The 57,671-nt window shown below is 41.5% G+C and carries 53 protein-coding genes, 2 tRNA genes and 1 pseudogene; 21 read left to right on the top strand and 35 right to left on the bottom strand.

The window, feature by feature from the left end; translation table 11 throughout:
• The first annotated feature begins 1,088 nt into the window (after positions 1-1,088).
• Complete coding sequence (locus FTT74_RS00340) at positions 1,089-2,237, top strand: site-specific integrase (protein ID WP_019838445.1); 1,149 nt, start codon at positions 1,089-1,091, stop codon at positions 2,235-2,237.
• A gap of 70 nt (positions 2,238-2,307) precedes the next feature.
• Here FTT74_RS00340 and FTT74_RS00345 read toward each other — a convergent pair.
• The 4 genes from FTT74_RS00345 to FTT74_RS00360 form a co-directional block, all read right to left on the bottom strand.
• Positions 2,308-2,381, bottom strand: a tRNA-Trp gene (locus FTT74_RS00345).
• A gap of 33 nt (positions 2,382-2,414) precedes the next feature.
• Positions 2,415-2,499 (bottom strand) — tRNA-Leu (locus tag FTT74_RS00350).
• Between the two features lie 117 nt (positions 2,500-2,616).
• Positions 2,617-3,468, bottom strand: a complete 852-nt coding sequence (locus FTT74_RS00355) for a protein kinase (protein ID WP_179988430.1) — start codon at positions 3,466-3,468, stop codon at positions 2,617-2,619.
• A complete protein-coding gene (locus tag FTT74_RS00360) occupies positions 3,458-4,987 on the bottom strand; it encodes a DUF3336 domain-containing protein (RefSeq protein ID WP_096902519.1) in 1,530 nt (509 codons plus the stop codon). Before FTT74_RS00360 ends, FTT74_RS00355 begins: the two co-directional genes overlap by 11 nt.
• 185 nt (positions 4,988-5,172) lie before the next feature.
• Between FTT74_RS00360 and FTT74_RS00365 the strand changes: the two genes are divergently transcribed.
• The gene (locus FTT74_RS00365) at positions 5,173-6,045 is read left to right on the top strand and encodes an ATP-binding protein (protein WP_179988429.1); all 873 of its coding nucleotides are present in this window, start codon (positions 5,173-5,175) and stop codon (positions 6,043-6,045) included.
• A gap of 76 nt (positions 6,046-6,121) precedes the next feature.
• Here the strand turns inward: FTT74_RS00365 and FTT74_RS00370 are convergent, their stop codons facing one another.
• Positions 6,122-6,433, bottom strand: coding sequence for a hypothetical protein (locus tag FTT74_RS00370; protein ID WP_179988428.1), 312 nt, complete (start codon positions 6,431-6,433; stop codon positions 6,122-6,124).
• 358 nt (positions 6,434-6,791) lie between these two features.
• Between FTT74_RS00370 and FTT74_RS00375 the strand changes: the two genes are divergently transcribed.
• Entirely contained in the window at positions 6,792-7,049 is a 258-nt protein-coding gene (locus FTT74_RS00375) for an EexN family lipoprotein (protein ID WP_004971457.1), read from the top strand.
• Between the two features lie 95 nt (positions 7,050-7,144).
• Here the strand turns inward: FTT74_RS00375 and tsaD are convergent, their stop codons facing one another.
• On the bottom strand, positions 7,145-8,161 hold the full coding sequence (gene tsaD / locus FTT74_RS00380) for a tRNA (adenosine(37)-N6)-threonylcarbamoyltransferase complex transferase subunit TsaD (protein WP_004971458.1): 1,017 nt from the start codon (positions 8,159-8,161) through the stop codon (positions 7,145-7,147).
• 146 nt (positions 8,162-8,307) lie between these two features.
• Here tsaD and rpsU point away from each other — a divergent pair, with 146 nt between their 5' ends.
• Together rpsU and FTT74_RS00390 are read left to right on the top strand one after the other, a co-directional pair.
• A complete protein-coding gene (gene rpsU, locus FTT74_RS00385) occupies positions 8,308-8,523 on the top strand; it encodes a 30S ribosomal protein S21 (RefSeq protein WP_001136722.1) in 216 nt (71 codons plus the stop codon).
• A gap of 31 nt (positions 8,524-8,554) precedes the next feature.
• Positions 8,555-9,001, top strand: a complete 447-nt coding sequence (locus FTT74_RS00390) for a GatB/YqeY domain-containing protein (RefSeq protein WP_096902523.1) — start codon at positions 8,555-8,557, stop codon at positions 8,999-9,001.
• Between the two features lie 153 nt (positions 9,002-9,154).
• Here the strand turns inward: FTT74_RS00390 and FTT74_RS00395 are convergent, their stop codons facing one another.
• The 14 genes from FTT74_RS00395 to FTT74_RS00460 all read right to left on the bottom strand — a co-directional run bounded on the left by FTT74_RS00395 (position 9,155) and on the right by FTT74_RS00460 (position 22,602).
• Positions 9,155-9,517, bottom strand: a complete 363-nt coding sequence (locus FTT74_RS00395; RefSeq protein ID WP_004971462.1) for a hypothetical protein — start codon at positions 9,515-9,517, stop codon at positions 9,155-9,157.
• Positions 9,518-9,577: 60 nt separating this feature from the next.
• Positions 9,578-9,952, bottom strand: coding sequence for a GFA family protein (locus FTT74_RS00400; RefSeq protein WP_096902524.1), 375 nt, complete (start codon positions 9,950-9,952; stop codon positions 9,578-9,580).
• Between the two features lie 48 nt (positions 9,953-10,000).
• Positions 10,001-11,437 (bottom strand): M48 family metalloprotease, encoded by a 1,437-nt coding sequence (locus FTT74_RS00405; protein ID WP_171324990.1) that lies wholly within the window; start codon positions 11,435-11,437, stop codon positions 10,001-10,003.
• A 105-nt stretch (positions 11,438-11,542) separates the two neighbouring features.
• A complete protein-coding gene (locus FTT74_RS00410; protein ID WP_179988427.1) occupies positions 11,543-12,517 on the bottom strand; it encodes a D-glycerate dehydrogenase in 975 nt (324 codons plus the stop codon).
• A gap of 63 nt (positions 12,518-12,580) precedes the next feature.
• Positions 12,581-13,231, bottom strand: coding sequence for a hypothetical protein (locus FTT74_RS00415; RefSeq protein ID WP_179988426.1), 651 nt, complete (start codon positions 13,229-13,231; stop codon positions 12,581-12,583).
• A 170-nt stretch (positions 13,232-13,401) separates the two neighbouring features.
• Positions 13,402-15,291 carry a M48 family metalloprotease gene (locus FTT74_RS00420; protein WP_004971472.1) on the bottom strand — a complete coding sequence of 630 codons (1,890 nt, stop codon included), beginning with the start codon at positions 15,289-15,291 and terminating at the stop codon, positions 13,402-13,404.
• 96 nt (positions 15,292-15,387) lie between these two features.
• Positions 15,388-16,926, bottom strand: coding sequence for an amidophosphoribosyltransferase (gene purF / locus FTT74_RS00425; RefSeq protein ID WP_179988425.1), 1,539 nt, complete (start codon positions 16,924-16,926; stop codon positions 15,388-15,390).
• A gap of 25 nt (positions 16,927-16,951) precedes the next feature.
• The gene (locus FTT74_RS00430; protein WP_004971476.1) at positions 16,952-17,533 is read right to left on the bottom strand and encodes a CvpA family protein; all 582 of its coding nucleotides are present in this window, start codon (positions 17,531-17,533) and stop codon (positions 16,952-16,954) included.
• A 3-nt stretch (positions 17,534-17,536) separates the two neighbouring features.
• A complete protein-coding gene (locus FTT74_RS00435; protein ID WP_004971477.1) occupies positions 17,537-18,538 on the bottom strand; it encodes a quinone-dependent dihydroorotate dehydrogenase in 1,002 nt (333 codons plus the stop codon).
• 111 nt (positions 18,539-18,649) lie between these two features.
• Positions 18,650-19,129, bottom strand: a complete 480-nt coding sequence (gspM, locus tag FTT74_RS00440; protein ID WP_179988424.1) for a type II secretion system protein GspM — start codon at positions 19,127-19,129, stop codon at positions 18,650-18,652.
• The gene (gene gspL, locus FTT74_RS00445; RefSeq protein ID WP_179988423.1) at positions 19,129-20,268 is read right to left on the bottom strand and encodes a type II secretion system protein GspL; all 1,140 of its coding nucleotides are present in this window, start codon (positions 20,266-20,268) and stop codon (positions 19,129-19,131) included. The genes gspM and gspL overlap by 1 nt, the downstream gene beginning before the upstream one ends.
• Before the next feature lie 46 nt (positions 20,269-20,314).
• Positions 20,315-20,770 (bottom strand): histidine phosphatase family protein, encoded by a 456-nt coding sequence (locus tag FTT74_RS00450; RefSeq protein WP_004971483.1) that lies wholly within the window; start codon positions 20,768-20,770, stop codon positions 20,315-20,317.
• Positions 20,771-20,925: 155 nt separating this feature from the next.
• A complete protein-coding gene (locus tag FTT74_RS00455) occupies positions 20,926-21,999 on the bottom strand; it encodes an NAD(P)H-dependent glycerol-3-phosphate dehydrogenase (protein ID WP_178318507.1) in 1,074 nt (357 codons plus the stop codon).
• 27 nt (positions 22,000-22,026) lie between these two features.
• Entirely contained in the window at positions 22,027-22,602 is a 576-nt protein-coding gene (locus FTT74_RS00460) for a nitroreductase (protein ID WP_104851808.1), read from the bottom strand.
• 380 nt (positions 22,603-22,982) lie between these two features.
• Here FTT74_RS00460 and FTT74_RS00465 point away from each other — a divergent pair, with 380 nt between their 5' ends.
• Positions 22,983-23,360, top strand: coding sequence for a hypothetical protein (locus FTT74_RS00465; RefSeq protein WP_004971490.1), 378 nt, complete (start codon positions 22,983-22,985; stop codon positions 23,358-23,360).
• 109 nt (positions 23,361-23,469) lie between these two features.
• Here the strand turns inward: FTT74_RS00465 and rhlB are convergent, their stop codons facing one another.
• Together rhlB and FTT74_RS00475 are read right to left on the bottom strand one after the other, a co-directional pair.
• Positions 23,470-24,621, bottom strand: a complete 1,152-nt coding sequence (gene rhlB, locus FTT74_RS00470; RefSeq protein ID WP_004971493.1) for an ATP-dependent RNA helicase RhlB — start codon at positions 24,619-24,621, stop codon at positions 23,470-23,472.
• Between the two features lie 110 nt (positions 24,622-24,731).
• Positions 24,732-24,944: a cold-shock protein gene (locus tag FTT74_RS00475; protein ID WP_004648643.1), complete on the bottom strand. Its 213-nt coding sequence runs from the start codon at positions 24,942-24,944 to the stop codon at positions 24,732-24,734.
• Between the two features lie 477 nt (positions 24,945-25,421).
• Between FTT74_RS00475 and FTT74_RS00480 the strand changes: the two genes are divergently transcribed.
• The 5 genes from FTT74_RS00480 to FTT74_RS00500 all read left to right on the top strand — a co-directional run bounded on the left by FTT74_RS00480 (position 25,422) and on the right by FTT74_RS00500 (position 28,284).
• On the top strand, positions 25,422-25,679 hold the full coding sequence (locus tag FTT74_RS00480) for a sulfurtransferase TusA family protein (RefSeq protein ID WP_004971495.1): 258 nt from the start codon (positions 25,422-25,424) through the stop codon (positions 25,677-25,679).
• Between the two features lie 162 nt (positions 25,680-25,841).
• The gene (gene rpoH, locus FTT74_RS00485; RefSeq protein ID WP_004971496.1) at positions 25,842-26,711 is read left to right on the top strand and encodes an RNA polymerase sigma factor RpoH; all 870 of its coding nucleotides are present in this window, start codon (positions 25,842-25,844) and stop codon (positions 26,709-26,711) included.
• Between the two features lie 171 nt (positions 26,712-26,882).
• Positions 26,883-27,248 (top strand): DUF423 domain-containing protein, encoded by a 366-nt coding sequence (locus tag FTT74_RS00490; protein ID WP_179988422.1) that lies wholly within the window; start codon positions 26,883-26,885, stop codon positions 27,246-27,248.
• A gap of 42 nt (positions 27,249-27,290) precedes the next feature.
• Positions 27,291-27,488, top strand: a complete 198-nt coding sequence (gene thiS / locus FTT74_RS00495; RefSeq protein ID WP_104851805.1) for a sulfur carrier protein ThiS — start codon at positions 27,291-27,293, stop codon at positions 27,486-27,488.
• A 13-nt stretch (positions 27,489-27,501) separates the two neighbouring features.
• Entirely contained in the window at positions 27,502-28,284 is a 783-nt protein-coding gene (locus tag FTT74_RS00500) for a thiazole synthase (RefSeq protein ID WP_004971502.1), read from the top strand.
• Positions 28,285-28,384: 100 nt separating this feature from the next.
• Here FTT74_RS00500 and FTT74_RS00505 read toward each other — a convergent pair whose 3' ends face one another.
• Complete coding sequence (locus tag FTT74_RS00505; RefSeq protein ID WP_179988421.1) at positions 28,385-28,996, bottom strand: glutathione binding-like protein; 612 nt, start codon at positions 28,994-28,996, stop codon at positions 28,385-28,387.
• Positions 28,997-29,214: 218 nt separating this feature from the next.
• On the opposite strand from FTT74_RS00505, the gene FTT74_RS00510 reads away from it, so the two are divergent.
• Together FTT74_RS00510 and trmB are read left to right on the top strand one after the other, a co-directional pair.
• Positions 29,215-30,666 carry a SulP family inorganic anion transporter gene (locus tag FTT74_RS00510; RefSeq protein ID WP_096902541.1) on the top strand — a complete coding sequence of 484 codons (1,452 nt, stop codon included), beginning with the start codon at positions 29,215-29,217 and terminating at the stop codon, positions 30,664-30,666.
• Positions 30,667-30,851: 185 nt separating this feature from the next.
• Entirely contained in the window at positions 30,852-31,568 is a 717-nt protein-coding gene (gene trmB, locus FTT74_RS00515) for a tRNA (guanosine(46)-N7)-methyltransferase TrmB (RefSeq protein ID WP_167845932.1), read from the top strand.
• Between the two features lie 70 nt (positions 31,569-31,638).
• Here trmB and FTT74_RS00520 read toward each other — a convergent pair whose 3' ends face one another.
• The 6 genes and pseudogenes from FTT74_RS00520 to FTT74_RS00545 form a co-directional block, all read right to left on the bottom strand.
• Complete coding sequence (locus FTT74_RS00520; RefSeq protein ID WP_179988420.1) at positions 31,639-32,415, bottom strand: Rossmann-like and DUF2520 domain-containing protein; 777 nt, start codon at positions 32,413-32,415, stop codon at positions 31,639-31,641.
• A 104-nt stretch (positions 32,416-32,519) separates the two neighbouring features.
• The gene (locus FTT74_RS00525) at positions 32,520-33,317 is read right to left on the bottom strand and encodes a thioesterase family protein (protein ID WP_104851802.1); all 798 of its coding nucleotides are present in this window, start codon (positions 33,315-33,317) and stop codon (positions 32,520-32,522) included.
• A gap of 82 nt (positions 33,318-33,399) precedes the next feature.
• Complete coding sequence (locus FTT74_RS00530; protein WP_179988419.1) at positions 33,400-34,086, bottom strand: class I SAM-dependent methyltransferase; 687 nt, start codon at positions 34,084-34,086, stop codon at positions 33,400-33,402.
• 60 nt (positions 34,087-34,146) lie between these two features.
• A pseudogene (gene bioB / locus FTT74_RS00535) lies at positions 34,147-35,138 on the bottom strand (biotin synthase BioB).
• A 191-nt stretch (positions 35,139-35,329) separates the two neighbouring features.
• Positions 35,330-37,018 (bottom strand): AMP-binding protein, encoded by a 1,689-nt coding sequence (locus tag FTT74_RS00540; RefSeq protein ID WP_179988418.1) that lies wholly within the window; start codon positions 37,016-37,018, stop codon positions 35,330-35,332.
• 83 nt (positions 37,019-37,101) lie between these two features.
• On the bottom strand, positions 37,102-37,728 hold the full coding sequence (locus FTT74_RS00545) for a TetR/AcrR family transcriptional regulator (protein WP_004971526.1): 627 nt from the start codon (positions 37,726-37,728) through the stop codon (positions 37,102-37,104).
• Between the two features lie 148 nt (positions 37,729-37,876).
• On the opposite strand from FTT74_RS00545, the gene FTT74_RS00550 reads away from it, so the two are divergent.
• The 7 genes from FTT74_RS00550 to FTT74_RS00580 all read left to right on the top strand — a co-directional run bounded on the left by FTT74_RS00550 (position 37,877) and on the right by FTT74_RS00580 (position 45,848).
• The gene (locus tag FTT74_RS00550) at positions 37,877-39,049 is read left to right on the top strand and encodes an isovaleryl-CoA dehydrogenase (protein ID WP_004971528.1); all 1,173 of its coding nucleotides are present in this window, start codon (positions 37,877-37,879) and stop codon (positions 39,047-39,049) included.
• Positions 39,050-39,082: 33 nt separating this feature from the next.
• A complete protein-coding gene (locus FTT74_RS00555) occupies positions 39,083-40,684 on the top strand; it encodes a carboxyl transferase domain-containing protein (protein ID WP_131261348.1) in 1,602 nt (533 codons plus the stop codon).
• An 11-nt stretch (positions 40,685-40,695) separates the two neighbouring features.
• Entirely contained in the window at positions 40,696-41,493 is a 798-nt protein-coding gene (locus tag FTT74_RS00560; protein WP_179988417.1) for an enoyl-CoA hydratase/isomerase family protein, read from the top strand.
• 15 nt (positions 41,494-41,508) lie between these two features.
• Positions 41,509-43,503 carry an acetyl/propionyl/methylcrotonyl-CoA carboxylase subunit alpha gene (locus FTT74_RS00565; protein ID WP_179988416.1) on the top strand — a complete coding sequence of 665 codons (1,995 nt, stop codon included), beginning with the start codon at positions 41,509-41,511 and terminating at the stop codon, positions 43,501-43,503.
• Positions 43,500-44,402: a hydroxymethylglutaryl-CoA lyase gene (locus FTT74_RS00570; protein ID WP_096901054.1), complete on the top strand. Its 903-nt coding sequence runs from the start codon at positions 43,500-43,502 to the stop codon at positions 44,400-44,402. The genes FTT74_RS00565 and FTT74_RS00570 overlap by 4 nt, the downstream gene beginning before the upstream one ends.
• A gap of 99 nt (positions 44,403-44,501) precedes the next feature.
• Positions 44,502-45,206: a CoA transferase subunit A gene (locus tag FTT74_RS00575; protein ID WP_004971542.1), complete on the top strand. Its 705-nt coding sequence runs from the start codon at positions 44,502-44,504 to the stop codon at positions 45,204-45,206.
• Positions 45,207-45,209: 3 nt separating this feature from the next.
• Positions 45,210-45,848: a CoA transferase subunit B gene (locus FTT74_RS00580; RefSeq protein ID WP_004971544.1), complete on the top strand. Its 639-nt coding sequence runs from the start codon at positions 45,210-45,212 to the stop codon at positions 45,846-45,848.
• 294 nt (positions 45,849-46,142) lie between these two features.
• Here the strand turns inward: FTT74_RS00580 and FTT74_RS00585 are convergent, their stop codons facing one another.
• The 4 genes from FTT74_RS00585 to FTT74_RS00600 form a co-directional block, all read right to left on the bottom strand.
• The gene (locus FTT74_RS00585; protein ID WP_179988415.1) at positions 46,143-47,627 is read right to left on the bottom strand and encodes an OmpA family protein; all 1,485 of its coding nucleotides are present in this window, start codon (positions 47,625-47,627) and stop codon (positions 46,143-46,145) included.
• A gap of 231 nt (positions 47,628-47,858) precedes the next feature.
• Positions 47,859-49,094, bottom strand: coding sequence for a dihydroorotase (locus tag FTT74_RS00590; RefSeq protein ID WP_004971548.1), 1,236 nt, complete (start codon positions 49,092-49,094; stop codon positions 47,859-47,861).
• A 10-nt stretch (positions 49,095-49,104) separates the two neighbouring features.
• Positions 49,105-50,121, bottom strand: coding sequence for an aspartate carbamoyltransferase catalytic subunit (locus tag FTT74_RS00595; protein WP_179988414.1), 1,017 nt, complete (start codon positions 50,119-50,121; stop codon positions 49,105-49,107).
• Positions 50,122-50,426: 305 nt separating this feature from the next.
• A complete protein-coding gene (locus FTT74_RS00600) occupies positions 50,427-50,816 on the bottom strand; it encodes a hypothetical protein (protein WP_104851793.1) in 390 nt (129 codons plus the stop codon).
• 326 nt (positions 50,817-51,142) lie between these two features.
• Here FTT74_RS00600 and rlmKL point away from each other — a divergent pair, with 326 nt between their 5' ends.
• Entirely contained in the window at positions 51,143-53,347 is a 2,205-nt protein-coding gene (gene rlmKL / locus FTT74_RS00605) for a bifunctional 23S rRNA (guanine(2069)-N(7))-methyltransferase RlmK/23S rRNA (guanine(2445)-N(2))-methyltransferase RlmL (protein WP_004971555.1), read from the top strand.
• 73 nt (positions 53,348-53,420) lie between these two features.
• Here rlmKL and FTT74_RS00610 read toward each other — a convergent pair whose 3' ends face one another.
• Positions 53,421-54,704: a DUF945 family protein gene (locus FTT74_RS00610; protein WP_179988413.1), complete on the bottom strand. Its 1,284-nt coding sequence runs from the start codon at positions 54,702-54,704 to the stop codon at positions 53,421-53,423.
• A gap of 228 nt (positions 54,705-54,932) precedes the next feature.
• On the bottom strand, positions 54,933-57,512 hold the full coding sequence (gene clpB, locus FTT74_RS00615; protein ID WP_004971561.1) for an ATP-dependent chaperone ClpB: 2,580 nt from the start codon (positions 57,510-57,512) through the stop codon (positions 54,933-54,935).
• Between the last annotated feature and the right edge of the window lie 159 nt (positions 57,513-57,671).

A 57,671-nucleotide genomic window follows, 5' to 3' on the forward strand; every position in this document is an offset into this window, starting at 1 on the left:
TACATTTAAGGACATTAAGGACATTAAGGACATTAAGGACATTAAGGACATTAAGGACATTAAGGACATTAAGGACATTAAGGACATTAAGGACATTAAGGACATTAAGGACATTAAGGACATTAAGGACATTAAGGACATTTTAAAACTATTAGAGTTCTTATATCTATAACCAAAAGTTCTACGGCATTAAAGAATCCATACACAGTAAGAAAGTATTCAAAACAACATCATCTAAAAATATATTGATCTCAAAAGACCTCCTTGCACTCTTCACTTCTAAGAATATTAATTTTTTTCCTTTGCTTTCGTTATTTTTAATTTTTTATAATGAATTTAAGTTTTTATTTCTCAATCAGTATGCCATGCCTCATTTTCAAAATAACAAGTAATATAAAGCATGCTATGCCCACACTCCCACAAAATCATATTAAAAATCAATATACTAAAATTACTTTGTTTCATCCATGATTTTATATTATAAAAATTTTGACTCTTTTTAGCTTCTATTGCTTACACACAAAAAATTTAACTTATTTAAAAAATTTAGGTCTACAAATTTTTTTATCTCATTTCTTATAAAAACATCACTTTTGAAAAAAATTATTTTTTATTCTGATAAATTTCAAAAAATCTGCTATCAAATTTATTTTTATAGCAATTGGTGCTGTATTATTAACCGTATACAGATATTTAAAATCAATACATAGGACAAAGTGCTTATGAGAAAAAAATTTTTTGTTATTGAGTCAGAAGTTTCTTACTCAACAACAATTATTAAAGAAGCCTCTAGAATATCAATGCACGTTTCAATTTATTTGAGAAGTAGTCTAAAGCGATTAATAAAAGTGTTCCCAAAAAATGTAGAATTATTCATGGAGGCGATGAAAAATAATGCCAAATGAGATAGTAGAAGCTTTACTTGAAGTCGGCTTAACACCTTTGGACTGGGTTGATGCTAGCGTTTTCTCAAAACTCACGGGCATTAAAGCCACAAAGCTAACAAACCGACGCAGAAATTGGCCCGAAAATCTAGTTTGGACCAAGCAAGATGGAAATATTTATTACTCAATTCGGGGGTATAACGAATGGTTGACAAGACAAACTCAAAAGCGTTACCAACAGGCTTGCGGATTAGAGATGGCTCAATCGAGATCAACTTTACCCACAACAAACAACGCCACTACCTCACGCTCCCGCACCCCCCGACTACGGAAGGTATTAGCACAGCCTCTAAAATTAGAGCTGAGTTAAAAAACAAAGCAAAATGGGGCATCTTAACCGATGCCGACATTGCTTCAGCGAAAGGTATTGATGTTGCAGACAACAGCATTATTGTTGGCGAAGGTGTGCTTTTTCAGGAAGTTGCGCAGACCTATCTGCGCAGATGGAAAGGCGACAAAAATACCAAAGGTAATTATGTGAATATCCTCAATTTCCACTGGATGCCAAATCTAGCATTAATGCCAATCCATACAATTACACACGATGACATACAGGACTTAATCTTGGCCAGAGAGTTTACAACTGCTAAAACGCTTAACAACTGCTTAATCCCATTACGCGGTGTTTTCGACACCGCTTTAAAAAGCAAATTAATTTCAGAAAATCCTATGGTAGGAATTGAGAATGAGAAAGTACAAGTCGGATCTCCCGACCCATTTAGTCGCGCAGAAATGACTGCTCTACTAAACTGGCTTGATGATAACTTAGAAGGCAAAGACCATTTTTATTATTGGTATTTCGAACTAGCGTTTTGGTGCGGATGTCGACCATCCGAAATGTTAGCACTGCGCTGGTCAGACATCGATTGGTTTAATAATACTATGCGGATTAGCAAAAGCCGTGTACGCGGTATTGAAAAAAATGTGACAAAAACTCATGTTGAGCGGGAAGTTTATCTTAACGATCGTTCTACTCGTGCTTTGCAAGAAATCCAAAAATTAGGGATGAGCAAAGATTATGTGATGATTTGCCCAGAAACAAACGAGCCATTTTACGGTGAAGAAACTGCAAGAAACAGACTCGTAGATGCAATGCAGGCCTGTGGCATTCGCCATCGTCCCGCGTACAATGCAAGACACACGTACGCAACAATGTTGCTCATGGATGGTTTGAACCCTGTCTTTGTTGCAGACCAAATGGGTCACAGTTTGCAAATGCTGATGAAACGCTATGCCAAGTGGATGCATGGCGATAAGAACAAAATTGAAATGGCGAAATTAAAGACAGAATAAATAAAATGTGGCAAAAGTGTGACAACAAAAAAGGCGCTTTGTATAAGCGCCTAATTTCTATCTAAATATTTGGCAGAGGATCAAGGATTCGAACCTTGACGAACGGTTTTGGAGACCGTCATGCTACCATTACACCAATCCTCTGTAACTTAAAATCAAACTGACTTGATATTTAAGTGGTGGGGACGGAGAGACTCGAACTCTCACACCTCGCGGCGCTGGAACCTAAATCCAGTGCGTCTACCAATTTCGCCACGTCCCCGATGGCTGTGTATATTATAGAGATCACTTCCTGATGACAAGCCTTTTTTATAAAAAAGCGCAATGACTGTTTAAATAAAAAACAAAAAACTATTTTTTGATTTTTTCTTAAGCATATTCAGCTACTAAGCCATAATTTTAACTCAGCAATACTCACTGCACGCTGCGAATAGGACTTTGCCAGCATGTGATTCAGCAGAGGTAAAAATGCTTGTAGATGTATGGGAAGTTGAATATGCAATCTTTGACAGTGCAAATATGCCCAATCGTGGTAACTCTTTGCCTGTAAGCGTTGTTGCGTTAACCACTCATAAAAAATAATGCCTAACGCATAAATATCACTTTGTGCAGTTTTAGGCTGTCCGTGAAATAATTCTGGCGCCATATAACGTGGTGTGGCGGTCATCCCCTGACATTGAATATCTGCAACTTGCTGTGCTTGCTCAAAATCTAACAGTTTGATTTGCCCATCTAACTGCACAATATGTTCAGCTTTTAAGTCGGCATGAATCCAACCCAATTGATGCAATGCATCCACTGCTTCAAAGACACGCAAAAATATGTGTTTAATCGCTTCTGTATATTCAGGTAGATTACCCATCGCAAAAACAGCTTGCGCCTCAGACAGAATTAAAGCACGTGAATAGACCTGTGAATAATGCGATGAAATGTCGTGTGAATTACCCTGCGGCTGAATATGAATGGGTGCAGCATCCATCAATTCACATGGCAATAAAAAAGATAAATGTGATGATTGCGCGTACTGTTTATAAAAGTTCCATTCTTGTGCAAAGCCCTGCTCTACTGTCGCATAAACTCCCTGTTGTTGGGCTTTCAGCCAATAAAACTGCCCTTGATGTTCAAAACGATAAATATGCCGACCATGTTGCAAACTTTGCGCTTTACTGCGCAACTCGAACTGCGCAGTATCTAGCTGTTGAACATCCAAATTTAAAACATTAAACAACACTTGCGCCAGTGCGCATTTCTGCTGCGACTTCGGTGGATACCTCTATTTGAGGTGCATTTAATAATTCTAAGCAATGTTGCAAAGTTTTACCGACACGTGCATGCGTTTCAATCGATGAAATTTTCGGCCAAGTCGCACGCTCGCCTTCACGCTGTAAAATTTTAAATAAATGTGGTTTCGGGTTTTGCAACATATAGCTGTAATGACGCAGGTTATAGCTTCCTACAATATTCACATCACCATAATAGCGTTGATCGACAATACCATAGCCATGATCTAGCAAACGACGCACAGGCGGTACAGCTCCTGCTCGCTCACGCACAAAATCCATTACCCCACGACTAATGACTTTGCCCTGACGACGAATAATCCGTTCTGGCCAACTCAGCATATCTTTACGATAGCGCTTAATATCATCCTGCATAAAAGGCACTACATGCGGATTGACCTGACTGGCGATGGTGTAATTAATATTATACAAACGCGCCATTTTTTCCTGCGGGAAATCACTACGCACACTGCCATCCACCCAACGGGTTTTACCCATATATGGAGTGTGTTCGCCATCATAGCGTTTGTTGGTTAAACGTACAGGTGGAAATAAAATTGGCACAGCACACGAGGCCAACACCGCACTCCAAACCAATAAATCTGGCGCAGTAAAGCTGTTCATAATGCGTGAGTCTTGCGATGCATCATAAGGCGCAACCGCCACATTAATATGCAAACCTGATTTTTGAAAAGCTTCTTCAAACGTGGTATCGCCCAAGTTTTTGATCAGGAATTTTTTTAAATAATGCACATCGGCAATTCCACCATTACCTTTAAGAATTTCGCGCATTTGTCTAAACTGAAATGCTTCGTGGAAAAATGACTCACCACCCAAAATATGCTGTACTTCTTCAGGTTTTGCGATGCCTAGCATTGCAGTCATTATTGCACCCGCGCTCGAACCCGACAGCACTTTAGGCATTAAATCCTGTTCAAGTAAGGCCTTACAAACACCTGTATGAAACAAACCTAGCGTTGCCCCACCAGAGAACATCAAGGCAGGTTGTCCGTATGCAGTTTGGCATTGCTGAAAAAACTCTATTTTTTCTACTTTGGTTAAAGCCTGACATTCATCTGAAGCGACAAAAGCCAAACTTTTACTGACTTCATCCACATAATCTTCAATAATTTTTTTAGTACCCACATAGGTTGCAGTAAACAACATCGGATGGGCAATATTGGCGATGTCAAAAGTTAAACCTTCACGCAAAATATAAATTAAATCGTGACTGCGTTCGGTGGTGCGATAACGGCGTAATAAATTTAAACGATGCGAGATAATTTCCGCATCAAAATATGGCGAACTGTTGTCATATTTCCATTCTTGCGCACCAGTTTCTTCATCTATACGAATGGCAATACTTTTCCATTCTTCATACGATTCGGCATTTTGAATTTGGCGCTTGAGTTTTTTTATGCGATAGGCTTGATGCGGATTAACATCTTCGGTGAAATCTTTAAATAACATAGCATTCCTCAATCCGTTGGTTTATTCGCAGCACTACGCTTGCCTATGCCTACTATACACAACAATATCTAAAAAATTGTAATACGCGTCAATGACTCGATTCACACTTTGATTGTCAAATCTAGGTCAATTGCGCTAGTCTTAAAGTGTAGCAATCTGATCTGCATTTTTTAAGCTGAATTATCATGGCAAACCTAGATTTACCCGACAACATCTTATTATCACTTTCTCATGTACTCCAACAACTACAGCAAAGTTTACCTGCTTTAAAACAAGAAACCGACTTTTCCGCCATCGCATTCAAATGGCAAGATCGACAATTGATAGCGATTCAACAACCCAAAAAAATTGATTTAGATGATTTAAAAGGCATCGAAAAGCAAAAAGAAAAAGTCATTCAAAACACCTTGCAGTTTTTAAATGGCTTACCTGCCAATGATGTGTTACTTACAGGCTCACGCGGTACGGGAAAATCATCTATTGTACGTGCCCTATTGACCGAGTATGCCAATCAAGGATTACGTTTAATTGAAATTGAACGCGATGATTTGTCTGAATTGCCAGAAATTCAAAAAATCATTCAGCATCGTCCTGAAAAATTTATTGTCTACTGTGATGATTTAGCTTTTAACGCAGAAGATGAAAATTATCGTAGTTTAAAAAGTGTTTTAGATGGTTCATTACAATCAGGTTCCAGTAATTTTATTATTTATGCAACCAGTAACAGACGTCATCTATTACCTGAATTTATGCATGAAAATACACCTGTCACTCGTGTAGATGTACCGCAATATACTGAGTTGCATCCTCAAGAAGCAATTGAAGAGAAAATTTCACTGTCTGATCGCTTTGGTCTATGGCTGTCGTTTTATCCAATGGATCAAAATCTATATTTAGAAATTGTGGAGCATTATTTACACAAAGCCGAAATGCCAATGACTGCCGAAGTACGTGCAGAAGCATTAAGATGGTGTCAGGCACGTGGACAGCGTTCAGGGCGTGCTGCCTATCAATTTTCTAAACACTGGATTGGCTCGCAGCAACTTAAAGCACTTTAAATATTTTAATGGGTTGTTTGCATATAGAAGATAGTCAGCAACCCACTCTATTTAAACGCGCTAAATGACTGAGCGACTACTGACCTTGTTCTGCAGCAATCCGTGCCAATGTGTCTTTATAAAATTCTTCGCCATGCGCCTGCATTTCTGCCACAGTCGGCTCTCCTACATATACTTCTTGCGGTACTCTCGCTTCAGGTGTGATAGCCGAAGGATGAGTTGCTACAGTAGTCAAACGAGTCGGTACTTCGACCTGTTGGGCTGTCACTGAACTCGGCTGATTTTCTGTACTATTTATATTTTGCTGTATTGACTCAGCCCCTTCGCAAGCGGTCAATACCATCATCCCCATCACACAAATAATGCAAAATGTATTTTTAAATCGCATGTTTATCTCAATTGGTTTTATATTAAATATCTACCAAAAATCATAGTTTAAAGTTGAAAACACAACAATTGGACAGGATTCACAGATTTAAATACTGCTGTCAGCTACTTTATGGATTTCTATAAATTGTAGGATGAGTGCACAAAAAAAATAAAGAAGTTCTATTTGAAACCAATACGTGAAATAAAGTTTGGGATAGAATATGACTATAAAATTTCAGAAAAATTATTAAAAAATATTTATATTGCAATTATTTAATTTTACTTAATAAGATCAACTTTAGTCCATTGTATTATTTTATGAACCCATTATTCGCTTAAGATGCAATCTCTTTAAAACAAACAACGGTTAAAAAATAATGTTTAAATTTAAAAATTTGTTAATTACAGTAAGTTTAATTACAACGCTTACAGCATGTACACAAGTGAAAACGCAAGAGTATTATGCCGAGAACTTAGATGAAGCTAAAAAAGTTTTGCAGAAGTGCGAAGAAATGGCCAATCAAGGTAAATCACTAGAAGGTAAAAAATTAGAAAACTGTACAAATGCAGGGAATGCTGTGATGCAAGGCATGATGAAAGATCTTACCAAAGGTTTAATGGACGCAGTTCGCTAAGTCTTAAGTATTCGTTTCTAATATTAATGTAAAAATTTAGCATATAAAGTCAGAGGCAGATTATTGCCTCTGATTGATTTTATGCTACGAACAACTTAACCCGCAGTTGGATTGGTAAGCTCCGTCATTGGCCAACGTGGTGTAGTCGTAACCGATAAACCATCTTGCTGCCCTGCTTTTAAACGCTGATAGCCCGCAAAAGCAATCATTGCACCATTGTCGGTGCACAATGCAGGTTCTGCATAATAAACCGTTGCACGAATTTTAGCTAAATCTGCTTCTAAACGCTCACGTAACCGAGTATTTGCACTCACCCCACCCGCGATCACCAAGCGTTTTAAACCTGTTTGTTTTAAAGCTTTTACCGATTTTTTCACCAAAGTATCAACAATCGCTTCTTGGAAACTTGCCGCAATATCGGCATCACGGTTTTCATCACCTAACTTTTTCATTTGTACTGAAACCGCAGTTTTTAAACCGCTAAATGAAAATTCTAAGCCTTGGTGCAACATTGGACGTGGAAATTCAAAAGCTTTGGCATCGCCTTGTTCAGCTAGTTTGGCGATATTTGGCCCACCCGGATACGGTAAACCCATCATTTTGGCAACTTTGTCAAAAGCCTCGCCTGCAGCATCATCAATCGACTCGCCTAACAATTCATATTGGCCAATGCCATAAGCTGCCATGAGCTGTGTATGTCCACCCGAAACCAATAAAGCGACAAACGGAAATTCTGGCGGTGTCGCAGACAATAATGGTGCAAGCATGTGCCCTTCCATGTGATGCACCCCAATTGCAGGTTTATTTAAGGCAAAAGCTAAAGTTCGTCCAAATAATGCGCCTGTCATGAGTGCGCCCATTAGCCCCGGCCCACGGGTATAAGCCACTGCATCAATTTCAGATTTTTTGACTTGGCTCTGCTCAAGCAATTGATTGATTAAAGGAATAAGTTTGCGCACATGGTCACGTGAAGCCAGTTCGGGTACCACACCACCATACTCTGCATGCAATTTAATTTGGCTATACAGTACTTGCCCGCGCAAACCTAACTCGCTGTCATACAGTGCAAGTCCTGTTTCATCACAAGATGTTTCTAAGCCTAAAACGATCATTAAATTGCCTATAACCTGTATCAATTCTATTGCGAAACCTATTATAGACTTGTGATATGAGATGTAAATGAGTAAAATACTGACCTTCACTTGTGATCGTGGGCAATTTCGCCCAGATCTTATCCATAACTTAATGAGGATTCTTCATGCCACAAGTTAAATTGAAAGAAGGCGAACCAGTAGACGTAGCTATCCGTCGTTTCAAACGTTCTTGCGAAAAAGCAGGTGTTTTAGCTGACGTACGTAAGCGTGAATTCTACGAAAAACCAACTCAAGAACGTAAGCGCAAAAAAGCTGCTGCTGTTAAACGCTACCAAAAGAAATTGGCGCGTGAATCAGTACGTACTACTCGCCTTTACTAATTAATTTGTGATTGCCTGTCTGGATTAAATGATGACGACTTTAAAAAACCAAATTACTGACGTTTTGAAAGCGACAATGCGCGCCAAAGAAATGGATAAGTTAACGGTAATTCGTAGTCTACAGGCGGCAATTAAGCAAATCGAAGTCGATGAGCGCAAAGAGCTTGACGATGCTCAGGTTCTTGCGGTCATTGAAAAGCAAATTAAACAACGTAAAGAATCGGTTAAAGCCTTTGAAGGCGCTGGCCGAGAAGATTTAGCTAGTAAGGAACAAGCCGAAATTGAGGTGTTATCTCAGTTTCTACCAGAAGCTATGACTGAGGAAGAACTTGATTCCATGATTGCGCAAACCATTGAAGCGCAACAAGCTACTAGCATGAAAGATATGGGTAAGGTGATGAACTCTCTGCGTCCGCTCATAGCCGGGCGCGCCGATCCTGCTCAAGTATCTGCCAAAATTAAAGCCAAATTAAGCTAATTAGCTCACCCCAAATTTGTGCTTCTCCGAACACTGATTTAAATGTCAGATTAAGCCCGCTTTAATCTTTCTATCTAATGCTATTAAGTAAAATGCTAAACCTAGGATGAGATAGATTATCTATTCACCCTTAGACACTTCTGCTTTAACTTTTTACTTTAAATCGCAGTTCACTTGATATTTTTTCAGTAATTGCATTTCTTTAGATGTGCTGACCTGCTGAATCACGTCCTGTTTATTAATATTCTGATAACGACGATCCAAATAGGCACGGTTTTCATCTGCTGCCTGATATAAACGATCAACATAACGACTAACAATGCCGCAAAACTGCTGCTGTTGCTGCGGATTAAAACCCTGCTGTTGTGGGTTTAAGCCTCGTAAAAACTGTCGGGTATCTTGTTTATATTGCGCATTAATTTCTTCAACAGCCAACACATACTGCTCTGCACTCGCAGCATAGACATTTTGCAAGGTCATCCCCAAAGTAAGGCATAAATAAATATATTTTTTCATTTTCAAGTCAGGGTCGTTTCAACTCAAGTTCTATTTTAGCATTGTATATTCCGCGAATAACTATTCACACGACTCAATTGCCAAAAAGTTGGGTTTGTATTGCGCAAATGCTTGCTCACATGGTTCGGGAACTTTGCCTTGAGTCACTGTCCCTAAGCGTAAGCGAATAATATCGGGTAAATCTAGCCGATAAGAATAAATCGGGCTGCCACACTCCTGACAAAATACCCGTGCTTTATTGGGACTATGAAAATATTCTTTTAGATATTTTAAGCCACGCACCACTTCAAAATGTTCGCGTGCCACTGGACTATTCCATCCCATAATACCGCCTTGCGCACGACGGCAATGCTGGCAAAAACATAATATTGTTTTTTCAATTTCGGCATGGTAACGGTAATACACCGCACCACATAAACATTGTCCCTCAATCATTCTTAAACTCCTTTTCTTTATTGTTATGCCACCGTATGTACGCCCGACTTATATTTTTAACTGTCGTTCTCTTTGCATTTCAGTCACACGGTTTTTTATATTTGCCGACATCGCCTGATTGTCTTTGGCTAAACGCTGCGCGTGCAGTAATGATTTAATTGCCTCTTCTTCCCAACCTGACCAATACTGTACTTCTGCACGATACCGTAACACATTTACCGTGCGTAATGCAGAGCTTCGGTCTATATTTGCCGCTTGCTGCATTAAATTCCATGCCGATAAATCACGTGGATTTTTTTGCAAGAAATCCTTCAAAATACTTTCTGCTTGCGTAGTTTGATTTTGACGAATCAAAACCTCGGCCCATTTATAATTCAGCGCACGATTTTCAGGCATAATTCGCGCAGGTGAACCAATTGTTTTGAGCGCTAAATCAATTTTATTTTGCCCTAAATAAATGTCAGTTTGAATAAGTGTCAATAAATTATGTAAACGATTGTGACTTTTGGCCTGATCTATACTTTGTTGCGCCAAAACAAAATCGCCTTGCTGGCTATAAAAATAAGCCAAAGCCAAATTCGCCGCAAAATGGTTACGGGTTGCAAATGCTTTAAGCTGCTGTTCTGTCGCCTGCTGCGAAACCACCAAACTATATAACTTTAAAATCTCAAAGTCTTCATCACGCAGCGAGGTTGGCACTGGTGGCAATTGATTGGCACGTAAACGCGCCTCACTCATCCGCTCTGTGGTTAAGGGATGGGTAAACCAAAAGTCAGGTAAGAAGCTCACTCGACTCGTAGTACGGTGCATCACCTCAAAAAAGTCTGCCATGCTTTGTGGGTTATAGCCTGCGCTATACATATATTGCATGCCAATACGGTCTGCTTCACGTTCCTGATTACGGCTATAAGTCAATTGCTGATCCATTAAAGCGGCTTGAGAACCCATCATCACCGCTGCGCCTGCATCACCATCGGCTTGTGAGGCAACCAATGCCCCAACCACAACCCCAGCGAGTGCCAACAAACCCTGTCCTTTAAATGCCTCTTGAGAGCGACTGTAATGACGTTGCGACACATGCGCAATTTCATGCGCCATCACGCCCGCAACTTCATCCATATTACGGGCAGAATTAATAAGACCTGTGTTTAACGCAAATAAACCACCCGGCACAGCAAAAGCATTAATTTGTGGATCATTGATAATGAGTAGCCCAATGGGTTGCCCCAATTGAGTTTGGCTGAGTAGATGCGAAAACGTATTGATTAATTGATCTTCCAGCCACGGGTTTTGCGTGACAGGCATTTTACGCTGCACTTCCCGATAGACTTTTTCACCAATACTGCGTTCTTTTTGCTGATCAATTAATCCCACACCACTGCCTATTTCAGGCACATTAAATTGTGGTGTGGTGGTTAGATTGGCACTTTGGGTTGTCGCAATACTGGCAAAACTCAAACCGCAGATCAGTAATAGATGTTTCAATGGATGATCTCAAATACATATTTTGCATAATGATTCACTATAACATTGAAAAATGAACGCATTTGCAATGATGTGTTATCAATTTTTACCAAATCATCTTTAACTTTAAGACGTATAACAAGCAGGATTAACAACATATTGCGGGCGACGTCCTTCCAGCGCATCAACTAAATTTTTATAGGCTAAGTTTGCCATTTGTCGACGAGTTGCTGCAGTTGCTGAACCAATGTGCGGCAAAGTCACGACATTATCTAACTCAAATAATGGTGATTCTTGCAGTGGTTCTTTGTCATAGACATCCAAAGCTGCGGCAAAAATTTTGCCTGCTTCTAAGGTCTGAATAAGTGCCTGCTCATCAATGACTGAACCACGCGAAATATTGACCAAAATTGCATGAGACGGCATTAAATCAAGTTCACGCTGACCAATTAAGGCTTTAGAGTCTGCATTTAAATCGACTGCCAGTACCACAAAATCAGACTGTTGCAGCAATTCATCCAGACTTAAATATTCTGCATTAAATGCCTTCGCCACTTCCATTTTTTCACGACGATTGTGGTACACCACATTCATATTAAAACCATGAAATGCACGCCGTGCGATAGCCGCACCAATATGCCCCAAACCTACAATACCAATGGTTTTACCATAAATATCCTGTCCAAACTGTGCTGCACCCACGGTACGTTTCCATTGCCCTTGTTTAGTCCACCGATCTAAATATGGCACTTGTCGTGCTGCACTCATCAATAAAGTAAAGGCTAAATCTGCTGTGGTTTCAGTCAAGACATGCGGTGTATGGCAAAGACTAATCTTTTGTTGAGTTAAATAATCTACATCATAGTTGTCGTAACCGACACTTACACTCGAAATCACTTTGAGTTTAGTCGCAGTATGCAAGTTGCTTTGATTAAGCAAGCGCCCTGCACCAATCATGCCATCCGCATCTTGCACATGCTCAAGCAACTGTTGATTCACGTCACCCAACTTCGGGCTGACCTGCACCACCTGATAATCTTGCTCTAGCTTACTTAAAATTTCTGCATCAATTTGACTAAACACTACCACTTTTTTACGCATGATTATCCCTGTTTCGTGTCTACAATTGCTTGTATATGTAGAGTTTTAAATATCTGAATTGACTTAGGCTTTAGGCTGTAACGATGTGATTTGTATCGCATCCCACAGACTTTTTTTCAACAGCGGTTGATCTAACATCTCTTGCAAGCTGGCTAAATGCAAACATTGTTCAGATTTAAAATGTGGTAATTGACCTAAAATCAGCATGTTTTTATCTGTGCTCAAGACATCAACAAAACCTTGCACATAATTTTCTACCCCGATGCCGTCTTGTAATACTTCTAAAGCAAAAGGCCATTGCAATACGTGATATTCGGCCTGTAGCGCATGTTGAATATTACGCCACAATTGTTGCTGTTCCTGACTCAAGGTAGTGCTTTCTACCAAAATGACACAATGTGGCAACTGCAAAGCTTCAATACTAAATGCTTCAATTTGCAGCATGACACGCGCTTCAGGAACAACTTCTGGCGCGGCCGCTTCAACTGTCGTATGTTGCGGAGATGGTTCTTGCTTAGGCTTTTCGTGAATAATCGGCTGTTGTTGTTTTAATTGTTGAGGTACTGCAGCAGGAACAATAATTTCGCTGTGTATTTCAGGTGCAGCTTGGTCGCGCCAAACCGATGATTGTGGCAAAGTTTGAGACACAGCCGTTCTGGAAACCCAAATATCGATTCCCAAACTGGCTAAAATGTCACGCTGATGCCCCATCATGTTTATCATCACCTATCTAATTTTTCGCTGCACGTATTTATCACAGAACAACATGCAAGATAGCACCTATTCTACCTAGAAAGGCTGCACAATGCTGTGCTTTCTTTCACCCAATCTGACCTATTCGTATTTTTTCAAAATCTGCTTTAAACACACCTAGTCAATCAGTGTCACACAATCATCAAACTGTTTTGTTTTTGCATTTGCTCGACAATTTCTTCGGTTTTAAAACCTAAACGCCAATAGAGCAACTCCAAAACATCCAATTCATCTTGGGTGATAATACGGTCATTCCACAAACAAATTTCAGCAATGCCTAACACCATCAGTCGATCACGCAGCAGCAAACCTGCCATATCATTTAAAATTTCTGATAAATCAATCGGTTCATCTGAAATTTCTTCATAATCAATCAATTCATCTGCAGTTAAAACACGTTCTAAAATACGTTCACGTACATCTAACTGATTAACACTATTAATTTGCTGCACATGCAATAAAGCATCGATTAAACGTACAATTTGCGGTTTAACTTCGTGTAACGCTGCAGGTGTATGTAAAGGCAGCAAGTTCAATTCAAACTTAATACGTTCAAGCAGCAAGGCATCCAACAAACCAATCTCGCCATCTTCCTGAATGATTTTTGCCAATTTGGTTAGAAACTGCCGTGCGATACTCAGCGGCATACCACCAATATTTTTACACGCTTCATGGAAAATCGAGATATGTACTCGCCCATCCAAATGTAATAAAGCATCTACAATTGCACGACTCACTTCTGCTTCAGCAGGAATAAATTCACGATATTGGCGAATCATCAAAATAGCGACAATCACCTCACGCGAACCCGTTGCCGTTTGTAAGGCACGCTGAATTAGCTCTGGACGCGGCATGTTATTGCGAATTTCAGGCTTGAGTGGCTTAATTGCATCATTAATTGCAAAGCTAATCGGCGACAAGCGCAGCAAAGGCAAAGGTTGCGGTGAGCTCCACGGCGCATAATATTCAGCATTCATTTCTTCTAACGAGCGAAATAGGCTAAACAAAGGCTGATTGCGTAAACGCTTCAAATTTTCGAGTTGTAAGTCTTGCACCAAGGTTGGATCAAGCTCAAAAATACGGGCTTCAATACTTGGATGAATATTCATCCAGCTTTGCGGACTGAGCGAGTTAGCAAAGCACATGTGGGAAATAGATTCTGAATATTCACTATGAATTTGCGACCCTGCATGATGCACATAAATTCGCAGCAAAGTTTGAATATTGGCATTATTTTGAATCAAACGTTTGGTTTTTAAATCATTTTTAAAGGTACGTCCGCTTAGACTAATATATTTAATTAAGCGGGTAATCAACACGCCCAAGCTACCAAACAACCAGATACCACCACCTACAGCAACAAAAAAAGTCGCTAACTTATGTGGCGGTGCATCACGATGTTGTCCAAAGCCAAGTTTGGCGATGCTACTGCCCCACTTACTAAACGTGGTTAGGCTACTGTAGAGGATTTTAAGCTTGGTATTATCAATGGTTTCACCACTTAAAATATGGTTAAACTCATGGCTGAGTAGTCCATAAAGCTCTTGCTCATCCAAGTTTTGCAAAGCACCCCAAGTCAAAATAATCACAATATCTTTATGACTAAAGCCTGCAGTGAGGGCATTTACCCCAATTTCATCGGGCAATACATATACAGTAGGCGCTGGGATTTGAAAGGTATCGGCCAATTGTTCGGTCAGTTTAAGTGCGGTACTTTCTTCTGGGGTACTTTCGAACTGGGTTAAACGACGCGCACCCAATTGTTTTGCCAAAGAATGACCACCTGAGCGAAAAACGTAAAATTCCAAAATGACGGATACTGTCATAATCAGCACCAAGACCGTAATCCAGTATGGGCTTAGACTGTGCCAATAGATGGATTGGCTTGAATCGACATAATAGACCAACAGACCCAAAACTGTGTTTAAGATAAACAGGGTCAAAGCGACTGCAACCAAACATAAAATTGCAGACCAAATCATATTTTTGTTTTTAATCAAGTAACTACTCACAGACCTCAATGTAAACATCCTGAATTACATTGTATTTGAGCCACCATCATAAATGAAAAAAGCGGGAATTTCCCGCTTTTCTCACTGAGCTGATCAGAAAAAAAATTAACTCTCTTTTACACCAGTTAAGTCTACTGACGCGGCATCAATATTGACATCAATATAACCATCTTTGCCTTTTTTAGCCAAGTCGTTGCGCTTTTGCTCAAGATCATTCAGATAAGCTTCGTCAATTCCGCCAGCTACATACACGCCATCAAATACTGAACAATCGAATTCAGTTAAATGCGGTACTTTATGGGTACGAACGGCTTGTTTTAAATCTTCTAAATCTTGGAAAATTAAACGGTCTGCACCAATAATTTCACGAATTTCTTCGACATTACGGTTAGACGCGATTAATTCATCTTTAGCTGGCATATCAATACCATACACGTTTGGATATTTCACCATTGGCGCTGCAGAAGCAAAGAATACTTTTTTCGCCCCAGCATCACGTGCCATTTGAATAATTTCGTTACAGGTCGTACCACGGACAATCGAGTCATCCACCAACAGTACATTTTTGCCTTTAAACTCAAGCTCTACAGGGTTGAGTTTTTGGCGTACTGATTTTTTACGCAATTGCTGACCCGGCATAATAAAGGTACGTCCGATATAACGGTTTTTCATAAAACCTTCACGGAATTTGACCCCTAAAGTATTTGCCAATTCTAAAGCTGAAGTACGTGATGTATCTGGAATTGGAATAACGACATCAATATCGTGCTGCTCGCCCCACTCTTGAGTAATTTTATGCGCCAGTTTCTCGCCCATTTTCAAACGCGCTTTGTACACTGAAATACCATCAATGGTCGCATCTGGACGAGCAAAATATACATACTCAAAAATACATGGGCGATATTCAGGTTTAGTTGCACATTGCTGAGTAAATAACTCACCCGCATCATTAATAAAAATCGCTTCACCCGGTGCAATATCACGCTCAACTTTAAAGCCAAGTGCAGTAATTGCCACAGATTCTGATGCAATAATATATTCCATGCCCTGTTCAGTTTCACGCGAACCATAAATCAATGGACGAATACCATTTGGGTCACGAAAACCAACCAAGCCTTGACCTGTAATCATTGCGACAACGCCATAAGCACCCTTGCAGCGCTCATGCACACGGCTGATCACATGAAAAATATCTTCAGGCGTTGGATTTAATTTGCCACGTTTTTGCAACTCATGTGCAAATACGTTCAATAACACTTCCGAGTCAGAATCGGTGTTCATGTGACGTAAATCTGTTTTAAACAGATCTTCGTGAATTTCTTCGGCATTGGTCAAATTGCCATTGTGTGCCAAAGTAATCCCGTACGGCGAGTTCACATAAAATGGCTGCGCTTCAGCACTGCTTGATGAACCTGCAGTTGGATAACGCACATGCCCAATACCATAATTACCTTGCAACGCACGCATGTGACGCGTATGGAATACATCACGCACCATACCGTTATCTTTACGCAAGAACAAACGCCCATTGTGGCAAGTTACGATCCCAGCTGCATCCTGTCCACGATGTTGTAACATCGTTAATGCATCAAACAACATTTGGTTAACAGGTGATTTACCAGCTATACCAACAACTCCACACATAGCAACCTCGCAGACCAGCTAGGGATTAATAAAAAGGATTATTCGTTGAGCCATCTGCGCCAGAGCGATTTTCTTTTGCGTCAGATGCGATGTCGGAAGATGGCGCGGCATCTTTCGACTTGATGTGCTGTAAAGCCTCATTGGCAGCGTCTTTGGACAGTTCTGTTGCCCACGGTGCATACGGCAATAAAGTTTGCACAAATTTAGACTGTTTCCAATAAGGCGAGCTTTCGACCCAAGGACCAATGCCTTGAATGGTAATAAGAACAATGAGTAAGCCTTTCAAGGTACCAAATGCACCGCCTGCCAAACGATTTAATGGGCCAAGTTTCAAGCTCTTTAAAACACCATTTAAAACAGCGGTTACAATCCAGGTCAGTACCACAATCACCAAGACAATAAATGCAAAGGCTGCAATTTTTTGTACCACAGGATCGCTACTGAGTGCTGTCATCGAAGGTGCTAGGACAACTGCATATTTTGCCGCAACAATTAGGGCAAAAATCCATCCTACCAAGTTCGCAAAGGCTTTAATAAATCCTTGTCGCAAACCGTTCAACCCTCCAATAAGCAAGAGAATCAGAATAACGATATCAATGGTATTCATAAGTTATAAGGCGTTCACACAATCTTGAACCAGCTCAGGACCTGCATAGATTAAACCACTATACACCTGAACCAAGCTTGCACCTGCATTTTTTTTGGCAACCGCTTGTTCGCCCGACAAAATGCCACCTACACCAATTAAAGGAATTTCACCTTTCAGTGCTGCTGAAAATGCTGCCAAACATGCAGTACTTTTTTCAAACACAGGCGCACCCGATAAACCACCTGCTTCATCGCCATGCGGCAAGTTTTCTACACCTTCGCGCGACAAAGTGGTATTGGTCACAATCAGACCATCAATTTTGAATTGCAATAATTGTTTGGCAATAAACTGAATATCTTCAGGGTCTAGATCTGGAGCAACTTTTAATACCAACGGCACATAATGTTGATGTTCTTCGGCTAACTCCAACTGACGCTGTTTGAGGGTTTGCAATAACTCAGTCAGCGCATCACCACTTTGCAAACTGCGCAAGTTTTTGGTATTCGGTGATGAAATGTTTACGGTGATATAAGAGGCATAGTTATAGACTTTTTCTAAACAAATCAGATAATCATCTACTGCATTTTCAACTGGCGTATCGGCATTTTTACCAATATTAATCCCCAAAATGCCTTTAAATTTTGCCGCTTTGACGTTTTCAATCAGCTGATCGACCCCATCATTATTAAAACCCATACGGTTAATAATGGCTTTGGCCTGCGGAATACGGAATAAACGTGGATGCGGATTGCCCGCTTGAGGACGTGGCGTAATGGTGCCAATTTCAATAAACCCAAAGCCTAAACCAGCCAAGGCATCAATATACGCACCATTTTTGTCTAGACCTGCTGCCAAACCTACTGGATTAGGGAATTCAATTCCCATACACGTCACAGGTTTCGCTACAGTCTTTTGACGCATCAAGCCCATTTTATGGCTCGATTTCAATAGTGATAGTGTCAGCTCATGTGCACGCTCTGGTGCTAAAGAAAATAACAACGGGCGGGCTAGAGAATACAACATATCTGCAAAAGTCTACTGCTTTCTAAGTCGCCATATTATAGGCTTAGCCCAGTCAAAACGCTATGCTTGACATGGGTTTATTTTCCGAGTTTCGGACTTTATTTTTAACCTTTACTGGACTGTCGCTGTTAATTTAATCTGCCCTGCTTCAGAAATTAATTCCATTTTTTCAATACTTAAACCCATTTGCGCTAATTGGGTTAAAAAATTTGCCAACACGGCATAATTGACATGACTCGCTACAAGTTGCATCTTGTCACCACTTTGCTGCGAAGCAACCGATAAGCCTTGTTGCTGAGCCACACGCTGAATTTTATCGGCTGCACTGAGTTGAGCATCATTAGCTGGTTTCATTGTGACTGCATGACTTTGCATCACCACCACCAAATCTTTAAGATCATTCACCCGTTTTTGCTGTTTTTCGGCTGCGGCATGCATATACCACAATGCAGAACCCACCGCAGCAACGATCACAAAGATTGTGGTAAACACCACCAAAACACGCTCACGTGTATTTAAACGATCTAAATAATCTTGCACCAGTTCAATACGTTGATCGAACCAAGTCGACATTTTTTCCATGGCTTTCATTATTGTATTTTCACCAATCCTACTGCACCTGACGCGCTCGGCTGAATATTACCCAGCTCGACCTTAAAACCCTGCTGATTCAATTGCTGAGTGAGCGCTTGCAAGGTCGCTGCCGAATTAGCATTCAATTCCATGTTCAACATATTGGCATCAAAACTCACACGATTAGCCACAATTTGATTTTGCATCAACACAGGGCCAACACGACCGAGCAATTGCAGCGCTTGAGTATCTGCATTTTTACTCATGCGTACCTGACTTTCAAACTGGCTTTGAATATTTTGCTCGGTAATACGGCTGTTTGCGCCAAACCAATATTGATATTGTTCTATGGCTTGAACCGCTGTTTGATCTGCTACTTTTTTAAGCTTGCTCCAGCGCAGTGCATCATAGCTAAATTGCACAATTAAAATCCCGAGCAACACTGCTGCACAGGCTTTCCAATAACCTGAAATACCCGTATCTTGCTTGGCTTTTGGCAGCATGTTGAATGGATGCTGTTTGGCTTTCGCCAATGCAGGTACTACATAATGAAAGCTTTCTAACTGCTCTTGTGTTGCAAATGCTTCAATACTTTGTATTTGCTCTGCACTAAAGTTGGTGATTTTATAGTTTCGTTCTGCAGTTTGATAATCTAGATAAAGCGCCAGATCATCAACTGAATAACCTAAAAATTCACTTTCACGTACCAACAAGCATCCGCAAATATTTCCAATCACCGTTTGCCCTACATCAGGTTGCGGCAAGATTAAAAAGTCAGGTAACAATGCACTGATTTTAACTGGCAACAAACTTAATACATGCAAATAGGTTTCAATACTATGCTTAGCAACTCCCAACACGGTTATTTGCTCAGGTGGCTGAAAATGATGAGCCACCTGCATCGCATCAATTGGCAATACGGTATATTCTTCTAATAAATACTTCACACCATCGGTACCCAATTGTTTATATTGGGCTTTAGGTAAAGTTTGTTGCATAATTTGCACATCACGGCTTGGGAAAAACACCACAGCATCTTTTCCTTGAAAAGATTGCAATGCCTGAATCAAGGCATCAAGATTATCTGCCTGTGTCCAGTGTTCCCCATTTGACCATTGCCAAACCCCATTGGCTTCTGGCATCCATAAATACAGCATTATTATCGTTCTACCGTTGAATTGTATTTAACTTTATACATTTATTTTATGCGTTTGGAATAAAACTTTTGATTTGGGTTGAAAGTCCCGCAGCAATTACTGCCTGCTCATAAATACGTGCTTCTGCCAAATGATAGGGATGGAAAGATTCTGAAGTCAAAATTTCTGCCATGTGTGCCACCACATTCATGTGACACACCACCGCAATTGACTCATACGGCAATTGTGACAACCATTCCACCGCAACTTTTGCATCATCTTCAGGTTTAATGGTATTGCAGACCACCACAGGCACATCTTTAAAATATTGCTGCAAATGTGCCAAGGTTTCTTGTGCACGCAATAAAGGACTAACCACAAACACATCGGGCTGAATGATATTTTTTAAATAGTCTGCCGTTTCTTGTGCTTGTATATGACCACGCTCAGTCAAAGGACGCTGATGATCATTGCCCATAATCGCAGGAGCGGCTTCACCATGACGAACAAGAGTCAGTTGCATAGAATTTCCTTATAGGATGATACACATTAAGTTGTGTCAATTTAACTCAAATTATGCGCTCAGTATAACCTGAGAATATGACAATTCAGTTCACCAAACTGTCATATTCCATGCAAGTTTTTACCTACTGTGGCGCTGTTTTTATGGATGTAAAACTAAACTTGATGATGCGGCAAGACAAATTCCACATCACTACGATGTCCATTCTTCATTAAAGACAGCGCAATGTTCATGGGTGGCGCACCTTCAAAAATCACTTCATAAAGCGCACAAGTAATTGGCATATACACATCTAATTCATTCGAGCGCGCCCGCACTTGTACAATGGTATTAATGCCTTCGGCTGTTTGCCCCAATTCTTCTGTGGCTTGTTCCAAAGTTTTGCCTTTGCCCAATGCATAACCCACTTGATAGTTACGACTCAATGGACTGCTACATGTTGCAAACAAGTCACCGACACCAGACAACCCTAAGAAGGTCAATGGATTTGCACCAAGCTTAACCGCAAAACGACTCATTTCTGCCAATGCACGGGTTAAAATCATACTCTTGGTATTTTCACCCACGTTATAAGCGGCTGCCATGCCCATCGCCACAGCATAAATATTTTTCAGCGCACCGCCTAATTCCACACCATTCACATCATCGCTGGCAAAAACACGGAATAACGCACTGTGTAAAGCTTGCTGCACTGCATAACGCACCAATTCAGAATGACTGGCAATGACCGTACCTGCAGGCTGCCCCGCCACAATTTCTTTAGCAAGGTTTGGGCCAGACAATACGCCATACGGCACTTCAGGCAATTCTTCGCGGATAATATCGCTCATAAAACTAAAGGTTTTGGCTTCAATACCCTTGGTTAAAGACACCACTGCTTGCGCACTAATAAAAGGTTTAATTTGACGCAACACATCACGGAAAGAATGACTTGGAATAGCCACTAAAATAATGTCACGGTCACGAACTGCAGTTTCCAAATCTGAAACGGCTCTTAAACCCTGCTCCAACTGAAAATCTGGCAAATAACGTCGATTAATATGCGTTTCATTAATTTCTTTGGCAGTTGCTTCATCACGAATCCAAATCATCGTGTCGCAGCCATTACGTACTGCTGTATTGGCCATTGCTGTGCCAAAACTGCCACCACCCAATACTGTAATACGTAACGCAGTTTTTCGATCTACTGCAACAGGTTCAACCAAATCGGTAAAATTTAATTCTGACATTATTGTTATATCCTAAAAAATAAAGACTTATGCGTTCCAATAACGAACATAAGCTTGCGTATTCAACTCAGTGCGGGCAGGAATGGCTTTGGCTGCTGTTCCCACATAAATAATGCCTGAAATTAAATCATCTGCATTTAAGTTTAAAGCTTGTTTCAGCAAGTTTGACTCAACGACTGCACCACTGCGCCACATACTGGCAAAACCCTGCGCCTGCAAAGACAATAAAAAGTTCTGTACCGCAGCACCTGTACTTAAAGTCTGCTCAAAACATGGCACTTTTGGATGATCCTGAAATTGTGTTAACGCCAACACTAAAAGTGGCGCACGAAATGGATGCTGTTTCACTCGCTCCAACTGAACCGCATCGGTTTCGCCCATGTCTGCCAAGGCTTGAGAAAGTAACTCACCAAATGCTGCACGTTGCTCGGCAGTAATCACCACAAAGCGCGTAGGTTTTAAACGATGATGATCTGGTGCGGTTAAAGCTGCCTGAAAAGCCATTTCTAGCTGCTCAGTATTTGGTGCAGGTTCAACTAACTGCCCCGTAGACTGACGTTGATGAATATTTTGATGAACGATTTCTACCGCTGTATCCGTCATTGACTTATATAACTATTTCAAAAAGCTCGGTTAAGATTAGCATAAACTCAAAAAATTGCGCTATTTCCGTATGCTTATTTGCAAGATTCTGATTAGGGTCTATATGTCTGCACTTTTAAGATGAACCTGCTCAGCACATCTAAACAATGATGCTTTGACGCATTCATCTATAGTTTAAGAGCATGAAAATACATTATGGATTGGGTTTGATGTGTATAAATGAATGACGAATTATCAACACAGCCTATACAGTGTCTACATCTAAAACCATCCAGATTATGTTCAACTAGATCAAATTGTTATTTTCAATCTCTACACATTTGAATTGAAATATCATCAACAAACAATACGCGCTACAGCGTTTTAGCCCCGAGGTAGATATGAAAAAAATAGTCGCCTTTTCTAGCCTTGCCGTTTTTGCACTTTTAACCGCATGTGCCACCACGCCAAATAATTCTCTTGCCATTCAAAAAGAAAACAACCTATATGAAGTCACAGGTTTAGGTAAAAGTAATATTATTGCCAAAAATAATGCAATTACAGCTGCCAATAAAACCTGTGGTACTCGTGCCGCTCCAGTCTTGGTTGATGAAAAAACATCTTATAACGGCGCACTCAAAGGTGTAGTCGATGAGCAAACGGGACAAATGATTCAGGCGGCAGCAACTGTTTTAGGTACAATTGCGGGACGTAATACTGATATTGCTCGCGATGATGATTATCAAACTGTGCTGACCTTTAGATGTCAGGCAAAGTAAATTATTACAGCACGACATAAGAAGCAAATACAAAAAAGTCGCTCCACTGAGAGCGACTTTTAAACTAAGAACAGCAGGATTTAAACTAAAAAATAGCTTAAATGAGTAATTAGCAATAACCATCTAAACGTGTTAATGGCAATTTTTGACCAATGGCTTTTTCAATTTCTGGTAAATAGAACGCATCATCTTCCGACAAGAAGCTAATACTCACACCACGTGTACCTGCACGACCTGTACGACCAATACGGTGCACATAATCATCTGACTGTTCAGGCAAAGTGAAATTCACCACATGCGAAACACCATCGACATGAATACCACGCCCTGCAACGTCTGTTGCAATCATGATGTTATGTTTGCCATTTTTAAACTGATCCAGCATTTTTAAGCGTTTGTCTTGGGCAATTTCACCTGACAACATCACCACTTTATAGCCATCACGCTTTAAATGATCATAAAGCTTACGCACCTGATCACGCCGATTGGCAAAAATCATGACTTTTTCAATCGGCTCATCACGTAAAATTTCTTCAAGCAATTTGTATTTATCGGTTTTGGCAACCATATATACCCGTTGCTCAACATCGGCATTGGTTTTCTTTTCAGGTTCAATTTCGACTGTAACAGGTTCAAATAACCACTGTTGAGCCAAGTTCAACACATCATAACTAAAAGTTGCCGAGAACATTAACGTCTGACGCTGTTCCTTACGCGGTGAATAACGCACAATACGTTTTACCGATGGAATAAAGCCCATATCCAGCAAGCGGTCTGCTTCATCAATCACTAAAAACTCAATCTGATCTAGCCAAACTTCTTTTTGTTCTACAAAATCAATCAAGCGCCCTGGTGTCGCAACAATAATATCGACAAAGTTTTTATTGAGTTGTGACTTTTGCTTATCAAAATCTACACCACCCAACAAAGTCACCACATTTAAGTCGGTAAATTTGGTTAAGTCTTTTGCATCACTTTCGATTTGCAAAGCCAATTCACGCGTAGGCGCTAAAACCAATGCACGTGGTTCACCACGATAACGCTGCCCTTGAATTGGGTTATTCAATAAATCGTTGATGACACTAATTAAAAAGGCAGCAGTTTTTCCTGTACCTGTTTGCGCACGACCAATGGCATCATGTCCAGCCAAAGTAAATTTTAAAACCTTTTGCTGAATTGGCGTCATTTCCTTGAAACCCAAAGCATCAATAGCCTGTTTCAATTGCGGATGTAAATTTAAGGTTTCAAAACCAGATGACATAAATATGTGCTCGAACTTATACAGACAAAAAACTGACCTATTATAAACAGAAATACAAATAAAAAACGCCCCAATCAGGATTGGAGCGTTTTTTTAGAATAATCGAGTGATTAGTCTAGTGGCTGTACTTCTTCAGCTTGGAAGCCTTTTTGGCCTTTTACTACGCTGAATTCAACACGTTGGCCGTCACGAAGTGAACGGTGGCCGTCACCTTGGATCGCACGGAAGTGAACGAATACATCGTCGCCGCCATTGCGTTGGATAAAGCCAAAGCCTTTAGTGTCGTTGAACCATTTAACTACGCCTTGTTCACGAGCTGTCATAAGTTAATCCTCATTGATTAAAAAGAAGGACCACCCGGTGTTGCAAACAGCAGAGCAAACAAAGTTTAAAAATATTTTTATTTCTAAGCTTGTAATCATTCTGTATAACTATTAACAAAATCCCGGTTACATCCATTTGTAATAGGGCGACAAACAATGATTGTCTATCTAAAATCCTAAATACGCATCGAGCTTAACACGGGTTTATGACAATTAATAGATTTTTTTTGATTTATCTTGTTCAGTTTGAAACGATTTGAACAAATGGAAAATTTTTATTTCTGTTAAGTGACTTAGCACAATTTTGATCTATAAATTTTATTGCAAATATCTCACAAAATAAGCCAATTCTCTTGCCCTTATGCGCAGTAAGCCGCGCAATGAATAGCCCCGATGCTTCAGATGAAATTTATTTGGGATTTGTGAGCGAATTTGCTAGTATGATCATTCTGTTTTTTAAGGCGAATTTTTACTTCAATGCTGTGTGATGCTGAACAACCTATCATAGTGATTGATGCCATGGGACAACCTTGTCCTATGCCTTTATTGATGCTAAAACGTGCCCTTAAACATTCAGATTCTGCACGGTTTTTATTGAAGTCATCTGATCCGCACAGCCAGCAAGATGTGGCGCGTTATTGTCAGTTACATCAATACGGCTGTGAAGCAAGCCAGATTTCGGCAACAGAGTTTCATTATGTGATTGATGTTGCCAAGCCAAAATCATCGCAATAAGTGCATCTATTTGATTGTTCATTTGTTTTAATGACTTAATATTCGCCGCTTATTGCTATAAAGATTTACATATCTACACCAATTTTACTTATTTAAGTAGAATATTGGCATTAAGATAAAGACATCGGTTATTTTACCTACCCAATCCTATAAGGAGATCTCATGAGTGACAGCAGCAATCAGTTGATGCCCCTGTCATTATCTGCACCAGGGGTAAACCTCGGGGCTTATATTAGTACTGTTAACCAAATTCCTATTTTAACGGCTGAACAAGAAAAAGAGTTAGCCGAGCGTTATTATTACGATCAAGATTTAGACGCGGCCAAAATGTTGGTCATGTCGCATTTACGTTTTGTGGTGCATATTGCACGAAGTTATGCGGGCTATGGTTTACCGCAGGGCGATTTAATTCAGGAAGGCAACTTGGGCTTAATGAAAGCCGTGAAACGCTTTGACCCGAATATGGGCGTGCGTTTGGTGTCATTTGCCGTGCATTGGATTAAAGCTGAAATTCACGAATATGTTATTCGTAACTGGCGTATTGTTAAAATTGCCACCACCAAAGCACAGCGTAAATTGTTCTTTAATTTGCGTAGCCTCAAAAAATCTAGCAAGAAACTGACGCTTGAAGAAGCACAATCTATTGCCAATGACTTAAATGTGACTGCAGAACAAGTCTTGGAAATGGAAGGTCGTTTAACGGCTTATGACGCAGCTTTTGAAGCACAGGGCGATGATGACGATGAAGGTTCAACTTATGTTGCACCTGCATTGTATTTGGAAGATAACCGTTACGACCCTGCACGTTTAGTCGAAAACGAAGACTACGAAGAACAAAGCACTTCTGCTCTGCATGAAGCTATGGAGCAGTTGGATGATCGTTCACGTAATATTTTGCAGCGTCGCTGGTTAGATGATGATAAATCGACCCTGCATGAATTGGCAGCAGAATATAATGTTTCAGCAGAACGTATTCGTCAGCTCGAAAAAAATGCCATGGAAAAAATTAAAGTGGCAATGTCATCAAACTAAACTGACACTCTCAAGATGAATACAAACACATCGAAAAATAAAATTGGGCAAACTGCCCTTTTTTATTGTCTTGGATTTGTACAACCCACATACGGGCAGGCAATTCTCAGATTTTCCCAAGCTTAAAAATGTGCTAAGGTTAAGCGCAAAATTAAATAGGTCAATTTGCGTATGTGGATTGCAATTTCTGCCTTGAATTTAGCGGTTGCGGTATTACTTGGTGCATTTGGTGCACATGGTTTAAAAGCCCGTGCAACTGAGGTTCAATTGGGTTGGTGGCAAACTGCAACAGATTATTTTTTCTATCATGCTCTTGGACTTTTGGCATTAGGCATCTTAGCTAAAGTGATTCCACAACTTCCCATTAAAGCCAGTTTTATTCTAATCCAACTGGGTATTTTATTTTTCTGCGGTTCACTTTATATCATGGCATTGGACATTGTACGCGGCTTGGGCATGATTACCCCAATTGGTGGTGTGCTCATGATTGCGGGCTGGCTGACCTTAGCATGGCAAGCCATGAAATATGCTAAATAAAGCTCAATTGTATTTTGTAATTTTGAAGATGGATTCACGGTCATGCAAATTTATCTGAATGGCGAAACACAACAGACCTCTCACACGACCCTGTTACAACTGATTCAGGCATTAGATTTAGAAGGCAAACGTTTTGCTGTGGAGCAAAACGAAAAAATTATTGCCAAAAGCAAACTTGCCGAAACCCCTATTTGCGATCAAGACCGCATTGAAATTATTCATGCCGTTGGTGGCGGCTAAACTCGGAGCACCCATGCAAGATACCTTTAAAATCGGTTCACGTACCTTTAATTCACGTTTATTGGTGGGTACGGGCAAATACAAAGATTTAACCGAAACAGATTTGGCGATTCAAGCCAGTGGCGCAGAAATTGTTACGGTTGCCATTCGTCGTGTAAACATTGGGCAACATCCAGATCAGCCAAACTTACTTTCCGTAATTCCACCAGAAAAATACACCATTTTGCCAAATACAGCAGGCTGTTTTGATGCCAACAGTGCCGTGCGCACCTGCATGTTGGCGCGTGAATTGCTAGATGGTCACAACCTCGTCAAACTAGAAGTTTTGGGCGATGAAAAAACCCTCTACCCAAATATCACCGAAACTTTAAAAGCTGCGCGCACGCTAATTGACGATGGTTTTGAGATCATGGTCTATACTTCAGATGACCCGATTGTGGCACAAGAATTGGAAAGTATGGGCTGCGTGGCAATTATGCCGTTGGGTAGTTTAATTGGTTCGGGCTTAGGTATTCTTAACCCGCATACCATTTCAATTATTAAAGAAAATGCCAAAGTACCTGTATTGGTAGATGCAGGTGTGGGTACTGCCAGTGATGCTGCGATTGCAATGGAATTAGGTTGCGATGGTGTGCTGATGAATACTGCAATTGCAGCAGCACAAAACCCAGTGCTAATGGCATCTGCGATGCGTAAAGCAGTAGAAGCAGGACGTGAAGCTTATTTGGCAGGACGTATGCCACGTAAGCGTATGGCGAATGCCAGCTCACCTGAAACGGGTTATTTCTTTAAATAATCATTAGGGTCTTTTCCAAGTCCGACAACTCAAATAAAAAGACGTTGAGTATTAACTCAACGTCTTTTTTTATTATGCGATTTGGGCAAATAAAAGCCAATTAAGGAATCAAACCTTCATCACGCATAGCAATTTGTACCGACTGACGCGCAGCAACTTTATTACGGATTTCAACCACATGGCTATATGGAGTTAAATCATGCTCAATATAGTTTGACCAATTGGTGATAACAAACAAATACGCATCGGCTGGACCAAAGTTATCATCCACCAAATATTCATGGTCTGATGATGCAATCGCTTGATCAATATAAGTCAACAAACGATCAATTTCTGCATAGGCTTTTTCTTTGGCTTCTGCATCTAAAGGCGCACCAAAAAATACTGCGTAAGCGTCATGTAATTCAGAGTTGAGATAACCCAACCATTCCAAAACTTTAGCACGACCCAAACCAGATGGCGGAATTAAATCCTGCTTAGGGTCTTGCTGCGCTAAAAATGGCAATAGCGCTACGTTTTCCGTCAAAATCAAACCTGGGTTAATTTCTAAAGCAGGTACATAACCTTTAGGGTTAATTTCGTAGTAATCGACACCCTTTTCTGTTTTATGGGTTTTTAAATCTACACGCTCAATATCGAAATCGACATTCACTTCATTTAAAATAATATGTGCTGCTAAAGAACTTGCGCCTGGTGAATAATAAAGCTTCATATTTGATCCTTGTTATATAACTATCTCTGTTGTAAATCGCTTGTCACAAACTTGCAAGTGATTGAACCTATAAATTGCAAAAAAGCGAAAATGTCTTAAAAAGCCCTTACGCTTTGACTATCCTGCAAAAGACAGGCTTTTTCAAGTCTGTTTTGCCTGCTTTTTTATCTCTAGATGTTTTAACATACAGCCCTTTAAAGTTTCATGAAATTGAGATTGTGATTAGCCTGAAAAAAGAAGAATGGTTTTCCAATATCCGCACCGATGTTTTGGCAGGTTTAGTGGTAGGTTTGGCATTAATTCCTGAATCAATTGCCTTTTCGGCTATAGCAGGCGTCGATCCGCAAGTCGGCTTATATGCATCGTTCTGTATTGCGGTCACGATTGCTTTTTTTGGTGGGCGTACTGCCATGATTTCTGCCGCGACAGGCGCTATGGCATTACTGATGATTACCCTCGTCAAAGAACATGGTTTGCAATATTTATTGGCTGCAACAGTACTCACAGGGCTGATTCAGGTTATAGCAGGCTATTTTAAAGTTGCCAAACTGATGCGTTTTGTTTCGCAATCGGTAGTTTATGGCTTTGTAAATGCCTTGGCGATTTTAATTTTTGTGGCGCAACTGCCTGAATTATCGAAAATGGATGGCTTAGGCTATTTATTTGTAGGATTAGGTTTAGCGGTAGTCTATCTGTTTCCATACATTCCTAAAATTGGTAAAAGCATTCCCTCGCCTTTGGTCTGCATTATTGTGCTGAGTGTGGTTGCTTTATTACTTGGTGCAGATATGCGTACCGTAAGCGATTTGGGACAATTTCCCGACACGCTGCCTATTTTTCTAGTGCCTGACATTCCACTGAATTTTGAAACTTTATTTATTATTTTTCCTTATGCCATGACCTTAGCCACAGTCGGTTTACTCGAAACTATGATGACTACTACGATTGTCAATGAAGCCACAGGCACTGAAGCAGATCGGCATCAGGAATGTCGTGGTCAGGGTTATGCCAATATTGTTAGTGGCTTTATGGGTGGTATGGCAGGCTGTGCCATGATTGGGCAATCCATTATCAACGTCAGTTCTGGGGCACGTACACGTCTCTCTACACTTACGGCAGGCGTGTTTTTACTGTGCTTGGTGGTATTTCTCAAAGATTGGTTGGCATATATTCCTATAGCAGCCTTGGTTGCGATTATGATTATGGTGTCATTCACGACTTTTAACTGGGATTCCATCCGTAATTTTAAAAAGCATCCGAAACAAAGCAATATAGTCATGTTAGCTGTGGTGATTGTGGTGTTAGCTACCCATAACCTTGCTTTGGGTGTTTTTGTTGGCGTACTGCTTTCTGCTTTATTTTTGGTGAATAAACTGGAAAGTGAAGTTAAAGTCAGCTCATTTTTATTAGGCGAACATACCCGCCAATATGTGATTTCAGGGCAAATTTTCTTTAGCAGCTCGGAAAAGTTTTATCAGTTTTTTGATTTTTCAGAAGACATTAGCAATGTCACCATCGACTTAACGCATGCGCATATTTGGGATATTACCTCTGTAAATATGCTGAATAGCGTAGTGAACAAATTTAAAGCGCAACAGATTAAAGTGCATATTATTGGATTGAATGAAGCCAGTCATACCTTAATTGATCAATACAGTGCCCATTCGTAATTACTGTATTAAAATACCGTTGATGATGTTAAATGCTGAATCTTGATGATTCTGCATTTTTTATACTCAAAAGATGCAGATTTATCGCAATCTTGCGCGATGCTACGAAAAACAGCGAAAAAATTTGACTTCAATGGCTCAGGACTTAAAATACCGCATTCGAATTCATTAGATTTGCCAAAATTATGTCGAACGATCAATTAGACCAGCACGTTGTCGAGCTGGACAACCTCAACGAGCATCGTGAAATTGTAACGTTCATGCGCCGTTCTTCACCATTGAATACGTCACAACGTAGCGCCTTGGAACAATACGGCGACTTAATTTTGGAATATCCTGTTGGCGATTTACGTCAGCATTTTGAACACCCTGGACGCCCGCTTACAGTAGAAATTGGTTTTGGGATGGGGCGTTCTTTGGTACTGATGGCGCAGGCTAACCCTGAACGTAACTTTGTCGGGATTGAAGTCCATATTCCAGGCATTGCACAGTGCGTTTATGAAGCAGGTACAGCAGGTTTAAGCAACTTACGTGTCTTAGATGCCGATGCGATTCAAGTACTGCGTGAAATGCCAGACAATAGCATTGATACGGTGCAGTTATATTTCCCAGACCCATGGCAGAAAAAACGTCACTTCAAACGCCGTTTTGTTGCTCATGAACGCATGGAATTGGTAGAGCAAAAATTAGTGTTAGGTGGTACGTTCCATGCAGCAACCGACTGGGAACCGTATGCAGAATGGATGCTGGATGTATTGGACAACCGTCCACGTTTAGAAAACTTGGCGGGTAAAGGCAATAGCTACCCTCGCCCTGAATGGCGTCCACAAACCAAGTTTGAACGCCGCGGAATTGAAGCAGGTCATAAGATTAATGATTTTATCTTCAAGAAAATTAACTAATTTCTGCTAGAAAAGAATGCTTCCACTGGGAAGCATTTTTTATGTGAACTCGTTTTATCTCATCAAATGGCTAAGATTGATGCCGCTTTAAAATCTGTTGGCTCATCATCGCATAAACTTTGGCAAGTTCATGTTGCTGCCCTACTGCCAATAAGTCCTGATGCATTTTTAAAATATTGTGATCACCCCGCATAGCAGGCCCTGTTTGCATTTGAAGCGGATCATTTTGGGTTGCTTTATGCGCAGTTTCCAAAATAAGAGGATACAGCAAACTAAAATCTACTTGCTGAGCATCGACCACTTGCTTAGCCATGTCATAACAATAATTACTAAAATTACAGGCAAATACCGCAGCCAAATGCAAACTCAAACGCTGTGCTGAAGTATAGGCATAAACCCTTTTGCTTAGGCTATTTGCCAAAGTCATTAAAAGCTGTTGATCTTCAGCAAATGCAGCTTCTATAAATAAAGGCGTTTCTGACCAATCAATTTCACGCTCTAAACTAAAGGTTTGCAAGGGATAAAATACCCCTGAACGTACATGATGCTGTTGCAATACATCTAATTTAGTACTGCCTGAGGTATGCACAATCAACACATGATTTAAATCACGATGAACTTCCTGAATCACCTGTGCAATGCCCTGATCACTCACTGCAATAATCACTAAATCTAGATCTGAATGAAGTTTTTCTACTTCAGCAATCGCTTCTGCGCCAACCTGCGCAGCCAAATGCTGCGCCTTGTCCAGACTACGGCTATAAATTTGCACAATTTGATGCTGTGCGTTTAAAACATGAGCCAAATGATGTGCAACGCGCCCTGCACCAATCAAACTAATTCGCATAATATTTTCAGATAAAATAAGATGAAATAATCTGCACACAGCATGCCAATAAAAAAAGGACGAAGCAATTCGTCCTGATGTTTTTTGTTTGATATCGAATAGATTTAGAATTGACGCAAAGTTAAAATCTGCTCACTACGTCCAAATGGCCCTTGAGTATCATGCAAAACTGCACTCGTTAAGCCAATACCATCTTCACCATATTGTTGTGTTACTTCCAAGCCTAGCCATTCGCCTTGCGGTAAACGGTGTAAATGCATTTGCAAATCTAAATTTGGAAAACCCCAACCCGCATTCGGGTCTAAACGTGGCACTACGCCATTGGCGGTATCCACCATCCCCAATAAACGCACAAAACTAGATGTGCTTTGATTTTCAACCATATCCAATTGGTTTCTTAACCAAACGATGCCCTTACCTGCACGACGATCTAAATGCGCACGGGTTTCAATGCTTTGAATATAGCCGCCCGGCCAACAACGCATGCCATCCCAATCGGGCAAATATTCAGGGTTTTCTATCGGTAAATCTTCCAATCCTGCAATTGCGCGTGTATCTGAGGTTTTCATTTTCCATGCACGCGCCACAATACAGGTTTTTCCTTCAGCACACATTTCCGCTTCAATCAGCTCAATGGTTTTACCCGGTCGAATCATACGGGTGGTGATACTAAATTCACCAAAGGCAATTAAGCCAAAAATATCTAAACCGACCCGACCAATTCGCATATCATCACGCGGCATAAATTGCTCAAGTTCTGCACACAAAATACCCGTTGCAGGTGCCATGTGTTGTTCATGCGGATTCCACGCGCCTTGTGCATGAATGTTGCAACGATAGTGCGCAGTACAGCCACCATCGGCATGTTGTTCACGTTTGAGTAAAGTGTAATATGCTGACATTTTCTCTCTTTCCCTGATCTAACTTTTCTTGTGCGGATACTTTTACTACAAAGATTACTGACTAAATAATGTTATTGATCAACTATTTCTCTGCAAAAAAACCATAATAACTCATAAGTTGACAATATGTTTTACACTGACGAAAACCCACTTGAGTAAGCAATGCTGCCTGCGCATCTGCCGTAATTAAATGAAAATCATCGGCCAGTCGTGCAAGCATTTTTTCCGCTTGAGTCGTAGTTAAACCACAATCCAAAGCCAAATTCTGCATCCAGCGCAGTTCTATATTTTCAGTCTGCTGCATCAGATCATAGCTTAATAAAATCGCTGTAGGTTTTAATGTTTGGTAAATATCTTGAAAAAATAATGTTTTTTCTGCTACTGGTACAAAATGTGCTACCAGAATAGACAAAGCTGCGTCAAACTGTAAGTTTTCAGCCTGTGCTTGCTGAGCAAATTGATGCGTGTCTGCTTGTATAAAACGGACACGTTCAGGCCCTGCCACAGACTGAATATTTTTTTCGGCCTGTTGCAGCATACTTAAAGATGGGTCGATGGCAGTAAATTGCCACTGCGGATGTTGCTGCAGCAAATACTGCAATTCATAACCTGTGCCACAACCCACTACTAAAAGCTGTGCATTTTCAGGCAAATGACTACTTAAAATCGCATTGAGTTGCTGATGTACCAATTCATATCCAGGAATAAGTTTCCGAATATGACTGTCATAGCCTGCAACCACAGTTGCACTGTGAAAATCTTTTGCCATATCACATGATTCTTCTTTAATTTACTGACATTAAATATCTGAGTCTTTTTCAAGATCTGCTTAAGCCACAGCCATTGCATCTACCGACAATTCCGAAACGGTTGGCTTGGCACGTTCAGGCACTAAGCCTAATTTTTGGAACAATTGTTTGTCTTTGCCTTCGCCTGCGTTTGGTGTGGTCAAAAGCTTTTCACCTGAGAATAACGAGTTCGCACCTGCCATAAATGCCAACGCCTGATCTGAATCAGACAATGATTCACGCCCTGCAGATAAACGAATATAGCTGTTTGGCATGATAATACGTGCAACTGCAATGGTACGAATCCACTCAATCACATCCAGTTTTTCGACTTCAGCCAATGGTGTACCTTCAATCGGAACTAACATATTGATCGGCACAGATTCAGGATGTAACGGTAAAGTCGCTAATTCATGTAATAAACCAATACGGTCTTGGGTATCTTCACCTAAACCGACAATACCACCACTACACACTTTCATACCTGTTTGACGCACAATATCCAAAGTGTTTAAGCGATCATCAAAATAGCGGGTACTAATCACATTAGGATAATACTCACGCGATGTGTCTAGGTTATGGTTGTAATAATCTAAGCCTGCATCTTTTAAGCGTTCTGCCTGCGATTGGTTTAACATCCCTAAAGTCATGCAAGTTTCTAAGCCCAGAGCTTTGACTTCACGCACCATTTCCAGAACATAGGGCATATCGCGTTCATGCGGATTACGCCAAGCAGCGCCCATACAAAAACGTGAAGAACCTGATGCTAAAGCTTCTTTGGCTTCCTGAATGACTTTATCAACTGCAATAGGTTTTCAGCTTCAAGCTGTGAATCATAATGCGCAGACTGCGAGCAATATTTACAGTCTTCAGGGCATTTGCCTGTTTTAATAGACAATAAGGTACTGACTTGTACGGTATTGGCAGCAAAATGTTGGCGATGCACACGCTGTGCTTCAAAGACTAAATCCAGAAAAGGCTGTTCATATAACTGCTGAATTTCTTCTCGAGTCCAATCATTGCGTACGGTCATTATTTTCATCCTTGATTATCACGCATCATGCTTAAACTTGTGCCATCTTTTATTAAGCCGAGCATGCGATATATTTTTAGTGTGATTATTCCTGTATAGAGTATCCCTTTATCTCTGCGTGAGAAATAAAGGGTGTGTGCTGACAAAATTAAAAGGTCGATCTTGCAGCAGTAAATAGCTGAAATAATGCCTTAAGCAATTTCCTTTAAATTTAATTCTTCACGCATAAATTCACGTAATTTAAATTTCTGTGCCTTGCCTGAAGCGGTCATTGGAAATTCACTAAAGAAGCGCACATAACGTGGGACTTTATTGTGTGAAATGTGTTCTGCACAGTATTGGCGAATTACCTCTTCGGTACATTCATGGTGTTCATGCAAAATAATACAGGCACATAGTTCTTCACCATAACGATGATCTGGCACGCCAATTACTTGCACATCGCAGACCGCATCGTGAGTATATAAGAAATCTTCAATTTCTTTCGGGAACAGGTTTTCACCGCCACGAATCACCACATCTTTAATGCGACCTTTGATTTTTACAAAGCCTTCATCATCCATTTCTGCAATGTCGCCTGTGTGCATCCAACGTGCAACATCAATGACTTCTTGGGTTTTGTCATGTTCATCCCAGTAACCCAGCATGACTGAATAACCACGCACACACAATTCTCCTAACTGTCCGCGCGGCACGACTTTGCCTTCTTCATCGACAATTTTTACTTCCAGATGTGGATGTACACGCCCCACCGTACTGACTCGACGTTCCACCGAATCTTCAGTCGAACTTTGTGCGCTCACAGGCGCTGTTTCGGTCATGCCATAACAAATGGTGATTTGCGCCATGTGCATACGGTCGATGACGCGTTGCATAATTTCCTGCGGACACGGACTGCCTGCCATAATGCCTGTGCGCAAGCTAGATAAATTAAATTCATCAAACTGTTCATGCTCTAAAATGGCAATAAACATGGTCGGTACGCCGTAAGCAGCTGTACATTTTTCTTGCTGAATAGCTTTTAAGGTATCGAGCGGGTTAAACACTGCCGATGGATAGACCATGGTTGAACCATGTGTGATACACGCTAAATTGCCCATCACCATACCAAAGCAGTGAAACAGCGGTACGGAAATACAAACACGGTCTTGTGGACTTAAATGAATTGCTTCTCCTACAAAGTAACCATTATTTAAAATGTTGTTGTGGGTCAGCATAGTGCCTTTCGGATTGCCCGTCGTGCCTGAGGTAAATTGAATGTTAATGGTTTCATCGAACTGCAACTCACTGGCAATGTGTTGCAGTTTTTTCAGCATGTGGGTGGTTGGAGCAGTCAATAAATCCTGAAAACGATGCATTCCTGTATGTGCTTGATCATCAATTTTAATCACATGCTTTAAATGCGGTAAACGCTTGGCGTTGAGGACTTTATTGTCTGCCTGACACAGCTCTGGGGCAATTTTCGTTAAGATGTCCTGATAGTTGGTACTTTTAAACTGCGATGCAATTACCAAACCTTTACAGGAAACTTTGTTGAGCACAAATTCCAGTTCATTGCTTTTATAGGCTGGGTTTAAATTCACCAAAATCACCCCTGCCTTAAAGGCTGCGAATTGAGTGATCGTCCATTCCACACAATTCGGAGACCAAATGGCAAGGCGGTCACCTTTTTTAAAACCGAGTTTTAACAAACTACAGGCAAAGGCATTGACCTGTTGCTGTAGTTGCTTATAGGTCAGACGCACATTTTGATGCACGCTTACCAAAGCATCCTGATCTGCATATTGCTGGCAAGCCTGATCAAACTTTTCACCAATGGTCATGCCTAACAAAGGCTGATTACTGGTGCCATAGGCATAACTTAACCGTACTTGTGTCATTGAATCGATCTCCTTGATTCTTTGTAATTCTGTTTTCCATTATGACGACGATTACTTTTTGCCTGTTTTGTGCGTTGTTTTTACTACCCTCCCTGCTGTTTTCGCACTGCATTTACACAAAAGTCGGCAATTTGTTTGACAAAGTAATCTTTATAATTTTGATCAAACATCACATTGCGAGACGGGTTTAAAGGTTCAATCACTACAAAGGTCATGGAGCCAACCACACCTAAAGCAGCAGTGTTCAAATCTTCAAAATCAAACTCACCATTGACTTTTCCTTCAGCCAAAATTTCCTTGATGCTCTGTTTGATCAGTTGTTTACTGCGAAAACGCTCATGTTCCATTTCTGGGTCTACAGGCTCGAACATTAACGAATACGCCAATTGAGGGCTGTTCATCGCACGCTTCACAAAAGTGGTGACAGATTTTTGCAATTTTTGTTTTGCACTTAAATCTGACTTCGCAATGTGGTCCAAAATTTCGACCTCACGACGAATCGCATCCGATAAAACTTCAATCAAAATCTGACTTTTATTTTCAAAGTAGCGATACACCAAACCTGTAGATACGCCTGCGCGTTCTGCAATGGCTTGGATAGACGCTTCTTTAAAGCCCCCATGAGCAATAAGTTCACGAGCAGAATCTAAAATCGCCATGCGATTTTGTTCCATACGTTCCTGCATCAATGATGATCTTTTATAACTCATATCTTATTCTCAACCAGATAAAATGAATTGTAAATCATTTTGTGAATTTTAGTTCACTTTTTTAAATTTTCGATGTATGTTAGAACCTAAGCACAACAACAATGCTTGTTTTAGGAACAACAAATATAACCACAGGATGGATGAACACATGATTTTACAAAGCTTAGACTTCGGCTTAGATGAAACCTTAATCGCCCTGCGCGATTCAATCGCTGCTTTTTGTGCAAAGGAAATTGCACCCATTGCTCAACAGGTTGATCGTGATAACGAATTCCCTGCCCAGCTTTGGAAAAAATTTGGCGATATGGGCTTACTTGGCTTAACCGTGAGTGAAGAATACGGCGGCACTAACTTAGGCTATTTAGCTCACATCATTGCCATGCAAGAAATTTCTCGTGCATCAGCATCCATTGGCTTGTCTTACGGTGCTCATTCTAACCTATGTGTGAACCAAATTAAGCGAAATGGGACAGAAGAACAGAAGCAACGCTATTTGCCAAAACTGATTTCGGGCGATTACGTCGGCGCTTTGGCAATGTCTGAACCAAATGCAGGCTCAGACGTGGTCAGCATGAAACTGAAAGCCGAAGATAAAGGCGATCATTACTTGCTTAACGGCTCAAAAATGTGGATTACCAATGGCGGTGATGCCGATGTTTTGGTGGTGTATGCCAAAACTGACTTACAGGCAGGCGCCAAAGGTATGACTGCTTTCTTAATTGAAAAAACCATGTCAGGTTTTAGCCACGGCAGCCATTTAGACAAACTCGGGATGCGCGGCTCAAATACCTATCCATTGTTCTTTGACAATGTTGAAGTACCAAAAGAAAACGTCTTGGGCGGTGTGGGCAATGGTACAAAAGTACTAATGAGTGGACTGGACTATGAACGTGCAGTTTTAAGTGCAGGGCCGCTAGGCATTATGGATGCCTGCATGGATACCGTGATTCCTTATATTCATGAGCGTAAACAGTTTGGTCAGGCATTGGGTGAATTCCAGCTTATGCAAGGCAAAATTGCCGATATGTATTCGACTTGGTTGGCATGTAAAGCACTGGTCTATGCCGTTGGCGCAGAATGTGACAAAGCTGAACACAGCCGTAGTTTACGTAAAGATGCAGCCAGTGCCATTTTATACGCTGCCGAAAAAGCCACATGGATGGCAGGTGAAACCATTCAAACCTTGGGCGGTAATGGCTATATCAATGAGTTCTCTGCAGGACGTTTATGGCGTGATGCCAAACTCTATGAAATTGGTGCGGGTACTTCAGAAATTCGCCGTATGTTGATTGGCCGTGAATTGTTTAACGAAACTGCCTAAAAATAAATCACAAGAATAGACAAGGATGTTGGCATGAATCAATTACAGAGCAAAATTAATATTCGCAGCGACGAGTTTAAAAACAACCAAGCTGCGATGCAAAGCCTAGTCGATGACCTCAGAGAAAAAGTCCAAAAAATTGCTTTGGGTGGTGGCGAAACTGCACGCCAAAAACATTTAGACCGTGGCAAATTACTGCCACGTGAACGGATTGACCACCTGATCGATCCGGGTACTGCATTTATTGAAATTGGTCAGTTGGCCGCTTATCAGGTCTATCAGGATGATGTCCCTGCTGCGGGTGTAGTGGCGGGTGTCGGTCAAGTGAATGGCGTGACCTGCATGATCATTGCCAACGATGCCACAGTAAAAGGTGGAACGTACTATCCACTGACTGTGAAAAAGCATTTACGCGCACAGGAAATTGCCGAACAGAATCACCTGACTTGTATTTATTTGGTCGATTCTGGCGGTGCATATTTGCCGCTACAAGATGAAGTCTTTCCAGACCGTGATCATTTCGGACGCATTTTCTATAACCAAGCGCGTATGTCGAGCATGGGCATTGCCCAAATTGCCGTTGTGATGGGAAGTTGTACCGCAGGCGGTGCGTATGTCCCTGCCATGTCAGATGAAACCATCATTGTGCGTAATCAGGGGACAATTTTCTTGGGCGGCCCACCGCTGGTTAAAGCCGCAACAGGTGAAGTGGTTAGCAGCGAAGACTTGGGTGGTGGCGATGTACACACTCGCCTTTCAGGTGTAGCCGATCATTTGGCAGAAAATGATGAACATGCCTTGGCAATTGCCCGCAACATCGTTGCCAATTTAAATAAAAAGCCAAACCCGCAGCCTGAGCATATAGAAGCACCATTATTCGATGCCTCTGAACTGTATGGCATTGTTCCGACTGACGCGCGTAAACCGTTTGATGTACGTGAAGTGATTGCCCGTATTGTGGATGGTTCACGTTTTGATGAATTTAAAGCGCGCTTTGGCACCACATTAATTACAGGTTTTGCCAAACTATATGGTATGCCTGTCGGGATTATTGCCAACAACGGTATTTTATTTTCCGAGTCGGCACAAAAAGGCGCACACTTTATTGAACTATGCACCCAACGCAACATTCCCCTGTTATTTATTCAAAATATCACAGGCTTCATGGTTGGACGCCAATATGAAAATGAAGGCATTGCCAAAAATGGTGCCAAACTGGTGATGGCGGTTGCCACAGCCAATGTGCCTAAACTGACTTTGGTGATTGGCGGTTCTTTTGGTGCAGGTAACTACGGGATGTGTGGTCGTGCTTATTCACCACGTTTTATGTGGACATGGCCAAACTCACGTATTTCAGTGATGGGTGGCGAACAAGCATCGAGCGTATTGTCTACCTTAAAGCGTGATCAGATTGAAGCCAAAGGTGGTAGCTGGTCTGCAGAAGAAGAAGATCAGTTCAAACAGCCAATTCGTGAACAATACGAACGTCAGGGTCATCCATATTATGCGTCTGCACGCTTATGGGATGATGGTGTGATTGATCCAGCACAGTCGCGTGAAGTTTTGGCATTAAGTTTAGCCGCTGCCCTCAATGCACCCATCCAACCGACCAAATTTGGCGTGTTCCGCATGTAAGAGGTGACAAAATGGATTATCAGTTTTTACAGCTCGAACAGAACAACCAAGTGGCTACGGTTTGGATTAATCGTGCGGAATTGCATAACGCTTTCAATACAGAGGTGATTGAAGAATTACACGCCTGCTTTCAGGCACTGAATAGCCGTGATGATATTCGAGTGGTGATTTTGGCAGGACGCGGCAAAAGCTTTTCTGCAGGTGCAGATTTGAACTGGATGAAACAGGCAGGTCAAGCTTCTACAGCAGAAAATCAAGCCGATGCCCTGAAACTGGCGAAAATGCTGCAAAGTTTAGCGACGTTAAAGCAACCGACCATTGCCCGTGTACATGGCATTGCCTTTGGTGGAGGTATGGGTTTGGCAGCTGCCTGTGATATTTGCATTGCTAGCACCGATGCCAAGTTTGCAACCTCTGAAGTACGTTTAGGACTAGCCCCTTCGACCATTAGCCCTTATGTCATTCGTGCAATTGGCGCACGTCAGGCATCACGTTACTTTTTAACGGCAGAGCGTATTTCTGCAGAACAGGCACAGCAAATTGGTTTAGCGCATGAAGTCACTTCAGCCGAAGACTTAGACAGCAAAATTGATGAAATTGTGCAAGCCTTATTGCTTGGTGGCCCAGAAGCGCAACATGCTTCTAAACAACTGATTCAGATGGTTAATCATCAAGTTTTGACCGAAGATTTACTCCAACAAACTGCACAGCATATTGCACATGTTCGCCAAGGAACTGAGGCGAAAAATGGCTTAAATGCTTTTTTAAATAAACAAAGCCCGGCTTGGATCAAGACCACGGCAGAATAAAAGAAGGATCGCACGATGTTTGAAAAGATTTTAATTGCCAACCGTGGTGAAATTGCCTGCCGTGTAATTCGTACCGCAAAAAAACTTGGGATTGCGACTGTCGCGGTGTATTCAGATGCCGATGCGCAATCACAACACGTTAAACTGGCAGACGAAGCCATTTATATTGGTGAATCGCCTGCGGCACAAAGTTATTTGCAAGTTGAACGTATTATTCAGGCAGCCAAAAGCACAGGTGCACAAGCGATTCACCCGGGTTATGGTTTCTTATCTGAAAATGACCAATTCGCACTTGCCTGTAAAGACAACAATATTGTTTTTATTGGCCCGCCAGTTGAAGCCATTTTGGCGATGGGTCTAAAAGCAACCTCTAAAGCCTTGATGGAAAAAGCAGGTGTGCCACTAACTCCGGGCTACCACGGCAGCAATCAAGATGCGGCATTTTTAAAGCAACAAGCCGACAGCATTGGTTATCCTGTGCTCATTAAAGCCAGTGCAGGCGGTGGCGGTAAAGGCATGCGTTTAGTAGAACGCAGTGAAGACTTTATCAGCTCGCTCGCTTCATGTAAGAGTGAGGCACGTTCTAGCTTTGGCAACGAAGACGTGTTGATTGAACGCTATGTGATTCAGCCACGTCATATTGAAGTACAGGTTTTTGGCGATACGCACGGCAACTACGTGCATTTGTTTGAACGTGATTGCTCAGTGCAACGTCGTCACCAAAAAGTGCTTGAAGAAGCACCTGCACCAAGAATGCCAGAAGATAAACTCGAAACTATGCGCCAAGCCGCAATTGATGCCGCGCGTGCCGTGAATTACGTGGGCGCAGGTACAGTAGAGTTTATTGTGGAACAAGACGGCACTGCTTATTTCATGGAAATGAATACCCGCCTGCAGGTCGAACACCCCGTCACAGAAATGATTACAGGGCAAGACTTGGTTGAGTGGCAATTGCGAGTTGCTTTTGGTGAGCCATTGCCAAAACAGCAACATGAATTGCAAATTCATGGTCATGCCCTTGAAGCGCGTGTGTATGCCGAAGAACCAGAAAAAGGCTTTATTCCTGCCATTGGTCAAATCAGCTATCTGCATTATCCAGAGCAAAATGATGCCGTACGTGTCGATAGCGGGATTGTCGAAGGTGATGAAATCAGCACCTACTACGACCCAATGATTGCCAAACTGATTGTTTGGGGTAAAAACCGTGAAGCAGCATTAACGCAAATGCACCATGCTTTAGGTCAGTTCCACGTCGATGGTTTAGGCAACAACATTGCATTCTTGGATCGTTTGGTGCTGTGTGATTCCTTTAAACATGCCAATTTGGATACAGGGCTTATTCAACGTGAGGAAGCATTTTTACTTAACGCAAAACCTGAAGTCGCTACAGAAACTGTCGTTGCAGCTGCGTTAATTGATGTACTTTCTCGTATTCAAAACAACAAAGCGGCAAACAACGCGGTTTGGCAAAAAGACCACTTCTGGCGCTTAAATCAGCAAAGCGCCCACACAGTGCAATTACAGTGCAATGACCAAACACTCAAAATCCAGTTAAAACCATGCACTTCTGGTTTTGAGACTCACTACAATGGGCAAACGCTGAGCGTTCAAGGCGAGCTTTTGGATGCACATCGTCTACAGGTTTGTATCAATGGTCAGCAACAAAAAATAGCATTTAACCAACATGCGCAAGGCATCACCCTGTTCCAAAACGGTCAGCGTCATGTGTTTAGCTATGTACAAGCAAACTTTAACAGCGATGATCAACAAGACAATGCCAACAATCTGACTGCACCAATGCCGGGTGTAATCACCCAAGTTTTGGTGGCAGCCAATGCCCGTGTGAAAAAAGATGATGTACTGATGACACTGGAAGCCATGAAAATTGAATATTCAATTCGTGCGCCTTTCGATGGCATTGTGGCAAGTTCGTACTTCCAAGCGGGCGATCAGGTCAAAGCAGGCGATGAACTGGTTGAATTTGAAGCCTTGACGGAGGAAGTTGCATGACTGAATTTGTCAAAATTGTAGAGGTTGGCCCACGAGATGGTCTGCAAAATGAGAAAACGCCACTCACTTTGGCAGACCGTAAAAACCTGATTTTGGATTTAATGCAAACAGGTTTAAGCAGCATTGAGGTCGGTTCTTGCGTATCGGCCAAATGGGTACCGCAAATGGCAGACAGCGATGTGCTGTTTGCCAGCCTGCCACAAAACCCAAACATTCAATTCAGTTTACTGACCCCAAACTCAAAAGGTTTTGAGTCGGCTTTGGCGGTGGGTTGCAAAGAAGTTGCCGTGTTTACCGCCGCTTCTGAAAGCTTTACCCGAAAAAATATCAACTGTTCAATTGAAGAAAGTTTGGAAAAATTTAGCGATGTCATGCGTCAAGCCAAAGCGCACAACATTCGCGTGCGTGGTTATGTATCTTGTATGGTGGACTGTCCTTATGAAGGCGCAATTGACCCGAAACAAGTCGCAAAAGTCACACAGCAATTATTGGACATGGGCTGCTATGAAGTGTCTTTGGGTGAAACCATTGGTACAGCAACCCCTGACCGTGTGCAAAAAGTCTGGGATGCATGTTTGGCAGAGGTCGATGCCAAAGTTTTAGCAGGTCATTTTCACAATACTTACGGCATGGCGATTGCCAATATTTATCAATCGCTCTTACAAGGCATTCGTGTATTTGATTCATCCATTGCTGGTTTGGGTGGCTGTCCGTATGCCAAAGGTGCATCGGGCAATGTGTCTACCGAAGACTTGTACTATTTACTGTCCAAGATGGGTTTTGAAACAGGTGTGCGGTTAGAGCCGCTGATGCAAGCCAGTCGCAACATCAGCAATATCTTACAGCGTGATAATCCATCTCACTATGCCAATGCCTACTGGCAAAAGGTTTGTGCTTAAAACCCATTTCATCCTCAATAGCATTGGAACATAAGCAATAAGGATGGCAACAACACAACATGGCAAGTGAATGCCGTGCAGAGAATAAAGAGGTGACAAATGTCCAATAAAGTATATGACAGCGCACAAGCTGCATTAAATGGCGTGGTTCAAGATGGGCATACCTTGGCGGTGGGTGGTTTTGGTTTATGCGGTATTCCTGAAGCCTTGATTGCTGCGTTAAAAGATACAGGTGTGAAACAGCTGACTTGTATTTCCAACAACGCAGGGGTCGATGGTTTTGGTTTAGGCTTATTGCTTGAAACCAAACAAATTAAAAAAATGATTTCATCTTATGTCGGCGAAAATAAAGAATTTGAACGCCAGTTTTTAAGCGGTGAACTGGAAGTTGAACTTACCCCGCAAGGCACACTGGCAGAAAAATTACGCGCAGGCGGTGCGGGTATTCCTGCATTTTTCACCCCAACAGGTGTAGGCACTGTCATTGCAGAAGGCAAAGAAGTCCGTGAATTTAACGGCAAAGATTATATTTTAGAAGAATCTTTGACTGCAGATGTCGCTTTGGTCAAAGCCTACAAAGCAGATAAAGCGGGTAATCTTATTTTCCGTAAAACAGCACAAAACTTTAATCCTGTTTGTGCTATGGCAGGCAAAATCACCATTGCCGAAGTTGAACAAATCGTTGAAATTGGCGATTTAGACCCCGACGAAATCCACTTAGCTGGTATTTATGTGAACCGCATTGTCCTCAATGCAAGCCCAGAAAAACGGATTGAACAAATGACTTTAAAGGCGGAGGCTTAAGACATGGCTTGGACGCGTAATCAAATGGCGCAGCGCGCTGCACAAGAATTAGAAGATGGTTTTTATGTCAATTTAGGCATTGGCTTACCCACACTGGTCGCCAATTATATTCCTGAACATATCAATGTCTGGTTACAGTCCGAAAATGGCTTGCTTGGCATTGGTGAGTTCCCAACTGCCGAAACTGTAGATGCCGACCTGATCAATGCAGGTAAACAAACTGTGACAGCGCGTAAAGGTGCGGCTTTTTTCTCTAGCGCAGATTCCTTTGCCATGATTCGTGGCGGGCATGTCAATATCGCTATTTTAGGGGCAATGGAAGTTTCTGAACAAGGCGATCTTGCCAACTGGATGATTCCCGGCAAGAAAGTTAAAGGTATGGGCGGTGCAATGGATTTGGTTGCAGGCGTACAAAAAGTTGTAGTGCTGATGGAACATTGTGCCAAAGATGGTACGCCTAAAATTGTATCGCAGTGCAGTTTGCCACTCACAGGTAAAGCGGTGGTGCATCGTATCATTACCGACTTAGGCGTGCTTGATATTACTCCACAAGGCGTAAAGTTGATTGAACTTGCACCCGATGTCAGTTTTGATGAAATTCAAAAAGTCACAGGTGTTGCCTTACAAAAAGTCGCAGCTTGATGAATTTATCTCGAGTGAATAACCCTCTCCTTTGCAAGTTTTGATGCACTGCTTTAAAACTTAATACAAGGGAGAGGGTTTGTTTTGACTTTCATACTTTCCCACTCAACTTATTCAATCTACTCAACAAATCACTAATTTATAAAACTATTCCTCAAACCAAAGAGCATTCAAAAATTACTTTCAATTTCGATATTTGCACGATACTTCGGCACTGATCTGCAATAAAAAAAGCCTTCACTTTGCAAAGTGAAGGCTCAATACAAGTTTAATCTTACAAGAAAATAAACCTGTTTAAGATTGAGGCGTCTTTTGCTCTACCACGCCTGCATCTTCCACACTACGCACTGTGCCTGTATCTACATTCAAGACTTCAAACTCAATCCGGCGGTTTTTAAACTGACCCTCTGGGGTTGCATTTGCTGTAATCGGCTGCTCTGAACCAAAACCAATGGCTTGCAATTGACCCGGATTTACACCACGTGATACTAAATAATCGACCACTGCTTGCGCACGTTGTTGTGACAAAGTTTTGTTGGCATTGGCATCACCTACGGCATCGGTATGCCCTTTCACGGTTAATTGCACTTGTGGCGCGCGCTGCATCAATACCGCAGCCTGATCTAAAATAGACTTATTGGCTGCTGGAATTTCAGTCGATGCAGAATCAAAATTAATGATTTGCATATTGAGTGCCGTCGCAATATCCAAAGCTTGAATATTGTCAGGATTAATTGCAGCCAAAGCCTGCTCGGCATTGCTAATACTGCTGGTTACAGCCTGATTAACATCGGTTACTGTAGTTTCTGCAGGTTGCTGAGTCACTACAGTCATGTTTTTAGCCAATGGACGAATTTGACTGGCTAAACGCTCTGCATCGGCAGGGTTCGCGGCTTGAATAGACAGTTGATTACCCACCCAGTTTAAATTGACATTCGGTACACCTTTCAGCATTTTTAAAACGCTTGGAATCACGTCCTGATCAATAAATTCCGAATGATAGTTGGCAAAATTTTCTGCACCACAACCTGTTGGATGATTGAAAATTTGCTTCACTTCATTCTGCAGAATTTCCATATAGCTTGGATTATTCAGCAAAATTTGACAGGTCACCAAATTACCATCACTGCCTGTACTGACTTGCAACATTGCAGCCTGATTTGCTGCCACTTGGGTCTGTGTGGTTGCAGGCGCTTGGTTGCGGTCACTACATGCACGGAATAAAAATGCCAATAAACCAATTAAAATAATTAAAGCTAAAATTGGCAATAACCACGAACGGCGTTCTTCTACTGGCTCAGTCACAATGACTTCAGGTGCTTGATGTACGGTTTGGCCCGCAGCATTATTTACCCCCAAAGCAGCCAATAATGCTGTTGCCCACTGCGGTAAAGCCGCCTGAATTGAATCTAAATTGTTTTGCAGTAAATGCTGAATTGCAACTGGGTCAGATGAACCTGCCTGATTTTCCAAAAAGTTTAAACTTGGTGCAATTGAACGATTCAGGGTGTTTTCAATTTCGGTTTGCGGTGCTGTGCCGCTGACCAAATCTAAAAACTGCTGTTTTAAAGATAGATTTGAACCAAATACATCGCCCACACGTGGATTCAGTTGTCGCAGCAGATTGTCAATCAGTTCAGGTCGTGAATTTAAAATAGACAATAAAATGGGATAAAAACTATTTAATGCCTGATTTTTTTCAAGCAAATGCTGGGTTTCCCCTTCCAATACAATGGATGACACACTTTGTTTGAGCAAGTCTATAAAATCTGTTTGCATATATATGCCCTCTTTTTTGTCTTTGTTTTCAAGTTGTTTTTTAGTGTATATGCTTAAAATTTAAACAAATGTAATAAATTGTGGTGTTTTGATTTTGTTGTGAAATTTGAGTCAACGGAATGTAGAGTCTCTTCTTCGATTTTCTATTTGGGGATTGTTAAAATTCAATAAAAAAGCCAGCCGAAGCTGACTCTTATTTAAACTTGAAAATAAAATATCAATCAGAGCATATTAAGCAGTAAAGACGCGTACTGCTTTGCCTTTTACAACTTGATTAATCAAAGGCGTATTTTTGCCTTGTGACACAATCGTTTCTTTGTTCAGTGTCCATTCCACTTCTGGATCAACCAAGACCCAACCCGCTTCCTGTTCCCAACGACTTTGCATTTTTGCCACACGCGCAGGTGCAAGTGTCACTTTTTCTACCCATTCCAATGGACTGAACAGACCTTCCTGAATCAGTTGAATCCCAAATGGAATATAAGTATCAAATGCAGTAAAACCTGACAAAGTATCTGCAAATGGTGCCATTTTTGCAGAGCTATTTAACGGCTCATGATGAGTACAAATCGCATCAATCACACCATCTTTTACACCTTGACGCAGTAATGCTTTGTCTTGCTCTGAGCGCAGTGGCGGACGTACATGCGCTAACGAGTTAAAACCATCAATAATTTGATCGGTTAAATGCAGTTGATGCATCGCAACATCACAAGTGACAGGTAAACCTTTGGCTTTAGCTTGTTGAATCAATTCAACTGATGCACCACAAGACAATAAGCCAAAATGCGCACGTACACCTGTGGCTTCAATCATCAGCAAATATTTGGCAATCGCTACGGTTTCTGCCAAAGTTGGAATCATAGGCAAGCCCTGACGCGATGCAATAAAACCTTCATGCACACAGCCATCTTTAGCAATTTGCGGTTCTTCGGCATAGAACACCACGGTCATGTCCAAACCTGCAGCATATTCCAGTGTGCGAATCACGACATCATCATCTTCAAAAGGTGCATTGGCATTGGACACTGCACTACAGCCGCCTTTTTTCAGTCCCGCCATATTGGCAGGCTGCTTGCCGTTTAAACCTTGAGTTTGTGCACCAATCACTTCTAAATAAATGCCACCATCCAACATGGCTTTTTCGACCAAACCATGAATGAGTGCACCGTTGTCTTGCACGATTGGTTTAGAATCGGGTGGCGTAAATAAGTGCAGAATTCCGTTTTCACGTGCGGCCTTGCCTTCAGATTTGAGCGTGCCATGTTGTTGCTGACCAGGTTCACGTAAACGTGCGCATAAATCGACCATAGTTGGCATGAGCCATTGACCTTGGGCATCTATGCTTTCGCTAATATCTGCACTTTCTGCAACCAACTTGCCATTTTCAAGATATACCGTTTGTACGCGGTCAATTTGCTGGATTGGGTCAAGCACACGTACATTTTCAATTTTTACAATCGCCATGACTTTTTCCTTATACCGCAATCGCGTCAATCAAACCTTGTTCTTGCAATTGACCTTGCATCGCCAAGGCCAATACCGCCATACGTACCGCAATACCGTTGGTTACTTGATTTAAAATCACCGATTGAGGCCCATCGGCAATGCTTGAATCAATTTCGACACCACGGTTCATTGGACCAGGATGCATCACAATACAGTTTGGTTTTGCAAGCGCCAAACGCTCTTTGTTTAAACCGTACATTTTGTAGAATTCGGCTTGTGAGGCAAGTGCTGGCGAATCAATACGTTCATTTTGAATACGCAGGGTGATAATCACGTCGCAATCTTTAATGCCTTCTTCCATTTTGTTAAATAAACGCACGCCTGCGCCATATTCATCAAAACCGTAGGGCAACAAGGTGTTCGGTGCAATCACGCGAATGTCTTTACAGCCCAGTGTTTGCAAGGCAGCCACATCGGAACGCGCCACGCGTGAATGTTTGATATCACCAATAATCGCAACACTTAATTCTTCATAAGGTCGTTGGGTTTCACGGCGAATGGTCAGCACATCCAACATCGCTTGCGTTGGATGTGCATGACGGCCATCACCCGCATTAATAATGGCAACCTTTGGGCAAACCGTTTTAGCAATAAAATGTGCTGCACCTGAAGATGAATGACGCACCACAAAAATGTCAGCAGCCATCGCCTCTAAGTTCCACAAAGTGTCACGCAAAGTTTCACCTTTAGAGGTACTTGAACGGGCAATATCAATATTGAGTACATTGGCAGAAAGACGCTTGGCTGCGGCTTCAAATGTGGTGCGGGTACGAGTAGAGTTTTCGAAGAACAAATTCATCACCGTGCGCCCTTCGAGCAAATTATTGGTGATCAGTTGGTTTTGTTCATTGAAAAAGGACTGTGCTGTGTCCAGAATTTGGGTGAGGGTTTCTTTGGAAAGACCTTCGATGGTTAAAAAGTGTTTTAAATGCCCATCTTTATTCAATTGAATCTGGCTCGGAGTATGCAATGCCGCCAAATGCATGAGAGATTCCTTATACGTTAAGTTAACGCATTATACAGAAATTGATTTGGCAAAGCAGTGTAACTTGGCATGATTTAGTCAAAAGAAACTTATGATTTTAAAAATTAAGTCATGCAGACTCATCTACACTTTCTTTCATGCTTAATACTCTACAAAGCGATGTGAAAGGATGGCATTTATATTTAACTGCTCTGCTAGCCAATCATCTTGATATGAGCTTGATGAACATCTGGTGGGTCAATCTTCGTCTACAACTGCCTACGCAACCTTCAGGCTATGTAGGCATAGTCTGTACAATTCACCGTTTAACGCAATGCCCCTATATAATGATGGGACACCTGCGCCCGATAAATTTCTTCAGCTGTAGGTTCAGTCAAGTCATCTATATTTTCTATATTTTCTACTGCATCTAATTGCTGCGCTTCAGTCTGTGGCGACGTTATTTCTGCATCAGCATCCATTAAGTTAGCCAATATACTGTTTAAGCGCAGCGCATAACGGCACAATTCCTCATCGTGTGTAGCGAGCGCCAATTGCAGCACAGCACGTGCATAGTCTGAATTTTCAACCAGATACATGACATCAATCACACGTCCACTGACCCGTCTTAATCGCGTATAAATTAAAGTGGCAACTGAAAAAATCTCGTTATTTGCTGTTAAAGCCTGTGCCGTGTTTAAAGTAGCCGTGGTCATTTAAATATTCCCCTTATCGCTTCATTGTTGTTTTGCAGTGTTTGATGCTCATCTGCAAAATGTTCACCATCACAACAATGTATGAGCAAAATACATACCAATCATGTGAATATTCAGGTTTTTATTTTTCCGCAATACAATCACTCAAAATTTTTTAGAGATGTCATTACATCCTCATTGCCTTTTTAGAAAAAAACAGTAAAAATGCCCTGAAGCTCTTCAAACCTAGACCTTTAAAATTCTGCGCGATTCACGCTAAATCACTAAGTTTTCCAACACAAAATACGTTAAAATAGCCGATTGCTGAATTGCTTTTGGAAATTTTCATGAATTCGAAACCCCGTCTTTCTACATATTGGGTCACCTGTGCAGATGGACTTGAAACCTTATTGCAAGAAGAAATGCAAGGTTTAGGTATTCAAAATATCGAACGTTTACCGGGTCGTTTAATTTTCAAAGGCACACTCGAAAATGCCTATCGTGTCTGCATGTGGTCACGTTTAGCCTCACGTGTCCTTACACCAATTCACACACACGAAATTGAATTTAGTCACGACGCGCGCGATGTAGCCGAAGAGCTTTATGAAGGTGCGCTGAGCTTTGACTGGTCACTGATTTTTGCACCACAAAGTACTTTTGCAGTGCGTTTGCATATAGAGCGTGACATTAAAGTGAACAGCCAATTTGCGACCTTGCGCGTTAAAGATGGTGTGGTCGATTCATTTATGGATGCAGTGGGCAAACGTCCAAGCATTGACATCAAACAGCCTGAAATTACCTTATACGTGTTGGCAGGTAAAAAAGAACATACATACTGCCTAGATTTATCTGGCGATTCACTGCATAAACGCGGCTATCGTCGTTTTATGACCGATGCCCCAATTAAAGAAAACCTTGCCGCAGCGATTCTGCAAAAAGGTCAATTACAACAAATTCAACCCGACATTATTTTAGACCCAATGTGTGGTTCGGGTACGTTTATTATTGAAGCATTGATGATGCTGACTGACCGTGCACCGGGTTTGGTACGTCGTTTCGGTTTTAACGGTTGGCAAGGTCACGACCATGAATTATGGATGAGCATTAAAGCAGAAGCGGCTGAACGCCATCAAACTGCATTACAACAACCATTGCCAAAATTTTATGCTTTCGATGCCGACTGGGAAGCAGTCAAAGCCACCAAGCAAAATATTATTGCAGCAGGTTTTGAAAGTCTGCTCGATCAGATTCAAATTGAAGAACGTACTTTGGCTGACTGGCCCGACTTTCAAGCCGAAGGTAAAAAGGCCTTTATTGTAACCAACCCACCTTATGGTGAGCGTTTGGGCGATAAAGCCTCGAACCGTGCCTTATATTTGGGTCTGTCTGCCCTCTTGCAAAAGCATTTCCCAAATCAAAAAGCAGCCGTCATTGCAGCCCAAGTTGAACAAGCCGATGTGTTGGCTTTCAATGACCCGCAAATTTTACGTTTGATGAACGGTAAACTGCCAATTTATGTCCGTTTTGGTACGATCAAACCTGCAACATTCGCACGCCCATTCTTAGCAGATTGGCAACCGCAACAGTTTGAACCCATTGAAGGCGCAGAAGATTTCACCAACCGTTTGCAAAAAAACATGCAGAGCCTGAAAAAATGGGCGGTGAAAGAAAATGTGCATTGCCTGCGTTTATACGATGCAGACTTACCTGACTTTAATGTCGCAGTCGATTTATACGGCGACCGTTTGCACGTGCAGGAATATGCGCCGCCGAAAAAAATTGATCCTGAAAAAGCCAAAAAGCGTTTTAACCTTGCCTTACAAGCCATTCGCGCTGTCACAGGTTTAGGGCGCGATGCGGTATTTATTAAAACCCGTGCCCGTCAGGAAGGTAAAAACCAGTACACCAAACAAAGTACCGCCTCGAAGCGTTTTATTGTGCAAGAAGGTCAGGCTAAAATTTTGGTTAACCTCACCGACTACCTAGATACAGGCTTGTTCCTTGACCATCGTCAAATGCGTTTACGTATTGCCAAAGAAGCACGTGGCAAGCACTTCCTGAATTTATACAGTTATACCTCAACTGCAAGTTTACATGCCGCGCTTGGCGGTGCAGCAAGTACCACCAGCGTCGATTTATCCAATACTTATTTGAATTGGTCTAAAGAAAACTTTGTATTGAATGGTTTAACGGTAGACCATGCCGATGAACAACATCAATTCTTTGCCAGTGATTGTTTTGAATGGCTCAAAGAAGGTCATGAACAATATGATCTGATCTTTATTGACCCACCAACTTTCTCAAACTCTAAAAAGTTCTACGGAACATTTGACGTACAACGCGACCACGTTTCTTTAATTAAGCGTGCCATGAACCGCTTAACCACAGGCGGAACGCTGTACTTCTCCAACAACTACCGTGGTTTTGAAATGGATGAAGAAATTGAAGCCATGTTTGATGTGCAGGAAATTAGCCATGAAACCATTGGGCAAGATTTCAAACGCAACACCAAAATCCACCGTGCTTGGAAAATTCAGCACCCGCCTGTTTAAATAAACGATATGGCAATACAACAAAGCCTGTTCATTTGAACAGGCTTTGTTTTATCGTAGATCAGTATCTAGATTATTGACCAGTTAAAAACTTCTTTTCACCATATTGATAATGCATCGACAGTTTAAATTCATCACCATCACGTTGAATTTGCTGATTGCTTTGCATCGCACTGAGTATCTGTTCCAACTCTTGATCAGACATGCTTTTACCTGCAGCATTCATATAATTATTCATAATGGTTTTGACCACTTGCTTGTTAAAACTCACATCGGTTTGCATTTCCAATAAACTTGGGAACATTTTCGCTAAGCCTTCTACAGTGGTTTGATGCCCTGGCATCACTTTACCAACCAAATCTGCCCGAATACTGCCTGTGCCTAATTTCAACTGATTCTTCTTGGATTCGAACTGAAAGCCCTCATTAATCACAGCCAACAAGGCTTGTTGAACTTCTTTCTCAAAGTTTTCCGCTTCTAGGCATGAGTTGTTTTGTTTTTGCACAATATCAAGAAACGTCTGCATTTTACTGCGCTGCAAGTTTTTAACATCCCAATTCACTTGCAGGTCTTGCATGGCAGGCACATTATTTAAACCTAACTCGGCAATTTTAAATTTCGATTGAATATCTACCGTGCGCTCATGCAGTTGAGTATCCATACGCCAACTGAAGTCTTTCATTTTGCCTGAACCCACTGCTTTTGGGTCTTGACGCTGCATTTCTGCAATACTGAATTGGAAATAGCCTGGCTCTAAAGACTGCACATTCAAAGCCTGATTGGTTTTAAACTGCATGCCTTTTACTTGAAGATGTCCAGATTGATCCAGCACCGTCAATTGAGGCACATCAAAACTCATATTTACAATTTTCTGCTGCCCCTGACTTTGTTTCGCCTGAAACTCAATCTGCATAGGAGAAAATTTAGCTTCAAGTCCTGCTTCTTTTTTCTCTATAGCAGGTATGCTCAATTTCGTGGTCGATACACCCAACCAATTCACTTGCGTTGTCACATTTAGAGGCTGCTGAAAGAACTCGGAAAATTGTCCCTGCCCTTGTTCCAGATTCATTTTAGAATCAATTTGGTAACCTTTCCATGTCCGCTGAATTTGATCTTGTCCGTGAAACACCAGTTTTTCTTTAGCATTACATGGGTCTGCAATAATGGTCATTTTCCATTTGGCAGTACCTGTTAAAGTCCCCATGTCGTAGTCCGTATATTGGACGCTCACATTGGGTATAGGATTTAAATTTTGTTGATAATGCTCACGCAGGCTCTTATCTGCATATAAATTTCCTGCAGTGACAGCTCCTGCCAACACTGCAACCCCCATTCCACCCCATACTATTTTTGACATAGATTCTGCTCAGAATTTATCTATTCTTATTGAACAATAAATTATAATTAATCTTCTTTAAAAAAGATAATTGTTTTGCAAATAAATCACTTAAATATAATATTCATCACAAAATATTAAAAATAGCTGTCATTTTTTACCAAAAATTTTACTTATGTGACCTAAATTGTCAGTCATAAAAAACCCAGCCGAAGCTGGGTTTCTTAAAAGTTGCTTACACATAGCCAATTAGCTGAGTTTCATTTTTTCAAACAGCAAATGACCATTTTCAGCTTTAATTAAAATCGTATCACCCGCAACAAAGTCACCTGCGAGGATTTTTTGCGCCAATGTGTTTTCCACTTGTTGCTGAATTGCACGTTTCAATGGACGCGCACCGTAGACTGGGTCAAAACCTGCTTCAATCAATTGATCAAATGCAGTATCGTCTATCGACAAGCTCAAGTCGCGTTCGCTTAAACGCGCACGTAAACGATCCAATTGAATATCGGCAATGCCACGAATTTGTGCTTTTTCCAGTGAATGGAACACCACCAACTCATCAATACGGTTAATAAACTCAGGGCGGAAATGTTGTGAAACTGCGGCCATGACCACGGTACGCACTTCTTCACGTGTTGGATTGTCACCCAATTCACGTACTTCGTGTGAACCCAAGTTAGAAGTCATCACAATTACAGTGTTCTTAAAGTCCACCACGCGACCTTGCGAGTCGGTTAGGCGTCCATCATCCAACACCTGCAACAAGATGTTAAATACGTCTGGATGGGCTTTTTCCACCTCATCAAACAGCACCACACTGTACGGTTTACGACGTACTGCTTCGGTTAATACACCACCTTCTTCATAACCGACATAGCCTGGAGGCGCACCGACCAAACGGCTGACCGAGTGTTTTTCCATAAATTCAGACATATCAATCCGAATCATGGCGTCATCGCTGTCAAACAAGAAGTTCGCTAACGCTTTGGTCAATTCTGTTTTACCTACCCCTGTTGGGCCAAGGAACAGGAACGAACCACTTGGACGGTTAGGATCAGACAAACCTGCGCGTGAACGACGTACCGCATTCGACACCGCCACCACAGCTTCATCTTGCCCCACCACACGGTTATGCAAGAAATCTTCCATGTGTAGCAATTTTTCACGTTCACCCTGCAGCATTTTCGATACAGGAATGCCCGTTGCAGCACTCACGACTTCAGCAATTTCATTGTCCGTAACTTTGTTACGCAATAATTTTGGTTCTTCTTTCTCTTCAACCAACTCATCTTGTGCCAGTTGTTTTTCCAACTCAGGAATCACACCGTATTGTAAACGTGACATTTCCGCCAAGTCATTTTCACGCTGCGCTTTTTGCAATGCCATACGTGCCTGATCAAGCTGAGTCTGAATTTGCTTAGTGCCTTCAACCAAGGTTTTTTCCGCTTTCCAAACTTCTTCCAAATCATTGTATTCATTTTGAACTTCAATAATTTGTTTTTCCAGATGTGCAACTTCAGCACGGCTGCCTGCATCTTCATCTTTCTTCACGGCTTCAAGTTGCAGTTTTAATTGAATTAAACGGCGCTCTAATTTATCTAAGGCTTCAGGCTTAGAATCTAGCTCCATTTTAATCCGTGACGCTGCCTCATCCACCAAATCAATTGCCTTGTCGGGAAGTTGACGGTCAGTGATATAACGGTGCGACATTTTAGCGGCGGCAATAATCGCCGAATCTAAAATTTTAACCCCGTGGTGCACTTCGTAGCGTTCTTTCAGACCTCGTAAAATTGCAATGGTGTCTTCTACACTTGGCTCATCGACCAATACTTTTTGGAAACGACGCTCTAAAGCCGCATCTTTTTCAATATATTGACGATACTCATCTAAAGTAGTGGCACCGACGCAGCGCAATTCGCCACGCGCCAATGCAGGTTTCAACATATTGCCTGCATCCATGGCACCATCGCCTTTACCTGCACCCACAAGTGTGTGTAATTCATCAATAAATAAGATGACTTCACCTTCTTGTTTCGCCAAGTCTTTTAAGACCGCTTTTAGGCGTTCTTCAAACTCACCGCGATATTTCGCACCTGCCAACAATGAGCCCAAATCTAAAGATAAAACACGTTTACCTTTTAAGCTTTCTGGCACTTCACCATTCACAATACGCTGAGCCAAACCTTCAACAATCGCAGTTTTACCCACACCAGGTTCACCAATGAGTACTGGGTTGTTTTTGGTACGGCGTGACAACACCTGAACGGTACGGCGAATTTCATCATCACGACCAATTACAGGGTCTAGCTTGCCCGCCAACGCACGTTCGGTTAAATCGATGGTATATTTATTGAGTGAGTCACGTTGATCTTCGTGATTATTGCTCATGACTTTTTCATCCCCTCTAATTTTGTCAATCACGCTACGCAAACTATCTGAGGTCACGCCTACACTGTTCAGTAGTGTTTTGGTCGCGCCCACTTCGGTCAAACCCAGCATCAACCAATCGGTTGACAAGAACTCATCACCTGCTTTTTGGGCAAAACTGTCAGCCAAATTCAAGGCTTTAACCGCATCTGGACTTAAGTTGATATCGCCTGTTGGATTGGCCAAAGTCGGTGCATCAGCAATCGCTTGCTGTAATTTGCTTTGCAAATCACGTAGGTTTGCGCCTGCTTGTTGTAATAAACTGACATTGGAAGCTTCTTCGAGCAAAGTCGCCAATAAGTGAATGCCTTCAATGGCAGTATGATCTTTCCCTATCGCGAGAGATTGGGCATCGGATAAAGCTTGCTGTAGGCGGTTGGTAAACTTTTCAAAACGCATTCTTGTTATTCCTCACAACAAATTGTGTACTTGATGGATATATGGGAACGCAGGCGTAAATTTCAATTAAATTTTTTATATATTTTTCAAAATCTTAATTAAAATTAACGGTTAGATTTCAATTATAATATTGGACTGATTAAAGTAAATTTCAAGTTT

Source organism: Acinetobacter sp. YH01007 (assembly GCF_013420425.1).
Classification (GTDB): Bacteria; Pseudomonadota; Gammaproteobacteria; order Pseudomonadales; family Moraxellaceae; genus Acinetobacter; species Acinetobacter towneri.

Excerpts from the sequence above, each read along its gene's own strand:
- FTT74_RS00340 (WP_019838445.1), top strand. The coding sequence starts at position 1,089 with ATGGTTGACAAGACAAACTCAAAAGCGTTACCAACAGGCTTGCGGATT.
- FTT74_RS00370 (WP_179988428.1), bottom strand. The coding sequence starts at position 6,433 with ATGCGATTTAAAAATACATTTTGCATTATTTGTGTGATGGGGATGATG.
- FTT74_RS00490 (WP_179988422.1), top strand. The coding sequence starts at position 26,883 with ATGTGGATTGCAATTTCTGCCTTGAATTTAGCGGTTGCGGTATTACTT.
- FTT74_RS00560 (WP_179988417.1), top strand. The coding sequence starts at position 40,696 with ATGGATTATCAGTTTTTACAGCTCGAACAGAACAACCAAGTGGCTACG.
- FTT74_RS00465 (WP_004971490.1), top strand. The coding sequence starts at position 22,983 with ATGAAAAAAATAGTCGCCTTTTCTAGCCTTGCCGTTTTTGCACTTTTA.
- FTT74_RS00475 (WP_004648643.1), bottom strand. The coding sequence starts at position 24,944 with ATGACAGCTCGTGAACAAGGCGTAGTTAAATGGTTCAACGACACTAAA.
- trmB (WP_167845932.1), top strand. The coding sequence starts at position 30,852 with ATGTCGAACGATCAATTAGACCAGCACGTTGTCGAGCTGGACAACCTC.
- FTT74_RS00430 (WP_004971476.1), bottom strand. The coding sequence starts at position 17,533 with ATGAATACCATTGATATCGTTATTCTGATTCTCTTGCTTATTGGAGGG.
- rhlB (WP_004971493.1), bottom strand. The coding sequence starts at position 24,621 with ATGTCATCTGGTTTTGAAACCTTAAATTTACATCCGCAATTGAAACAG.
- clpB (WP_004971561.1), bottom strand. The coding sequence starts at position 57,512 with ATGCGTTTTGAAAAGTTTACCAACCGCCTACAGCAAGCTTTATCCGAT.
- FTT74_RS00360 (WP_096902519.1), bottom strand. The coding sequence starts at position 4,987 with ATGTTATTTAAAGATTTCACCGAAGATGTTAATCCGCATCAAGCCTAT.
- FTT74_RS00570 (WP_096901054.1), top strand. The coding sequence starts at position 43,500 with ATGACTGAATTTGTCAAAATTGTAGAGGTTGGCCCACGAGATGGTCTG.
- FTT74_RS00565 (WP_179988416.1), top strand. The coding sequence starts at position 41,509 with ATGTTTGAAAAGATTTTAATTGCCAACCGTGGTGAAATTGCCTGCCGT.
- FTT74_RS00435 (WP_004971477.1), bottom strand. The coding sequence starts at position 18,538 with ATGTTGTATTCTCTAGCCCGCCCGTTGTTATTTTCTTTAGCACCAGAG.
- FTT74_RS00595 (WP_179988414.1), bottom strand. The coding sequence starts at position 50,121 with ATGCATTTGGCGGCATTGCATACTCCGAGCCAGATTCAATTGAATAAA.
- FTT74_RS00505 (WP_179988421.1), bottom strand. The coding sequence starts at position 28,996 with ATGAAGCTTTATTATTCACCAGGCGCAAGTTCTTTAGCAGCACATATT.
- FTT74_RS00525 (WP_104851802.1), bottom strand. The coding sequence starts at position 33,317 with ATGTCAGCATATTACACTTTACTCAAACGTGAACAACATGCCGATGGT.
- tsaD (WP_004971458.1), bottom strand. The coding sequence starts at position 8,161 with ATGATCGTTTTAGGCTTAGAAACATCTTGTGATGAAACAGGACTTGCA.
- FTT74_RS00400 (WP_096902524.1), bottom strand. The coding sequence starts at position 9,952 with ATGATTGAGGGACAATGTTTATGTGGTGCGGTGTATTACCGTTACCAT.
- gspL (WP_179988423.1), bottom strand. The coding sequence starts at position 20,268 with ATGCTGTATTTATGGATGCCAGAAGCCAATGGGGTTTGGCAATGGTCA.
- rpsU (WP_001136722.1), top strand. The coding sequence starts at position 8,308 with ATGCCACAAGTTAAATTGAAAGAAGGCGAACCAGTAGACGTAGCTATC.
- FTT74_RS00590 (WP_004971548.1), bottom strand. The coding sequence starts at position 49,094 with ATGGCGATTGTAAAAATTGAAAATGTACGTGTGCTTGACCCAATCCAG.
- FTT74_RS00390 (WP_096902523.1), top strand. The coding sequence starts at position 8,555 with ATGACGACTTTAAAAAACCAAATTACTGACGTTTTGAAAGCGACAATG.
- FTT74_RS00585 (WP_179988415.1), bottom strand. The coding sequence starts at position 47,627 with ATGCAAACAGATTTTATAGACTTGCTCAAACAAAGTGTGTCATCCATT.
- FTT74_RS00610 (WP_179988413.1), bottom strand. The coding sequence starts at position 54,704 with ATGTCAAAAATAGTATGGGGTGGAATGGGGGTTGCAGTGTTGGCAGGA.
- FTT74_RS00480 (WP_004971495.1), top strand. The coding sequence starts at position 25,422 with ATGCTGTGTGATGCTGAACAACCTATCATAGTGATTGATGCCATGGGA.
- FTT74_RS00520 (WP_179988420.1), bottom strand. The coding sequence starts at position 32,415 with ATGCGAATTAGTTTGATTGGTGCAGGGCGCGTTGCACATCATTTGGCT.
- FTT74_RS00365 (WP_179988429.1), top strand. The coding sequence starts at position 5,173 with ATGGCAAACCTAGATTTACCCGACAACATCTTATTATCACTTTCTCAT.
- FTT74_RS00450 (WP_004971483.1), bottom strand. The coding sequence starts at position 20,770 with ATGCAACTGACTCTTGTTCGTCATGGTGAAGCCGCTCCTGCGATTATG.
- FTT74_RS00395 (WP_004971462.1), bottom strand. The coding sequence starts at position 9,517 with ATGAAAAAATATATTTATTTATGCCTTACTTTGGGGATGACCTTGCAA.
- purF (WP_179988425.1), bottom strand. The coding sequence starts at position 16,926 with ATGTGTGGAGTTGTTGGTATAGCTGGTAAATCACCTGTTAACCAAATG.
- gspM (WP_179988424.1), bottom strand. The coding sequence starts at position 19,129 with ATGAAAGCCATGGAAAAAATGTCGACTTGGTTCGATCAACGTATTGAA.
- FTT74_RS00455 (WP_178318507.1), bottom strand. The coding sequence starts at position 21,999 with ATGTCAGAATTAAATTTTACCGATTTGGTTGAACCTGTTGCAGTAGAT.
- FTT74_RS00545 (WP_004971526.1), bottom strand. The coding sequence starts at position 37,728 with ATGAGTTATAAAAGATCATCATTGATGCAGGAACGTATGGAACAAAAT.
- FTT74_RS00500 (WP_004971502.1), top strand. The coding sequence starts at position 27,502 with ATGCAAGATACCTTTAAAATCGGTTCACGTACCTTTAATTCACGTTTA.
- FTT74_RS00600 (WP_104851793.1), bottom strand. The coding sequence starts at position 50,816 with ATGACCACGGCTACTTTAAACACGGCACAGGCTTTAACAGCAAATAAC.
- FTT74_RS00375 (WP_004971457.1), top strand. The coding sequence starts at position 6,792 with ATGTTTAAATTTAAAAATTTGTTAATTACAGTAAGTTTAATTACAACG.
- rpoH (WP_004971496.1), top strand. The coding sequence starts at position 25,842 with ATGAGTGACAGCAGCAATCAGTTGATGCCCCTGTCATTATCTGCACCA.
- FTT74_RS00575 (WP_004971542.1), top strand. The coding sequence starts at position 44,502 with ATGTCCAATAAAGTATATGACAGCGCACAAGCTGCATTAAATGGCGTG.
- FTT74_RS00460 (WP_104851808.1), bottom strand. The coding sequence starts at position 22,602 with ATGACGGATACAGCGGTAGAAATCGTTCATCAAAATATTCATCAACGT.
- FTT74_RS00555 (WP_131261348.1), top strand. The coding sequence starts at position 39,083 with ATGAATCAATTACAGAGCAAAATTAATATTCGCAGCGACGAGTTTAAA.
- FTT74_RS00540 (WP_179988418.1), bottom strand. The coding sequence starts at position 37,018 with ATGACACAAGTACGGTTAAGTTATGCCTATGGCACCAGTAATCAGCCT.
- FTT74_RS00415 (WP_179988426.1), bottom strand. The coding sequence starts at position 13,231 with ATGATGGGGCATCAGCGTGACATTTTAGCCAGTTTGGGAATCGATATT.
- FTT74_RS00530 (WP_179988419.1), bottom strand. The coding sequence starts at position 34,086 with ATGGCAAAAGATTTTCACAGTGCAACTGTGGTTGCAGGCTATGACAGT.
- FTT74_RS00410 (WP_179988427.1), bottom strand. The coding sequence starts at position 12,517 with ATGCGTAAAAAAGTGGTAGTGTTTAGTCAAATTGATGCAGAAATTTTA.
- thiS (WP_104851805.1), top strand. The coding sequence starts at position 27,291 with ATGCAAATTTATCTGAATGGCGAAACACAACAGACCTCTCACACGACC.
- rlmKL (WP_004971555.1), top strand. The coding sequence starts at position 51,143 with ATGAATTCGAAACCCCGTCTTTCTACATATTGGGTCACCTGTGCAGAT.
- FTT74_RS00550 (WP_004971528.1), top strand. The coding sequence starts at position 37,877 with ATGATTTTACAAAGCTTAGACTTCGGCTTAGATGAAACCTTAATCGCC.
- FTT74_RS00580 (WP_004971544.1), top strand. The coding sequence starts at position 45,210 with ATGGCTTGGACGCGTAATCAAATGGCGCAGCGCGCTGCACAAGAATTA.